The organism is Stenotrophomonas sp. 278 (assembly GCF_003935715.1).
Taxonomy (GTDB): domain Bacteria; phylum Pseudomonadota; class Gammaproteobacteria; order Xanthomonadales; family Xanthomonadaceae; genus Stenotrophomonas; species Stenotrophomonas maltophilia_AH.
This window is the reverse complement of the sequence record NZ_RHPP01000003.1, coordinates 1-57,671: the sequence shown is the minus strand read 5'-3', so window position 1 is coordinate 57,671 and position 57,671 is coordinate 1. Positions and strand designations below refer to the sequence as shown.

46 protein-coding genes and 2 pseudogenes (1 of these 48 running past the window's edge) are annotated in these 57,671 nt (G+C 65.4%); 21 read left to right on the top strand and 27 right to left on the bottom strand.

Annotated features, from left to right (window positions below):
- From EGJ34_RS01130 to EGJ34_RS01110, 5 genes are all read left to right on the top strand, one after another.
- A protein-coding gene (locus EGJ34_RS01130) for an arylsulfatase (RefSeq protein ID WP_125358234.1) crosses the window boundary here: on the top strand, positions 1-803 show its 3' portion. The gene continues 739 nt to the left of window position 1, outside the view; only the last 803 of its 1,542 coding nucleotides appear in the window; its start codon lies beyond the left edge, outside the window; the stop codon is at positions 801-803.
- A 111-nt stretch (positions 804-914) separates the two neighbouring features.
- Positions 915-1,484, top strand: a complete 570-nt coding sequence (locus EGJ34_RS01125) for a TetR/AcrR family transcriptional regulator (protein ID WP_125358232.1) — start codon at positions 915-917, stop codon at positions 1,482-1,484.
- A gap of 98 nt (positions 1,485-1,582) precedes the next feature.
- The gene (locus EGJ34_RS01120; RefSeq protein ID WP_125358230.1) at positions 1,583-2,638 is read left to right on the top strand and encodes an MBL fold metallo-hydrolase; all 1,056 of its coding nucleotides are present in this window, start codon (positions 1,583-1,585) and stop codon (positions 2,636-2,638) included.
- A gap of 93 nt (positions 2,639-2,731) precedes the next feature.
- Positions 2,732-3,457 (top strand): hypothetical protein, encoded by a 726-nt coding sequence (locus EGJ34_RS01115; RefSeq protein WP_125358228.1) that lies wholly within the window; start codon positions 2,732-2,734, stop codon positions 3,455-3,457.
- 19 nt (positions 3,458-3,476) lie between these two features.
- Positions 3,477-5,414 carry a hypothetical protein gene (locus EGJ34_RS01110; RefSeq protein ID WP_125358226.1) on the top strand — a complete coding sequence of 646 codons (1,938 nt, stop codon included), beginning with the start codon at positions 3,477-3,479 and terminating at the stop codon, positions 5,412-5,414.
- A 59-nt stretch (positions 5,415-5,473) separates the two neighbouring features.
- Here the strand turns inward: EGJ34_RS01110 and EGJ34_RS01105 are convergent, their stop codons facing one another.
- From EGJ34_RS01105 to EGJ34_RS01090, 4 genes and pseudogenes are all read right to left on the bottom strand, one after another.
- A complete protein-coding gene (locus tag EGJ34_RS01105; protein ID WP_125358224.1) occupies positions 5,474-6,610 on the bottom strand; it encodes a DUF1254 domain-containing protein in 1,137 nt (378 codons plus the stop codon).
- Positions 6,611-6,742: 132 nt separating this feature from the next.
- A pseudogene (locus EGJ34_RS01100) lies at positions 6,743-7,210 on the bottom strand (transposase); the annotation flags it as partial.
- Between the two features lie 96 nt (positions 7,211-7,306).
- Complete coding sequence (locus EGJ34_RS01095) at positions 7,307-8,587, bottom strand: VCBS repeat-containing protein (protein ID WP_125358220.1); 1,281 nt, start codon at positions 8,585-8,587, stop codon at positions 7,307-7,309.
- A gap of 57 nt (positions 8,588-8,644) precedes the next feature.
- Positions 8,645-9,625 (bottom strand): aldo/keto reductase, encoded by a 981-nt coding sequence (locus tag EGJ34_RS01090; protein ID WP_125358218.1) that lies wholly within the window; start codon positions 9,623-9,625, stop codon positions 8,645-8,647.
- A gap of 115 nt (positions 9,626-9,740) precedes the next feature.
- On the opposite strand from EGJ34_RS01090, the pseudogene EGJ34_RS01085 reads away from it, so the two are divergent.
- Positions 9,741-10,636: pseudogene (locus EGJ34_RS01085) on the top strand (LysR family transcriptional regulator).
- Between the two features lie 7 nt (positions 10,637-10,643).
- On the opposite strand, the gene EGJ34_RS01080 reads toward EGJ34_RS01085, so the two are convergent.
- Positions 10,644-12,284 (bottom strand): hypothetical protein, encoded by a 1,641-nt coding sequence (locus tag EGJ34_RS01080; protein ID WP_125358216.1) that lies wholly within the window; start codon positions 12,282-12,284, stop codon positions 10,644-10,646.
- A 208-nt stretch (positions 12,285-12,492) separates the two neighbouring features.
- Between EGJ34_RS01080 and EGJ34_RS01075 the strand changes: the two genes are divergently transcribed.
- Positions 12,493-13,449, top strand: a complete 957-nt coding sequence (locus EGJ34_RS01075) for a Na/Pi symporter (protein ID WP_125358214.1) — start codon at positions 12,493-12,495, stop codon at positions 13,447-13,449.
- Here EGJ34_RS01075 and EGJ34_RS01070 read toward each other — a convergent pair.
- Positions 13,337-14,368 carry a LacI family DNA-binding transcriptional regulator gene (locus EGJ34_RS01070; RefSeq protein WP_125358212.1) on the bottom strand — a complete coding sequence of 344 codons (1,032 nt, stop codon included), beginning with the start codon at positions 14,366-14,368 and terminating at the stop codon, positions 13,337-13,339. The genes EGJ34_RS01075 and EGJ34_RS01070 overlap by 113 nt on opposite strands.
- Before the next feature lie 95 nt (positions 14,369-14,463).
- Between EGJ34_RS01070 and EGJ34_RS01065 the strand changes: the two genes are divergently transcribed.
- Genes EGJ34_RS01065 through EGJ34_RS01045 form a run of 5 tightly spaced genes read left to right on the top strand, consistent with a single transcriptional unit; the run spans position 14,464 to position 19,101 of the window.
- Complete coding sequence (locus EGJ34_RS01065) at positions 14,464-15,516, top strand: sugar phosphate isomerase/epimerase family protein (RefSeq protein ID WP_125358210.1); 1,053 nt, start codon at positions 14,464-14,466, stop codon at positions 15,514-15,516.
- 27 nt (positions 15,517-15,543) lie between these two features.
- Positions 15,544-16,761, top strand: coding sequence for an MFS transporter (locus EGJ34_RS01060; protein WP_125358208.1), 1,218 nt, complete (start codon positions 15,544-15,546; stop codon positions 16,759-16,761).
- A 12-nt stretch (positions 16,762-16,773) separates the two neighbouring features.
- Positions 16,774-17,898: a Gfo/Idh/MocA family oxidoreductase gene (locus EGJ34_RS01055; RefSeq protein WP_125358206.1), complete on the top strand. Its 1,125-nt coding sequence runs from the start codon at positions 16,774-16,776 to the stop codon at positions 17,896-17,898.
- A gap of 19 nt (positions 17,899-17,917) precedes the next feature.
- A complete protein-coding gene (locus EGJ34_RS01050) occupies positions 17,918-18,784 on the top strand; it encodes a sugar phosphate isomerase/epimerase (protein ID WP_125358205.1) in 867 nt (288 codons plus the stop codon).
- 20 nt (positions 18,785-18,804) lie between these two features.
- Positions 18,805-19,101: a cytochrome c gene (locus EGJ34_RS01045; protein ID WP_185750027.1), complete on the top strand. Its 297-nt coding sequence runs from the start codon at positions 18,805-18,807 to the stop codon at positions 19,099-19,101.
- A 49-nt stretch (positions 19,102-19,150) separates the two neighbouring features.
- Here EGJ34_RS01045 and EGJ34_RS01040 read toward each other — a convergent pair whose 3' ends face one another.
- From EGJ34_RS01040 to EGJ34_RS01015, 6 genes are all read right to left on the bottom strand, one after another.
- Positions 19,151-19,894 (bottom strand): DUF1080 domain-containing protein, encoded by a 744-nt coding sequence (locus EGJ34_RS01040; protein ID WP_185750026.1) that lies wholly within the window; start codon positions 19,892-19,894, stop codon positions 19,151-19,153.
- 43 nt (positions 19,895-19,937) lie between these two features.
- The gene (locus tag EGJ34_RS01035; protein ID WP_125358203.1) at positions 19,938-20,513 is read right to left on the bottom strand and encodes a gluconate 2-dehydrogenase subunit 3 family protein; all 576 of its coding nucleotides are present in this window, start codon (positions 20,511-20,513) and stop codon (positions 19,938-19,940) included.
- A complete protein-coding gene (locus EGJ34_RS01030) occupies positions 20,513-22,201 on the bottom strand; it encodes a GMC family oxidoreductase (protein WP_125358201.1) in 1,689 nt (562 codons plus the stop codon). Before EGJ34_RS01030 ends, EGJ34_RS01035 begins: the two co-directional genes overlap by 1 nt.
- Before the next feature lie 29 nt (positions 22,202-22,230).
- Positions 22,231-23,127 carry a TIM barrel protein gene (locus EGJ34_RS01025; RefSeq protein WP_185750025.1) on the bottom strand — a complete coding sequence of 299 codons (897 nt, stop codon included), beginning with the start codon at positions 23,125-23,127 and terminating at the stop codon, positions 22,231-22,233.
- A gap of 385 nt (positions 23,128-23,512) precedes the next feature.
- Positions 23,513-24,142 carry a nucleotidyltransferase domain-containing protein gene (locus EGJ34_RS01020; protein WP_125358199.1) on the bottom strand — a complete coding sequence of 210 codons (630 nt, stop codon included), beginning with the start codon at positions 24,140-24,142 and terminating at the stop codon, positions 23,513-23,515.
- Positions 24,143-24,296: 154 nt separating this feature from the next.
- Complete coding sequence (locus EGJ34_RS01015) at positions 24,297-24,839, bottom strand: single-stranded DNA-binding protein (RefSeq protein ID WP_125358197.1); 543 nt, start codon at positions 24,837-24,839, stop codon at positions 24,297-24,299.
- A 319-nt stretch (positions 24,840-25,158) separates the two neighbouring features.
- Between EGJ34_RS01015 and EGJ34_RS01010 the strand changes: the two genes are divergently transcribed.
- From EGJ34_RS01010 to EGJ34_RS01000, 3 genes are read left to right on the top strand one after another with little or no spacing between them, the layout of a single operon-like run.
- Complete coding sequence (locus EGJ34_RS01010) at positions 25,159-27,264, top strand: TonB-dependent receptor (protein ID WP_125358195.1); 2,106 nt, start codon at positions 25,159-25,161, stop codon at positions 27,262-27,264.
- 2 nt (positions 27,265-27,266) lie between these two features.
- The gene (locus tag EGJ34_RS01005; RefSeq protein ID WP_125358193.1) at positions 27,267-28,022 is read left to right on the top strand and encodes a class I SAM-dependent methyltransferase; all 756 of its coding nucleotides are present in this window, start codon (positions 27,267-27,269) and stop codon (positions 28,020-28,022) included.
- A 14-nt stretch (positions 28,023-28,036) separates the two neighbouring features.
- On the top strand, positions 28,037-28,543 hold the full coding sequence (locus tag EGJ34_RS01000) for a transcriptional repressor (protein ID WP_125358191.1): 507 nt from the start codon (positions 28,037-28,039) through the stop codon (positions 28,541-28,543).
- A gap of 132 nt (positions 28,544-28,675) precedes the next feature.
- Here the strand turns inward: EGJ34_RS01000 and EGJ34_RS00995 are convergent, their stop codons facing one another.
- Positions 28,676-30,229 carry an alkaline phosphatase gene (locus tag EGJ34_RS00995; RefSeq protein ID WP_125358269.1) on the bottom strand — a complete coding sequence of 518 codons (1,554 nt, stop codon included), beginning with the start codon at positions 30,227-30,229 and terminating at the stop codon, positions 28,676-28,678.
- Between the two features lie 98 nt (positions 30,230-30,327).
- Between EGJ34_RS00995 and EGJ34_RS00990 the strand changes: the two genes are divergently transcribed.
- Positions 30,328-30,879 carry an exonuclease gene (locus EGJ34_RS00990; protein WP_125358189.1) on the top strand — a complete coding sequence of 184 codons (552 nt, stop codon included), beginning with the start codon at positions 30,328-30,330 and terminating at the stop codon, positions 30,877-30,879.
- Here the strand turns inward: EGJ34_RS00990 and EGJ34_RS22840 are convergent.
- The 3 genes from EGJ34_RS22840 to EGJ34_RS00975 form a co-directional block, all read right to left on the bottom strand.
- Positions 30,802-31,722: a hypothetical protein gene (locus EGJ34_RS22840; RefSeq protein WP_312023012.1), complete on the bottom strand. Its 921-nt coding sequence runs from the start codon at positions 31,720-31,722 to the stop codon at positions 30,802-30,804. The genes EGJ34_RS00990 and EGJ34_RS22840 overlap by 78 nt on opposite strands.
- A gap of 28 nt (positions 31,723-31,750) precedes the next feature.
- Complete coding sequence (locus EGJ34_RS00980; protein WP_125358187.1) at positions 31,751-32,257, bottom strand: hypothetical protein; 507 nt, start codon at positions 32,255-32,257, stop codon at positions 31,751-31,753.
- Positions 32,258-32,425: 168 nt separating this feature from the next.
- A complete protein-coding gene (locus EGJ34_RS00975; RefSeq protein WP_125358185.1) occupies positions 32,426-32,686 on the bottom strand; it encodes a hypothetical protein in 261 nt (86 codons plus the stop codon).
- A 673-nt stretch (positions 32,687-33,359) separates the two neighbouring features.
- Here EGJ34_RS00975 and EGJ34_RS00970 point away from each other — a divergent pair.
- Complete coding sequence (locus EGJ34_RS00970) at positions 33,360-34,394, top strand: LacI family DNA-binding transcriptional regulator (protein ID WP_185750024.1); 1,035 nt, start codon at positions 33,360-33,362, stop codon at positions 34,392-34,394.
- Positions 34,395-34,502: 108 nt separating this feature from the next.
- On the opposite strand, the gene EGJ34_RS00965 is transcribed toward EGJ34_RS00970, so the two are convergent.
- The 6 genes from EGJ34_RS00965 to EGJ34_RS00940 form a co-directional block, all read right to left on the bottom strand.
- Positions 34,503-34,808 carry a hypothetical protein gene (locus EGJ34_RS00965; RefSeq protein WP_125358183.1) on the bottom strand — a complete coding sequence of 102 codons (306 nt, stop codon included), beginning with the start codon at positions 34,806-34,808 and terminating at the stop codon, positions 34,503-34,505.
- 67 nt (positions 34,809-34,875) lie between these two features.
- Positions 34,876-35,931 carry a DUF5694 domain-containing protein gene (locus tag EGJ34_RS00960; protein ID WP_125358181.1) on the bottom strand — a complete coding sequence of 352 codons (1,056 nt, stop codon included), beginning with the start codon at positions 35,929-35,931 and terminating at the stop codon, positions 34,876-34,878.
- A 100-nt stretch (positions 35,932-36,031) separates the two neighbouring features.
- Positions 36,032-36,427: an SseB family protein gene (locus tag EGJ34_RS00955; RefSeq protein WP_125358179.1), complete on the bottom strand. Its 396-nt coding sequence runs from the start codon at positions 36,425-36,427 to the stop codon at positions 36,032-36,034.
- Between the two features lie 75 nt (positions 36,428-36,502).
- Entirely contained in the window at positions 36,503-38,224 is a 1,722-nt protein-coding gene (locus tag EGJ34_RS00950; protein ID WP_125358177.1) for an alpha-amylase family glycosyl hydrolase, read from the bottom strand.
- Positions 38,224-39,663: an MFS transporter gene (locus EGJ34_RS00945; RefSeq protein WP_125358265.1), complete on the bottom strand. Its 1,440-nt coding sequence runs from the start codon at positions 39,661-39,663 to the stop codon at positions 38,224-38,226. Before EGJ34_RS00945 ends, EGJ34_RS00950 begins: the two co-directional genes overlap by 1 nt.
- Positions 39,664-39,707: 44 nt before the next feature.
- Positions 39,708-41,909: a Six-hairpin glycosidase-like protein gene (locus tag EGJ34_RS00940; protein WP_125358175.1), complete on the bottom strand. Its 2,202-nt coding sequence runs from the start codon at positions 41,907-41,909 to the stop codon at positions 39,708-39,710.
- Positions 41,910-42,291: 382 nt separating this feature from the next.
- Between EGJ34_RS00940 and EGJ34_RS00935 the strand changes: the two genes are divergently transcribed.
- Together EGJ34_RS00935 and EGJ34_RS00930 are read left to right on the top strand one after the other, a co-directional pair.
- Positions 42,292-44,301 carry a glycoside hydrolase family 97 protein gene (locus EGJ34_RS00935; RefSeq protein ID WP_125358263.1) on the top strand — a complete coding sequence of 670 codons (2,010 nt, stop codon included), beginning with the start codon at positions 42,292-42,294 and terminating at the stop codon, positions 44,299-44,301.
- A gap of 254 nt (positions 44,302-44,555) precedes the next feature.
- Entirely contained in the window at positions 44,556-47,309 is a 2,754-nt protein-coding gene (locus tag EGJ34_RS00930) for a TonB-dependent receptor (protein WP_185750023.1), read from the top strand.
- Between the two features lie 284 nt (positions 47,310-47,593).
- Here EGJ34_RS00930 and EGJ34_RS00925 read toward each other — a convergent pair whose 3' ends face one another.
- Positions 47,594-49,207: an alpha-glucosidase family protein gene (locus EGJ34_RS00925; RefSeq protein WP_125358171.1), complete on the bottom strand. Its 1,614-nt coding sequence runs from the start codon at positions 49,205-49,207 to the stop codon at positions 47,594-47,596.
- A gap of 155 nt (positions 49,208-49,362) precedes the next feature.
- On the opposite strand from EGJ34_RS00925, the gene EGJ34_RS00920 reads away from it, so the two are divergent.
- A complete protein-coding gene (locus EGJ34_RS00920) occupies positions 49,363-50,361 on the top strand; it encodes a polyprenyl synthetase family protein (RefSeq protein WP_125358169.1) in 999 nt (332 codons plus the stop codon).
- Positions 50,362-50,516: 155 nt separating this feature from the next.
- On the opposite strand, the gene EGJ34_RS00915 is transcribed toward EGJ34_RS00920, so the two are convergent.
- The 4 genes from EGJ34_RS00915 to EGJ34_RS00900 form a co-directional block, all read right to left on the bottom strand.
- Positions 50,517-51,311: a dienelactone hydrolase family protein gene (locus EGJ34_RS00915; protein WP_125358167.1), complete on the bottom strand. Its 795-nt coding sequence runs from the start codon at positions 51,309-51,311 to the stop codon at positions 50,517-50,519.
- Positions 51,312-51,686: 375 nt separating this feature from the next.
- Complete coding sequence (murD, locus tag EGJ34_RS00910) at positions 51,687-53,096, bottom strand: UDP-N-acetylmuramoyl-L-alanine--D-glutamate ligase (RefSeq protein ID WP_125358165.1); 1,410 nt, start codon at positions 53,094-53,096, stop codon at positions 51,687-51,689.
- Complete coding sequence (gene murL / locus EGJ34_RS00905; RefSeq protein ID WP_125358163.1) at positions 53,077-54,429, bottom strand: UDP-N-acetyl-alpha-D-muramoyl-L-alanyl-L-glutamate epimerase; 1,353 nt, start codon at positions 54,427-54,429, stop codon at positions 53,077-53,079. Before murL ends, murD begins: the two co-directional genes overlap by 20 nt.
- Before the next feature lie 72 nt (positions 54,430-54,501).
- Positions 54,502-57,105: a bifunctional aspartate kinase/diaminopimelate decarboxylase gene (locus tag EGJ34_RS00900; RefSeq protein WP_125358161.1), complete on the bottom strand. Its 2,604-nt coding sequence runs from the start codon at positions 57,103-57,105 to the stop codon at positions 54,502-54,504.
- Positions 57,106-57,269: 164 nt separating this feature from the next.
- Between EGJ34_RS00900 and EGJ34_RS00895 the strand changes: the two genes are divergently transcribed.
- Positions 57,270-57,671, top strand: a 402-nt coding sequence (locus EGJ34_RS00895; RefSeq protein WP_148100469.1) for a PhzF family phenazine biosynthesis isomerase, incomplete at its 3' end; no start/stop codon positions are given.

The following is a 57,671-nucleotide window of genomic DNA, read 5'->3' as shown; positions in this document are numbered from 1 at the left end:
ACGCCGATGGCATGGTCGAGCATGACGGCCACGTCGGCCAGCTGCTCAACCAGCTCGACGAACTGGGCATCGCCGACAACACCATCGTCGTCTATACCACCGACAACGGAGCCGAGATCGCGCTGTGGCCGGACGGTGCGATGACACCGTTCCGCGGCGAGAAGGGCACCACCTGGGAAGGCGGCATGCGCATTCCGATGATGGTGCGCTGGCCGGGCGTGGTTGAACCGGGTACGGCCTACAACGACATCATCTCGCTGATCGACTGGTTCCCGACCCTGTGCGCCGCCGCCGGTGTTGACGACGTGGTCGGTAAGCTGAAGAAGGGCTACAAAGTCGGCAAGAAAACCTTCAAGGTGCATCTGGACGGCTACGACTTCGGTCCCTATTTCAAGGGCAAGGTCGATGCCGGCCCGCGCCAGGCGCTGTACTACTTCGACCAAGGCGGAAACCTCAACGCGGTGCGCTATGCGGACTGGAAGGTCAGCTTCGCGGTGGCCAGCCACGGCAACATCGCCACCGCCTCGCGCAAGGTGACCTCGTGGGCCACCATCTCCAACCTGCGCATGGACCCGTACGAGCGCGGCATGGAGGAAGGCGGTGGGGCCACCGGCTTCCTGGCCCAGCAGATGTGGCTGCTGGTTCCCATCCAGGCGCAGATCAAGGCGTTCTTCTCCGACTTCACCGACTATCCCTACCAGGCCGGCAGCTCGCTCAACCCCAGCGGCATCAACTACAGCCTGTTGCAGCAGCAGGACGCCCTGAAGCGGCTGAAGGAATTGGAAACCCTGCGCACCAACTGAGGCGCAGTGCCCCGGGCTGGCTGAACGGCAGCCCGGGGCCATCGCCCCCGCCCCTTGCGCCGGGCCGGCACCGGGCCTATAAATGAGCAACCACTCATTCAATGATCCCGCATGGCCCGTCCCCTCAGCGACCAGAAACGCGATGCGATCCTGACCGCCGCCGGCCGCCTGGTCGCAGCGCAGGGGGTAGCCGCGTCGACGTCGCAGATCGCCAGGGCGGCCAAGGTTGCCGAAGGCACCGTGTTCACCTATTTCGAGAACAAGGACGTGCTGCTCAACGCCCTGTTCGTGCGGCTGGAGATGCGGCTCGCGGCAAGTATCGGGGATGCATTCCCGGTGGAGGCCAGCGCACAGGACCAGCTTCACCACGTGTGGGACGCGCTTATCCGCTGGGGTCTGCAGTACCCGGATGACGCCAAGGCGTTGCGCCAGCTGAAGGTCTCAGATCGCATCAGCGACAGCACCCGCCTGCACTGCGAAGGGTTGTTCGGCGGCATGCTGCAGGCGCTGCAATCCAGGTTGTCCGCGCACATGGACCCCGACCGGCTGCCGTTTTACCTCGGGCGGGTTCTGGTCAACCTGCTGGACACCACGCTGGACGCCATCACCGCCCAGCCTGATCAGCGCCAGGCGCTGCAGCAGGCCGGCTTCGATCTGTTCTGGAAAGGCATCCAGCGATGACTTTATCTGCCTTAATAAATGAGCGCCTACGCACTCATCTTAAGAGCCGTACCGTTCGCGTGCTTGTTGTTGTCTCCGCCCTCACCGTTCTGATCGGGATGACCGTTACCGTGCCTATTTCTACCTACCCCCAGTCACCGCAGCAGTTCGACGACCAGTTCCGCAATGCCGCGCCGAAGCCGAAAGAGACGCTGGGCAGCACGCTGAAGCTGTTCTGGGATTTCTTTTTCAACCGCCCGGACGGCACCGTGCCGGTCAGTTCGCCACCGGTGCGCGTGCTGAGCCCGGCGGCGCTGGCCAAGGCCCCGGATCGCAGCGTGTACCGGTTGGGTCACTCCACCCTGCTGATCAAACTGCGGGGCGGATGGTGGCTGACCGACCCGGTGTTCTCCGAACGCGCTTCGCCGTTCCAGTGGATCGGGCCGAAGCGCTTCCACGCGCCGCCGATCGCGCTGAACGACCTGCCACCGATTCGCGGCGTGCTGCTCTCGCACGACCATTACGACCACCTTGACCGCGCCACAGTGAAATACCTGGCCAACCGCGCCGAGATGTTCCTGGTACCGCTGGGCGTCGGCGACCGCCTCACGCACTGGGGTGTGCCGGCAGACAAGGTGCGTCAATTCGACTGGTGGCAGGAAACCGAGGTGGATGGCCTGCGCCTGGCGTTCACCCCCACCCAGCACTTTTCCGGCCGCGGCCTGCGCGACAGCAACCGCACCCTTTGGGGTTCATGGGTGATCATCGACGACGCGCTGCGCGTGTACTTCAGCGGGGACACCGGCTACTTCCCCGGCTTCAAGGAAATCGGCACGCGCTACGGGCCATTCGATGTTGCCTTCATCGAAACCGGTGCGTATGACGCCAAATGGCCGTACGTGCACATGCAGCCCAACCAGACAGTGCAGGCCCACCAGGACCTGCGCGCACGCTGGCTGGTGCCGATCCACAACGGCACCTTCGACCTGGCCATGCACACCTGGGACGATCCGTTCGAACAGGTCAGTGCCCTCGCGGCGCAGCGTGGCATCGCGCTGTCCACGCCGGAAATGGGCGAGCGCCTGGACCTGAACGCACCGCACCCGGGGCGTCCGTGGTGGCGCACGATGAAGACGACCGCGTCCGCCCCACTCCAGCCCGTGGGCCAGCGCTGAGCACCGAATCTGAAGCGCTGGCAGCGCAGAAGGGTCTGCAGGCGCTGCGTTATCATGCGCAGTCCAGGAACGAACTTCCCTTCAAGGACGCCCATGCAGATCGATATCCGTCAGATTCCCGCCAGCGGCTGGACCCCACAGGCCATTCCCGAGTTCCCCTGCTGCCCGGATCCTCAATTGGAGGGTCTGGCGCAGATCGGCCGGGACGCCGGCAGCATCAATGAACTGATGGAATTCCTTCAGGGCGGTTTCGCGAGCACCCTGTTCGCCTTCGGGCAGGTGCTGCGCGAGCAGCTGCCGGCTACCGATCTGCACCTGGATGCCGCAGCTGTCGCTCAGCTGTTCCAAGGCAACAGCGAGGTGGTCGTGCACCACGGCAACCTGGTGGTGGACGGCGACCTGCAGCCGCCCTCGGCCTTGCTGGTCACCGGCGACCTCACCGTCAACGGCATCCTCCGGGACACCGGAAACGTAGCCGTGCTGGGCAACCTGCGCTGCCACAGCGTGGGCTCGGAGGCGTGGTTCATCGTCGGCGGAGACTGCGTCGCGCGCGATTTCGTCTACGGCGATTACAACGACAACATGTTTGAAGTGCTGGGCAGGATCCAGGCACGCGCCGTGGTGACCAGCGACCACGCGATCTACGCCGAAGAGGGTCTGCATGTCGCACACGCGCCCAGCGAACCGGGTGTCAACTGGGAGGCGGAAGTATTTGACCTGTGGGACGCCGCCCATTGCGAGGAGCTGCTGGCAGCAGTCGGCGCGGAGATCCACACGCTGATTCCCGTGGCGAAGTTCGACGCCTTGGAGCAAGCATGAACCTGAGTGGTCTGCATCCATGACCGCTGCTTACGTGCTGCCGCTCTCGCAGGAGGCGGTGGCGTCGTATCTGGAAGACGGCTCGATTCCAGTCAGCGCGCTGGAGCGCGCCGGGCTGTTCGCCGCCGCACTGTGCCTGCGCAGCCGCCAGCCGGAAGGAGCCTTGAGCGCGATGCTGGAACAGGCCTGTGTTCTGTTCGCCGCAGAGCCTGACCAGGTACCGACGCAGCTGGCCGGATTGCGCGCCGGACTGCCGGCCACGCTGCAGGCGTGGCAGCAGGCACTGGCCGCGCAGGACCGCGTGCTGGCTCCGGCATCCGTGCTGGAGCAGCATGCGGCGGCGGACGAAGTATTCGACGCGGTGGCGTTTCAGCAGGCCTGCGACAGCACCCTGACCCCGCACACGGTGCGCTTCTACACCGAGGCGGCCTACCAGGAAACCAGCGAGACGATCGCCAGTGGCGAGCACGCACCGATCTACATCGAGCGCGACCACGACTACACCGACGACCAGGCCCGCGCCCTGCGCGCCATCGTCGCCAACGATGACGAGCACATCGACCTGGACGCCTACGCCGGTGCCGGCAAGACACATCTGGTGCTGCAGCTGCTGGCCGGGGCGACCCGGCATTTCACCTACCTCGCGCCGCGCCCCAGCCAGGTGCAGGCGTTTCGCGAGCGGCTGGGCACACAGGCATCGGTAGCACTGCTGTCGCAGATCACTTTCGCCAACCAGGTGGCGGCCGATGCGCATCGGCGTGGCGTGCTCAGCACCGACTACGCGCCGGCCTACCAGGTCAGCCGTTTGTCCTTTGCCGAGATCGTGAGCCGCATCGGCCTGCAGCCGATTGGCCGCACCTCCGCCACCAGCGTGCTGCGCATCGCCTTCGATGGCATTGCCAGCTGGTGCCGATCCACATCGCCAGAGCTTGAAGCCCGCCACTTCCTGCGTGCGGTGCCCTACGCGATGCTGGACGCGGCACCGTTCATCGCCGCCGCCGAGTACGTGTGGCGCTGCATGTTCAACCCGACCCTGCAGAAGGGCGGCATGCTCAGCCTGACGCCCGACCACATCGGCAAGTGGCTGGCGCAGCACGATGCCCGTATTCCCGCCCGCTGGGGCACGCTGTTGATCGACGAGGCCCATGACCTCAGCCCGGCGTGGAAGCAGCTGCTGTCCGGCTACGAGGGCGCGGTGATCAGCCTGGGCGATCCCAATCAGCGCCTGATCGGCCGCGCGCCACGCTTCGCCACCGGCATGGCATTGGAGATCAACCAGTCCGTGCGCCAAGGCCGCTACGTCGAGAAACTGGTCAACGACACGCTCGCGCTGGACACGGCCGGCGTGTACCAGCACCCGTTCACGGGGGCCAGCGCACATGCCACCGTGGCCGCCACCTATACGCGCTGGGACGAGGTGCCCGCCGAGGGCACGCAGGTGTTTGGCAGCGTCTGGCGGCTCTTGGAAGAAGCACAGCGGCTTGCCGCCGCCGGAGCCGCGTTCGGCATTCATCCCGAATCCCTGCGCCACCTCGCCCGCGAGGTGGACCGCGCTGCGGATGCCTACCGTGAACTGACCACCCAGGGCGGCAGCAGCCGGCGCTGGGAGGACCTCCTCACCGAGTGGGAGGAGCAGCAGCTGCCCCAGGTGTCGCGCCTGTTCATGCGCGGGTACAACCGCGCGCATTTCGATGCACTGTGCGAACGCCTGCAGCCTCATACGCAGGCGGCGTTGCTGCTGATGCTGGTCGAGCACAGCAAGAACACCGAGTTTGCCCAGGTCGCCATGGCACCCTGCTGCTTCCGCACCGGCTACGCCCGCCGCTACGCGCACAACCCCGTACGCGCGGCCTATACCGCCATGACCCGTGGGTCACGCCAGCTGTGGCTGCCGGAGGACGCGCTGGAAGACCTGCAGCAGAGCGCAGCGCGCTATCACGACCGAAAACGCCCGTAGGGACACGCCACGCGTGTCCGCAGAATCGCCGGCATCGCGTGGACACGCATGGCGTGTCCCTACACCGGTTCGGCGGCCGGGAACGTCCAGCTGCCATCCAATATCGCCTGCTGTGGCCGGTACAGCCGCACGGTGTAGTTCCAGCCGGGCATCGTCGGCAGGCAGTTCGGCACCTTCCCGTCGCATCCCCCAAACTGGATCGTCACTGCGCCGTCCGGGTCCTTGACCGCAGTGAGGTTGTTGAGCGAATAAGCGCCCAGCGCGTTCTTCTCGAAATAGCCCTTGGCGTTGTACACGCTCACCGACCAGAACGCGTCCACCGGCACGTCTTTGACCCGCAACCGGTATACGGCCTTGCCGTCATTGTTGGGTGGTGCCACACCCAGGTAGGTGGCGTCCTTGTCGGGATTGCCGCCCCACCCCGCTGCCGTCGCCATCAGATGCGCGACCGGGTCCACCTGGCCGGCCTGACCGAAGGCATGCCGGAAACCGGGCGACGTGGCGGCGAGGGCCAGCAATGCGTCGCGCACTTTGCCCTGGGTCACACTGTCCCAGCGCGGCAGTTCCAGCGTGCCCGGACCACCGGGCTGGGCCACGGTGATCGCATCCTGCAGACGGTGCACGGCCTCCACATCGGACGCATCCGCTGGATCGACCAGGGTGCGAATCCCCACCAGCGCGTAACGCGTGCCGGCCTTCTGCCGGTCGAAGGTATGGGGGCCGGCACCGTACTCGGTCCATGCGTAGTGGTCCTGGTTCACCACCATCAGCGATTGGAACCGCTCGCCTGCTTCGGGCAGCGTGATCGTTACCGGCCCGGCGTCCAGGTCGAACACCGCCGAGGTGTACAAGGTGTCACGGTTGAGACGGATCACGGTCTGGTTGTCGACGGAGGCCGGTTCCCGGCGGTGCACGAGCCTGCCCAGCCCGCCCGCTTCTTCGGTATGTTTGGCAATGTAGGTGTCTGACTCCGCCCGGATGAAGTTGGCGAGGGTCACTACCTGCGCGCCATCGGCCGTAAGCGCCGGCGGGGGCTCGGCGACTGGGGTGGGCGGCGGCGGAACCGATGCAGGCACTGGCGCGACAGGTGCCTGCGCTGTGGGTTCGGCCTCTGGTGAAGCAGGCTGCGCTTCGTGCTGGCCACCACAGCCGGCGCAGAGCGCGGCACCCAGCAACAGCAGAGTGATCTTGCCCATGGCACGCTCCTCGTTCGTCTGGCCGGGAGCATCGCGCCTAACACCCTGTGCTCCAAGCGGCGTTTTACGCATAACACGCCAGTATTTCTACTGATCGACCCCGCGCCCTGTTCGAGCCAAGCTTTCGACCATGTCGATACTTCGGCTGGAACCCTGCGCATGAATGACAGCGGCATCGACGATCTTCCCTGCGCGCACGCTGATTCCCCGGCACTGCAGACTCGCACTGACCACGTGAAGCACCTCCGCTGCCAAGGTGTGCGTCTCCAGCAGGGCGCGGAAGTTGAGTATGGTGGTCTCATCGGGCACCCGGGTCACGCCGCTGATGCCGGCGAATCGACGCATCACGCCCGAATCATGTAGCGCGTCCTCCATGGACGCATCGCTGAGCGCATACCATTGCTGAAGCAGGTGCACGCGCAGCATCGTCGCCAGGGGATACGGCTGACGGCCGCGAATCCCGATCTGCGGGTAGTGCGGCTGGATGAGCGTTATCAAGTGCTTCCATGGGATGGCCTCGCTCATCTCGGCAAGGAATCGCTCGCGCCGGGTCTGCTTGCGCTGGCCCAGCGCCCCGGAGTCACCAACTTTCAGCGGCATGATCGACCTTCAATGTGCGCCTGATGGCCCTCAAGCTTGCCGGCCACGAGACCGGCGCGACCTTCAAATTTCTCTCATTCCGTCCAGCCGCGTGCATCACTTCGAAAGCAGCAACCGGGCCTGCGTTCCCCAGCCCCCCACCAGGACGTCGGTGCGGCCATCGCCATTCAGATCGCCCTGCCCCATGCTCCAGCTGCGTCCCACGGTGATGCCGGGAACGGCGTCCAGGGTTACGTCGGTGAAGTTGCCTGCCCCATCGTTCTGCCACGCCCGCAGCTGCAGGGGTACGAAGCCCGGGACCTGGATCGCGCCGACCAGCAGGTCCGGCGCGCCGTCATCGTTGAAGTCGACCACCGTGCCGGCCCAGCTGGAGAAGGTCTGCTTTGGCAGGCGCTTTTCTGTTTCGTCCACGAAACGGCCATTGCCGTCGTTGACCAGCAGGCGCGTCTGCGGATCTTTCTCCCAGCCGCCGTTGTTGCTGGTGATGTTGAAGTACAGGATGTCCGGCTTGCCATCGCCGGTCAGATCCGCCACATGTACCTCACGGGTCTCCATCGGCACGCGCAGATCCAGTCGGTCGGACGCATCGACGAACCGGGCCGAGCCATCATTGAGCAGCAGCCGGTTCGGATGGCTGGGGCTGGCCAGCAGTACATCCAGATGGCCGTCATCGTTCATGTCGGCCAGCGCGACGCCCTCGGTCTGGTCGTCGCCTGCGGGCAGATGCGTCGCGCTGGCATCGATGAAGTGGCCCGGGCGTTTGGGATCATTGAGGAACAACAGATTGCGCGCCGGCTGCAGCCCGTTGGGGCTTTCTCCGGTACTCCCGATGAAGATGTCCGGATGACCGTCACCGTTGAGATCACCCACCGCCAGCCCGTTGCCCTGGCTGTGCGCCGGCAGACGATCGCTGACATCGGTGAAGCCGCCCTTGCCGTCGCCGAAGAACAGCTGGTGCTGCTTGTCCGCTTCTGCGACGAAGACCACGTCAATGTTGCCGTCGCCATTGAAATCAGCCGCACGAACGTGTTCGTTATCGCGCGCGGTGGTGCCGAACGCATCCGGCATGTAGGTCAGCTTGCCGGTGCCGTCGTTGCGGTACAGGCGGTTGACGCCGTGTTCCACCGACACCACGACATCCAGGTGACCGTCATTGTCCACATCCACGAACACCGAATCGGTGGCGTGCAGCTGCGGGGCCATCGGCACGTGGGTGGCAGTGGCGTCGGTGAAGTACTTCGATGGGGCTTCGTGGATGAGGTCGAAGGCGTGCGTGGCCGGGTTGGGGGCAGACGGCGTTGATGCGGTGGCTTCCGGCTGCTGCGCGCAGGCGGAAGCAAGGAGGGCGGCAGTCAGTGCGGTGATGCGGAGGGGCATGATGATGGGGCTCCTGCAGTGCATGGGCCCCACCACCATAACAACCTTGGGGCTGGTTCAACGACCCACGCGCGCCGCCAGATCCGCCGGGTACCGATCCCCCACGATCTGGATCTGCTCCAGCGCCTGCCCGATCCGCGCCAGCTCATCCGCCGTCAGCTCCAGCTCCACCGCACCCAGATTCTCTTCCAGACGGTGCAGCTTGGTGGTCCCCGGAATCGGCACGATCCACGGCTTGCGCGACAACAACCACGCCAAGGCAATCTGCGCCGGCGTCGCCTTGCGCGCCTCCGCAATCTGCGCAATCGCATCCACCAGCTGCTGGTTCGCGGTACGCGCCTCAACCGAGAAACGCGGATTGTTGGCGCGGAAATCACCGGTCTCGAACGTGGTGCTGGCATCGATCTTGCCAGTCAGGAAGCCGCGACCCAGTGGGCTGAACGGCACAAAACCAATGCCCAGCTCCTCGCACACCGGCAGCACGTCCTGCTCGGGCGCGCGCCACCACAGCGAGTACTCACTCTGCAACGCCGCCACCGGCTGCACCGCGTGCGCGCGGCGAATGGAATCGACGCCGGCCTCTGACAGGCCAAAGTGGCCGACCTTGCCTTCGGCAATCAGGTCGCGCACGGTGCCGGCCACGTCTTCCATCGGCACCGACGGGTCCACGCGGTGCTGGTAGAACAGGTCGATGCGTTCGGTGCCCAGGTTGCGCAGCGACTGCTCTGCAACCTTGCGGATGTTGGCCGGGCTGCTGTCCACGCCTGCCTGTGCATTGCCGTCCTTGAAGCCGAACTTGGTGGCGATCACCACCTTGTCGCGGAAGGGAGCCACGGCCTCGCCCAGCATCTGTTCGTTGAGCGTGCCGTAGGCCTCGGCAGTATCGAACAGAGTGACGCCGCGTTCGATTGCGTCGCGGATCAACGCCACCGCGGCCGGCCGTGCCAGACCCTGGCCGTAGGCAAAGCTGAGGCCCATGCAGCCAAAGCCCAACGCCGATACCTGGGGACCGTTGCGACCCAATGTGCGTGTTTTCATCAGTCAGCTCCTGCTGTGAGGGAAGGACGACAGTGTGCGCCGAGCCGGCCTTTTCGATAATCCGGGCAAATGCGAATAGACTTATGAGCAGCACTCATCAATACAGGTTGGCCTCATGAGCCGCGAGAACTACAACGACCTGCAGGCCTTCGTGACGGTGGCGCAGGAGCGCAGCTTCACCCGCGCTGCCGGCCGGCTGGGGGTGTCGCCCTCCGCGCTGAGCATACCCTGCGGCAACTGGAAACCAGGGTGGGCATCCGCCTGCTCACCCGCACCACCCGCAGCGTGGCCCCCACGGAGGCCGGCGAGCGTCTGCTGGCGACCCTCGCCCCGACGTTCGGGAGTATTGATGAGGCCCTGGCCGGCCTGGCCGAACTGCGTGACACGCCCAGTGGCACCATCCGCATCACCGCTACCGAACACGCGGCCCGCGCGGTGCTGTGGCCGGTGCTGCGCGACTTCCTGACCCGGTACCCGGAAGTGGGGGTGGAGATCATCACCGACTCCAGCCTGATCGACATCGTGGCCGACCGCTTCGACGCCGGTGTGCGCCTGGGCGAGCAGGTGGCGCGGGACATGATCGCCACGCCGATTGGTCCGCCGACCCGGCTGGTGGTGGTGGGCTCGCCGAAGTATCTGCGTGGACGCGCGTCGCCGGCCACCCCACGCGATCTGGTGGCGCACGAATGCATCAACCTGCGCTTTCTCAGCCAGGGTGGCCTGTACGCATGGGAGTTCGAGAAGGACGGCCACCCACTGAACGTGCGGGTGAACGGCCGGCTGGCGTTCAACAGCACTGACCGGATTCTGGATGCCGTGCTGGCCGGGTTCGGGCTGGGTTTCCTTCCTGAAGACATGGTGCAGCCGCACGTGGCGGCCAAGCGGCTGCGGCTGGTGCTGGATGACTGGTGCCAGTTGTTTCCCGGGTATCACCTTTACTACCCCAGCAGGAGGCAGCCTTCGCAGGCGTTTTCCCTGCTGGTGGAGGCGTTGCGTTACAAGCAAGCGTGAAACCTGCTCACTCGATAAGCTTCCCGTCTTCCCCTGCCCGCCAGAACTCCCACTCCCGGCGCAGCGTTTCCCAGCCATAGTGCCGCAACTGCAGCGCGGCAATCGGCCGCTCGGCCGCTATCTCATTACGGTAAGGCTCAGTGCTGAACTCCCAGACCAGCGGAAGTTCGCTGTCACCTACCTTCTTCTGGAATGGGCCCACCGCCAGGTGCCGGGTCGGAATCTCCTGCCCTTGCGCGTCCAACGGCACCACGCTGGTCCAGATGCCTTCCGGTGCGGCAGGCTGCACCCGCTCATTCAACAGGGTGATCCGATGCGGTGCCGGCATTGAGACGCGCACGCTGGGGTTCACCCTGGATGCCTCGCCAGGCTTGATGACTTCCGTACCCCTCCAACGGTGCACCTCGACATCCACCGTCATGCGGATGCGATGCAGCGCCTGCCGCTGCTGCTCGGTGGTGTTCAAAGGCAGGCGGAACGGGAACGAGGACGAGTTTTCGAGCGCCTTGTGCCGCCCCTCCATCTGGAACGACGAAAGGGCCCGCACCGCCTCCAGATCCGGCAGGGGTTTTCCATCGCGTCCCAACAGGGTCACCGAACGCGGGCGCACGGTCAGCGTAGGCTCCAGTACCGAGGAGACAGGAGATGCCGGACCCAAGCGGGCCTCCGCACCGATCGCCAGCAGCGTGCGACCGGAATCCCGATCCGGCAGCAGCGCAAAGCGAAGGCTTTTCTCGAAGGCCGGCACGGCATCGGCCGACACCATCCAGGCATCCAGCTTGTCCAGGGTTTCGTTGGAGGGCGCGTAATCGTCAGGGCGACCGCTGGGTGCACTGTACGGAGGCCGCGCAAGCTCGTCGGTGACCGACGCGACCTGCTGGCGATACTGCTCGGCGGTCATCGGCTCCAGGAAGGGTTCGTAGGCCAGATCGGCGACGTGGGCAGTCTCGGTGGTCGCCGGAAGGCCGCGTACCGCATCGCGATGCAGCGACATGCGGGTCTCCACCGGCATACCGTCGCTGCGACGCACCGCCTGTCGCCCGGTGCCCTTCAACGCCTTGCCAGTCACCGTGAAATCCAGCACTGCGACCGTCGGGGTCAATGCAACCACCTTCTGCTCCACCGCCACGGTCCCATGCGCCCGCGACTTCGCCGTACGACGATGGGTCTGACCGACCTGCCACTGCTCTGGGACCTGTTGCGGTAGCATGGCCAGCACATTCTCGCCGGAGAGCTGCCACTGCGTTGCCTCCGGCATCGCCGTCACCGCCTGCTCCCAGACGCACGGGTTCACGGGTTCCAGCACACCGGCTTCGTCCTTGGCCGAGACCATCGTGCGGAATCCGGACGCCAAGTCGTCCAGCATGGGCTGAACGCCCGGCTCGCGCTGATCGAGGTCGGTCACACGGCGCTTGCCATGGCCCATCACCTGATACTCGGCCCACAATGGCTGCACAGTGACATTACGGCCGCCCTTCGCCGCGGCGTCGACCTTCACTCGTTGCAGCGTCACCGACTCCACGCCGGACTGCATGGCATCGTCATGCTGGATCAACTGCAGCGACGCATACACATGCTCGGCCGCAACGGCGATCACAGGACTGCCCATCAGGGCGGTTGCCAGCACTACAGAAACAGTAAAACGCACGGGATGTCCTATCCATTGTTGCTCACAACGACCCACATCATAAGCGCTGCGTCAGTTCCTGGCGCTGCCTGATCCATGCCAGCGGCACCGTTGCCGATGTCGCAATCGGCACGCCAAGGCGCGGCGAAACGCCGTACTTTCAGTCGCAATTGGCAATTCACTATTCCGCTGCGCCACGATCGCGGGTCCGCCCTCAGTCCGGTTCCGTATGAGCAGCGTCTCAGCAGTCCTCGCCCTCGTTGCCGCCGTGGTGTTGTTTCTGTATGGACTGCAAGGTTTCACCGAGCAGCTGCGTGGCAGTGGTGAAACCCTTCTGCGCACCTCACTGCAGCGACTGACCACGGGTCGATGGAGAGGCTTCATGGTCGGTGCGCTGGCCACTGCGGTGGTGCAGTCCAGCAGTGCGGTCACCGCACTCACAGTGGCACTGGTGGATGCCTCGCTGCTGTCGTTCCGGGCCAGTCTGGCGGTGCTGTTGGGGGCCAATGTCGGCACCACCGCCACCGCCTGGCTGGTGTCCTTCAAGCTCGCCGGCTTGGGCCCAGTGCTGATCTTGCTGGGCGCGCTGGCGACGGTGCTGCCGATGCGCCTGCGCCCGGCAGCCAAGCCGTTGTTCTACCTCGGCCTCATTCTGTTCGCGCTGGACCTGATCGCAGCGCAGGTACAACCGCTGCGTGGGCAGCCGTGGCTCAGCAGCTGGCTTGCCATGGCCAACTCACCTTGGCTGGGCGTCCTCAGCGGCCTGCTGATCACGGCGCTGGTTCAGTCCAGCAGCGTGACCACCGGCGTTGCCATCCTGCTGGTGCAGCAGGGCGTGCTGCCGGCTGAGGCGGCCATCCCCATGGTGGTGGGGGCCAATGTGGGTTCCACTTCCACAGCGTTGATTGTCAGCATGACCATGGGAGCGGTGGCACGTGCTACGGCGCTGGCCAACCTGCTGTTCAACGCTGCGGGCACACTCATGCTATTGCCGTTCCTGGTGCCCTTCTCGCGCGCCGTGGTGGCATTCGCCAACGACCCGGGCATGGCCGTGGCGCTGGCTCACCTTCTCTTCAACGTGGGGATTTCGGCGTTGTTCCTGCCGATACTGCGGCCGCTGTCGAGCCTCGTAGCATCAGGTCAAATTCCAACGTCTGCTGCAGCGGCACGTCCACCCGATCAATAAGAGCGAGCAGCAGGTGTACCGCACGTGCGCCGATCTCGCGCATGGGCTGCCGGACCGTCGTCAGCGGCGGCGTGAGGTAGCGGGACGACGCCAGATCGTCGAAGCCGACAATGGAGACGTCATCCGGCACGCGGACGCCTTGCTCCCGGCAGGCCGCCATCGCCCCCAGCGCCATCTGGTCGCTGAAACAGAAAATCGCCGTCGGTACGGATGCGCCGTCCAGCAACGCAAGCGTCGCTGCGTGGCCCGACTCAAGGGAAAAGTCACCTGGTGCAATGCTCAGGCTGCGTAGACGCTTGCGCGCCTTGGCGACACCTCGCACGCCTTCCATCCGCTGCTGGTGCAGTGGATTGTCGGTCGGCCCACCGACCACGGCAATCCGCTCGTGTCCCAACCCATACAGATGATCCATGACAGCGCGCGCAGCCGCAGCGTTGTCGATATGCACACTGGGAATCCCCACGGCCGGGTCGAACTCGCACCCATTCACCACCGGCGCGGCATCCCCGAGCTGCTGCACGATCTCGCGCGCCGTCGGTGGCAGCCGATGCCCCAGCACGATCAGCCCGTCAGCCTCGTTGCGCCGGAGCATCTGCGCGTAGCGCTCCTCGCGTTCGGGCAGATGCTGGGTGTCGCCCAGCAGCACCGCATAGCCCACCGCCTGTGCCGCGTCCTCTGCGCCCTGCAGGATCTGGGCGAAGAACGGATTGGCGATGTCCGGCACGGTGACCAGGATCTTGCCGCTGCGCTGGGTCTTGAGATTTCTGGCTACCGCGTTGGGCACATAGCCCAGCGCGGCCGCAGCCTGCTCGATGCGCGCGCGCGTTGCCGGCAGCACTTTGTCCGGCCGCGAGAGCGCACGCGACACCGTCCCGGCCGAGACGCCCACGTGCTTTGCGATGTCGTAGATGGTGGCCATGAGGTCAGTTCCTTCTGCCGCTGTGCACTGCACAACAGGTCTTGCGGGAGGCGCTGCTAGGATAATGCAATCGATTGCATCGAGGGCGAAACACGTTGAAGACGCTCAAGGGCCCGGCACTGTTCCTGGCACAGTTCATCGGCGACACAGCTCCTTTTGATCGGCTCGACACGCTGGCCGGATGGGCCGCGGGGCTGGGCTATTCTGGCGTACAAGTGCCGACCAGCGCCCCTCACCTGTTCGACCTGGCCGAGGCCGCACGCAGCCAGACCTACTGCGACGACGTCGCCGGCATGCTGGCCGGGCACGGCATGCAGATCACCGAACTGTCCACTCACCTGCAGGGCCAGCTGGTCGCGGTGCATCCTGCCTATGACAGTCTGTTCGACGGATTCGCACCGCAGGACAAGCGCGGCGATCCGGCCGCCCGTCAGGCCTGGGCGGTTGAGCAGCTGAAACTGGCCGCCAAGGCCAGCCAGCGCCTTGGCCTGACCGCGCATGCCACCTTCTCCGGGGCGCTGGCCTGGCCTTACTTCTATCCCTGGCCGCAGCGCCCACCGGGCCTGGTGGATGAAGCCTTCGCCGAACTGGGGCGGCGCTGGCGGCCGATTCTGGACACCTTCGACGAATGCGGCGTGGACCTGTGCTTCGAGATCCACCCGGGCGAGGACCTGCATGACGGCGCGACCTTCGAGCGCTTCCTCGACGTGGTCGACCATCATCCCCGCGCCAAGATTCTCTATGACCCCAGCCATCTGCTGCTGCAGCAGATGGACTACCTGGGCTTCATCGACCGCTACCACGCGCGCATCGGCATCTTCCACGTCAAGGACGCGGAGTACCGTCCCAGCGCGCGCAGTGGCGTGTACGGTGGGTATCAGGACTGGATTGATCGTCCCGGGCGGTTCCGTTCGCTGGGCGACGGCCAGATCGACTTCAAGGCGATCTTCTCGAAGTTCGCGCAGTACGACTTCCCGGGCTGGGCGGTGCTGGAATGGGAGTGCTGCCTGAAGCACCCGGAAGACGGCGCGCGCGAGGGCGCTGCGTTCATCCGCGACCATCTCATCCGGGTCACCGAACGCGCCTTCGACGACTTCGCCAACAGCGGCACCGACCGTGAATCACTGCGCCACATGCTGGGAATCTAAGCCATTACCGCCCTGGGAGGGGTAGCCATGACGCACACCATGTCGCGCTTGGGCGCGATGATGTTTCTGCAGTTCTTCATCTGGGGAGCCTGGTTCGTCACCCTGGGCACGTATCTGGTGCAGGGCCCGCTTCAGGCCAGCGCCAGCCAGGTGGCCACCGCGTTTCTCAGCCAGTCCATCGGTGCCATCGTCGCCCCGTTCCTGGTCGGCCTGATCGCGGATCGCTACTTTGCGGCGCAGCGCATTCTCGGGGTGCTGCATCTGGCCGGTGCGGTGCTGATGTGGTTTGCGTCCACGGCCAGCGACTTCAACACGTTCTTCGCCTGTGTCATGGGGTACATGCTGCTGTTCATGCCCACCCTGGCGCTGGCCAACAGCGTGGCGATGCGGCACATGCAGTCGCCGGAGAAGCAGTTCCCGCTGGTGCGGGTGGCCGGCAGCGTCGGCTGGATCGTGGCCGGGGTGTTGATCGGCTGGTTGGGCTGGGAGCAGGCGCATCGGCTGGAGCTGACCTTCCAGATGGCGGCGCTGGCGTCGCTGCTGCTGGGCCTGTACGCGTTCTCCCTGCCGCACACGCCGCCGCTGGCACAGCAGCGTGATGCCGGGCTGGGCAAGATCCTCGGACTGGACTCGCTGCGCCTGCTGAAGTCGCGTTCGTACCTGGTGTTCTTCCTGGCCTCCATCGCCATCTGCATTCCGTTGGCGTTCTACTACAACTTCACCAACCCGTACCTCAACGACCTGGGCGTGCGCGGCGCGGCCGGCCTGCAGTCGCTGGGCCAGGTCTCCGAAGTGCTGCTGATGCTGGCGATGCCGTTCCTGTTTGTGCGGCTGGGCGTGAAAACCATGCTGGCGGTGGGCATGGCCGCGTGGGTGGTGCGCTATGTGATGTTCGCCTATGGCGATGCCGGCAGCGCGTTCTCGCTGCTGGTGATCGGCATCGTGCTGCACGGCATCTGCTACGACTTCTTCTTCGTCACCGGGCAGATCTATACCGACGCGCATGCTGGGCCTGACGCACGGAGCAGCGCGCAGGGCTTCATCACCCTGGCCACCTATGGCGTAGGCATGCTGATCGGCACCTTCCTGTCCGGCGCGGTGGTCGAGCACTACACCACCGCCGCCGGTCCGGACTGGGAAAAGATCTGGCTGTTCCCGGCCGGCGTCGCGCTGCTGGTGCTGATCGCCTTCCTGCTGCTGTTCCGCGACCGGCCGGTCGTGGCGGCCACCTCCACCGCACCCTGAGGACACACACCGATGCCCAAGCTTGGAATCGCCATCGTCGGCACCGGCATGATCGGTGCGGTGCACCGCCGCGCGGCGCTGCTGGCCGGAGCGGAGGTGCGCGGCGTGGTCGCGTCCTCACCGGAGCGCGCGCGCGAGGTGGCGCAGGCGTGGAATGTGCCGCACGGTTATCGCGATATCGAGGAAGTGATCGCCGACCCCCAGGTCCAGGTCGTGCACGTGTGCACGCCCAACCATCTGCACCGCGCGATGGCGCAGGCTGCGCTGGAGGCGGGCAAGCATGTGATCTGCGAGAAGCCGCTGGCCACCACACTCGAAGACGCCCGCGCATTGGCTGCTCTGGCCCTCTCGACCGGGCTGGTCGCCACTGTTCCCTTCGTCTACCGCTACCACCCGGTGGTCCGTGAAGCCCGCGCGCGCATCGCGCAGGGCGAGCTGGGTCCACTGCATCTGATTCACGGCAGCTACCTGCAGGACTGGCTGCTGGACCCTGCCAGCAACAACTGGCGGGTGGACCCTGCATTGGGCGGCACCTCACGGGTGTTCGCCGACATCGGTTCGCACTGGTGCGACCTGGTGGAATGGGTCGGCGGAGAGCGCTTCGTCGATGTCAGCGCCGCGTTCGCCACCGTGATTGCCGAGCGCGGTGCCGTCACCGGGCAGAGTTTCACCACGCCCGCCGCCGGCGGTGCGAAGCAAGCGGTCGCCAGCGAAGACGTCGCCGCCGCCATGTTCAAGACCGGTGCCGGTACGCTGGCCTCGCTGACCGTCAGCCAGGTCTCGGCCGGGCGCCACAACCGGCTCTGGTTCGAGATCGATGGGGCAAAGGCCAGTGTGGCCTTCAACCAGGAAGACGCCGAGCGCCTGTGGATCGGGCACCCCGACCAGCACGAGGAGACCTTCGTGCGCGGGCCGGGCGCCGGCAGCGCTGAACAACGCCGGCTGGCGGTGTTTCCACCCGGGCATGCGCAGGGCTACGGCACCTGCTTCGAGGCGTTCGTGGCCGATACCTATCGCGCCATTGAGGGCGAACGGCCCGAGGGCTTGCCCACCTTTGAAGACGGCGCACGTTCGGCGCTGATTGTTGATCGCGTCATCGCCTCGGCCAGGTCTCGCGCCTGGACCACCATCAGCTGAATTCCAGCAGGAGTGCTTGATGAAGACCCGTACACGCCGGACCACCACCCTCGCGCTGCTGTTGCTTGCCGCCCTGCCCGCTTTCGCCGCCGACGTCACCAGCGCGCAGAAACCCATCGCGGTGCAGATGTACACGCTGCGCAATGCCGGCTCGCTCGACCAGCAGTTGAAGATCGTCCACGATGCCGGCGTGCACGCGGTGGAAACCGTGGGCACGCAGAACGTCAGCGCTGCGGAGCTCAAGCAGCTTCTGGACCGCTATTCAATCAAGGCGATCTCGTCGCATACGCAGCTGGCGGACCTGCGCAAGGATCTGGACAGCGCAATCGCCTTCAATCGTGCGATCGGAAACACCACGCTGGTCGTGCCGTATCTGAACGAAAATGACCGCCCGAAGGATGCGGCCGGCTGGACCGCGCTGGGCAAGGAACTCGGCCAGCTCGCAGCAAAGGTGAAGGCCCAGGGCATGCATCTGGCCTACCACAACCACGACTTCGAGCTGGTCGACTACGACGGCAAAACCGGGCTGGAACTGCTGTTCGCTGCGGCCGGCCCCGACCTGCAGACCGAACTGGACCTGGCCTGGGTGGCACGTGCGGGTTACGACCCCGCCGTGATGCTGAAGAAATTCAATGGCCGCATGTTCGCCGTGCACGCCAAGGACAACGCGCCAGCGGGCCAGAACAAGGAAGAAGGCGGATTCGCCGCCGTTGGCCAGGGCGTACTCGACTGGAGCGTGATTCTGCCAGCCGCCGGCGATGCCAAGGTGCAGTGGTATATCGTCGAGCATGACCAGCCGCGTGACCCGGCCACCATCATCAACACCGGGGCCGAGTACCTGCGTGAACACCTGACCACCACCCTGCCCGCCCGCGCAAAGCGCTAGCAAGCGAAGGAGTTTGTGTTGTGAAAGTGATGCTGATGTCTGCTGTAGCGCTGTGTGGTTCGATGCTGGCACCTGCCGCGTGGTCCAAGGAGGATCCGGCGGCGGGCGAGAAGCTCTACAGCGTGCATTGCGTGGCCTGCCATGGGGCGAATCGGGCTGGGGTGCCGCCGACGTTTCCTGCGCTTACCGATGTGAGCAAAAGGCTGGATGCGGCGCAGATCAAGGAGAAGATCAGGAAAGGCGGTGGGTTGATGCCGCCGTTTGCGCAATTGTCGTCGCAGGAGATTGATGATTTGGCCGCGTATCTGGCCAAGTAGTAGTCCGGCACCGCGAAGCCACGCAGGGCGTGGCTCTACGGGGTTCTCTTTAGAGCTTGCGTACCCAGATGTTGCGGTAGCTGACCTTGGAGGCGTGTTCCTGCAGGTAAAGGGGCGCGCAGTCGTGGGGGGCGTACGAGGGTGCGCCGATGTACTCGGTCTTGCCGGACACCACGGTGTCGTTCTGTACCAGCACGCCGTTGTGCAGCACGGTGATGCGGGCCGGTGAGATCAGGCCACCGCCCGGTGAAAAGCGCGGGGCCTTCCAGATGACATCGTAGGTCTGCCACTCGCCCGGAGGGCGCGAGGCATTCGCCAGTGGCATGGCCTGCTTGTAGATCGAGCCGGCCTGGCCATTGGCATAGGTGGGGTTCCTGTAGCTGTCGAGCACCTGCAGCTCATACAACTCCTGCAGGAAGATGCCGCTGTTGCCACGGTCCTGGCCTTCAAAGCCCTTCGTTTCCGTCGGGCTGCGCCACTCGACGTGCAACTGGATGTCGCAGAACTTCTCGCGGGTACGGATGCCCTTGCTGCCCGGCACCACCGTCATCGCGCCGTGGGCCACGGTCCAGGGCACGCGACCACCCTGCTCCGCCTCCCAGGCGGATGTGTCTTTGCCATCGAACAGCACGATCGCGTCAGAGGGTGCGCCGCCCGGCGGCGTGGCCACGATGGCAGGTTCGGGCGTCCAGGCTTCGGTCGTCGCGGGATCGCGCGCGGGATCGCCTTTGGGTGCAGCCAATGCAGGGGCGGCCGCCAGCAGGCAGGCCGCCATCAGAAGGGGTCGGGTCATCGTGTTCCTGATTTGCAGTCAATTGACGAATGGTTGGGATCTGTCAGCCGGTCGCCCAGGCTGCCGTACCGGGGACATAAGCCACGTCCCCGTCGTAGCGGCCGGGAACGGCGACGTACTGCAGCACCTCGGTTGCGCCGATCTTCGAGGTGAAGAAGCCGAAGATGGTCAGCTGCTTGAGCATGGTGAAGTAATGCGCCTTTGCTTCCGCTGACTCCGCGTTGCTGGGACCAGTGCTGACGGCTGCGTGCTTCTTCGCATCCGCATCCACCGCGCGCAGAAGCTCGGTACGGGCCTGCGGGGCGAGCGAGACGAACTGCCCGCCGGCCCGTTTGTCTATGTCAGCCAAACCCGCACGGAACGTGGCCTGCTGCTGCGCGGTGTAACAGTCGGCCACGAACGTCGCCATGAAGGCACCAATGCCGGTGTCCTTGGCACCGGGTGTTTTGGTCCGCGGCAGGATGGTATCGGCAATCTCGTCCATCAGGGCGATGTCAGCGGCCGAGAAGGCGGCCTTCGCGCCCGCCGCCGGTGCCTGCCCGCTGGCCAGCGCCGGCAGGCCGATCATGGCTGCACCGGTGGCGGCGACAATCATCTTCAAAAGTTCGCGACGCTCCATTACAGGTTCCCCGCTTTCAGTTCGCGCACCGCATGGTCGGCGGCGCGGGCGGTCAATGCCATGTAGGTCAGTGAAGGATTCACGCAGGCGCTGGAGGTCATGCAGGCCCCATCGGTCACATAGACGTTCGGCGCATCCCAGACCTGGTTGTGCTGGTTCAGCACCGAGCTTTTGCGATCACGGCCCATGCGCGCGGTACCCATCTCGTGGATGCCCTTGCCCGGGGCGTAGTCGTTGTCGAACGTCTGCACGTCCTTTACGCCCGCGGCCTCCAGCATCTCGGCCGCATCGGTGGCCATGTCCTTGCGCATCGCCAGCTCGTTGGTGCGCATGGAGACGTCCATCGCCAACACCGGCAGGCCCCACTTGTCCTTCTTGTCCTTGTCCAGTCGGATCGTGTTGTCGTGATGCGGCAGCATCTCGCCGAAGCCGGTCATGCCGATGCGCCAATCGCCCGGCACGGTCAGCGCTTCTTTCAGGTCGGCCCCGATGTTCATCTCGGCGATCTCGCGCGACCAGCCATTGCGGCTGGCACCGCCCTGGTAGCCGAAACCGCGTCGATAGCCACGTTTGTCATCCGCGGTGACGTTGCGGAAGCGCGGAACGTAGAACCCACAGGGGCGACGCCCGAAGTAGTATTTGTCGTCATAGCCTTCGACGCGACCGGAGGCACCGGCCCCGAAGTGATGGTCCATCACGTTGTGGCCGAGTTCGCCGGACGAGGATCCCAGCCCGCCTTCCCAGATATCGGTGGCCGAGTTCATCAGCATCCAGGTCGAGTTGAACGACGAGGCATTGAGGAAGATGACCTTGGCGGTGTACTGGTAGGTCTGGCCGGTTTCGGCATCGATGACTTCCACGCCCCGCGCGCGCTTGCGGTCCTTGTCGTACAGCACTTCCTTGACGATCGAGAACGGCCGCAGGGTCAGATTGCCGGTCTTCATTGCGGCCGGCAGCGTCGCAGCCTGGGTCGAGAAGTAGGCCCCGAAGGGGCAGCCGAGGATGCACTTGTTGCGGTACTGGCAGTTGACCCGCCCCTGCTCCGGCATCGGCTGGGTGATGTTCGCGGTGCGCGAGTGAATCATGTGGCGGGTGCCGCCAAAGGCCTTCTTGATCCGCGCGGCCACGTCCTTCTCGACGATGTTCAACGGGATCGGCGGCAGGAACTGCCCATCTGGCAGCACGTCCAGCCCTTCGCGGGTGCCGGCGATGCCGGCGAACTTCTCCACATGGTCGTACCAGGGCGCGATGTCGGCGTAGCGGATCGGCCAGTCGGTCGCGATGCCGTCCTTCTTGTTTGCCTCAAAATCCAGGTCCGAGAAGCGATAGCTTTGCCGCCCCCACAACAGCGAACGGCCACCCACGTGATAGCCGCGGAACCAGTCGAAGCGCTTTGTCTCGATGTAGGGCGAGTCCTTCTCGTCGGCCCACATGCCCTCAAGGTTCTCGACCAGGCCGTAGTCGCGCATCAGCACGGGGAAGTCGGCCTTCATCGCCTGGGTCGGCCGGTTGCGGTGCGGGAAGTCCCACGCCTCTTTCATCGCGTTGACGTAGTCCTTGACGTGCTCGATGTTGCGACCACGTTCCAGCATCAACACTTTGAGACCTTTTTCGGTCAGTTCCTTTGCCGCCCAACCGCCACTGATTCCCGAGCCAACAACGATGGCGTCGTAATGATTGTCTGCCATGGGTCTACTTCACCTGGGTGGATATCATTTCAAACATCGCAGAGGCGGATCGCCTCGCGCAGCGAACCGACGGGATCGGGCGCCGTAGGGATGAACTCCTGCGCCAGATACCCATCGAAACCGGTGTCGCGGATCGCGCGACAGATGGCGGGATAGTTGAGCTCCTGCTGGTCGCCGATCTCATGTCGGCCCGGCACGCCCGCCGTGTGATAGTGCTTGAAGAAGGTGTGGTGCCTGCCGATGGTGGCGATGATGTCGCCCTCCATGATCTGCATGTGATAGATGTCGTACAGCAGACCGAAGTTGTTCGATCCGAGCCGCTGGCACAGCTCCACGCCCCACGCCGAGTGGTCGCACAGATAGTCGGGGTGGTCGACCCGGGAATTCAGCAGCTCCATCACCAGCACCACGCCGCGCTTCTCGGCATGGCCGAGGATGCGCTTGAGGCCGGTTTCCGCATTGGCCAAGCCCTGCTGGGGATCCATGCCGTTGCGGTTACCAGAGAAGCAGATCAGGTTCCGGTAGCCGGCGTCGGCGACCAGATCGATGTGCCGCGTGTAGCGTCCCACCAGCTGGTCGTGAAACTCGCGGCCGGCAAAGCCCTTGGTCAGGCCGAGCTCCGCGCCGTTGCACATGGAACTGTCCACGCCATGCGCTTTCAGGGTGGGCCAGTCTTCGGGCCCGACCAGGTCGATGGCGGCGAAGCCGATGCCCTTGACCGTCTTGCAGAGCTCGGCGACGGAGAGCTTCGGGAAGGTCCAGCGCGCGACCGAATGCTTCAGATTGGCTCTCAGCGGGGCATTGGCCGCAGACGCGGGCAGCACTTTCGCAGCACCAAGGCCTATACCTCCGGCAACCGCCATGCGCAGCGCCTCGCGCCGCGTGAACCCAGGTGTCGCCGTTGGTCCGCTCGAATCAATGGACATTCGCCCACCGGCCTCCCAACCGGTATCAAACGCAACGATTCACTGCAATGCAATCGATTGCACCATACGGCACTAAATCGATCCAATGAAAGACGCAGCGCACAAAAATGCATGCTGGGGGCACCATGCAGCCCCTCTCGGGATGCTCGGGATGCATCCCACTTCGTAGAGCCACGCCCTGCGTGGCTGCGACGGCCAGCCACCTCAGATCGGAAAATGCTCGCTTTCGTACTCCGCGACCCGCATCAGCAACGCTTCAAACGCGTTGCCCTCATCGCTTCCACGCTCCGGTGGATCATCGAACCAAGCCGATAGCCGCCGTATCGCCTCGTTGTAGTCATCAACGGTCCTGACAGGCACGTTACCCCTGAACGTAGCGCCGGCGTCAGCCTGGTGTTCCAGCAGCTGACGGATTGCCAGCAAGTTTTCCAACGTCATCCATGTCCCCTACGACGAGAAGCTTAGGCTTGGAGAGCAACTCACTTGCAAACGTGTCGCCTGCGTGCAGCCTTCGCAAGAATTCTTCCCGAGCGTACAAGACCGGATTGACCTCCCGTTGCAGAAGTTCCTGGACCGGATGGACAGCCCGCACCAGATCAACGAATCCCAGGTCTCCGACCACCAGCAGATCAATGTCGCTGCCGGACACTTCTGCGCCGCGTGCCAACGACCCGAAGATCCAAGCCACGGAAACACCAGCACTCAACGGTGCAAGCGCGGCACGCAGCGCGGGCACAGCGCCATGGGTCTTACGAAAGATGGTTGCCAGCTCTTCAAACAGCAGGCATGAGCGATCCGCGCGATAGCGCACCTGATTTCCCTGTGCGCTTCGCAACAGCAATCCAGACTCGGTGAGCTTATCGAGCTCACGCCCGAGCGTGCCTGCGTGGCTCCCGATAATTCTTGCCAGTTCGCGCAGGTGAAAGCTGGTATCCGGCTGCAGCAGCAGAACAGCCAGCACCTGTTGACGAGTGGCCGGGAATAGAACATCGATCAAGGGCGAAATGTTGCTCATTAGGCAACGATTGTCGCCTAATGAGCAACACCCTGCAAGCAGCTGCGTCCCACCCCAAATGTCTGCACCGAAAGTGCAGCATCCACGAAGCAAAAGCCCCGGAGTGCGCTAGGCATTCCGGGGCTTCGTCAGAAGACAGCTTTCGTTCCAGCGATCAGAACGGAATATCGTCGTCCGCAAAATCATCCATCGGCGGAGCCGACTGCTGCGGCTGCTGCTGCGGGCGCTGCTGCTGGCCGTAGCCACCGCCGCCACCGCCACGCTGGTTGCCACCGCCGCCGTACTCCTGGCGCGGAGCCTGCTGGCGCTGCGGACGGTCGCCGCCGTAGTTGCCGCCACCACCACCGCCGCCGCCGCCTTCACCACGACCGCCCAGCATCTGCATTTCGTCGGCAATGATGTCGGTGGAGTACTTCTCCACGCCGTCCTGGCCGGTGTACTTGTCGTAGCGCAGGCTGCCTTCAACGTAGACCGAGCTGCCCTTGCGCAGGTATTCGCCGGCGATTTCGCCGAGCTTGCCGAAGAACACGACGCGGTGCCATTCGGTGCGTTCCTGCTGGTTGCCATCCTTGTCCTTGCGGACGCTGGTAGTGGCCAGGCTGATACGGGTGATGGCCATGCCGCCCTGGGTGTACTTCACGTCCGGGTCGTTGCCGAGGTTGCCGACCAGGATGACTTTATTGATGCCGCGCGCCATAGGGTGTGCTCTTCCGTTGTTCGAGGGCAGGTCTGAGAGATTACACAGTCCGGAAGGAGCCGTGATCCCGCCTGCCGCTCATTGAATCTGGGTGGGTTACAGAACGCCACATGGTAGCAGTTCTACCCGGTTGGGCCGGGTCGGGACTTGCCGCTGGCGTACTCGGAAACCTCTGTAACGGTTGTACGGCAAGGGGGTGGCGGGTTGTCGGGTTATGCGGGTGCTGGGGGATGGCGGCGACACGCATGGCGTGTCACTACTGGCAATCCCGTCTGTTGTGATGTTATAACATCGTTATCCGCCCCGCCACGGAAGACTCATGTCTCGATCCCGCTCCACCCTCTCCTCTGCCATTGCCCTGGGCCTGCTCGCATCCGGCATGGCCGCCAGCGCTGCCCACGCCGAGGCTGCCCCGCCCAGCGCTTCCACCCTGGACACCATTCACGTCACCGGCATGGCCGAAGACGCCAGCAAGGTCGCCTCCCCGATCAGCGTGATCAGCGCCGAGCGCATCCAGCAGGGCGGCGGCAACCTGGGCGAGGTGCTGGATGGCCTGCCCGGGGTGCGCGTTGACTCGTTCGGGGCAGGTGCCGGTCGCCCGGTCATTCGTGGACAGACCGCGCCGCGCGTGAAGGTGCTGTCCGACAGCTCCGCCGTGCTGGATGCCTCGGACATCTCGCCCGACCACGCTGTCACCGTCGACCCGCTGCTGGGCGAGCGCATTGAAGTGCTGCGCGGCCCGGCCACGCTGCTGTACGGCGGCGGTGCCATTGGCGGCGTAGTCAATGTGCTGGACAACAAGATTCCCGAGCGCCTGCCCGAGAACGGCCTGGAGGGTCGCCTGCTGATCCGTGGCAACACCGTCGCCGATGAGCGCGTGGGCGCGGCCTCGATCAGCGGCCAGGTTGGCAACAATCTGGTGCTGCACGCCGAAGGCTCCTACAAGGACGCCGACAACTACCGCGCACCGGACCTGGAGGAGTCGCGCGTGGATGCGACCTTCAGCCGCTCGAAGAACGGCAGTGTCGGGGCCAGCTGGGTCACCGACAACGGCTATGTGGGCGTGGCCTACTCCTACCGCGAGGACGATTACGGCCTGCCCGGCCACAGCCACGAATACGAAGGCTGCCACCCGCACGGCAGCGCCCTGCACTGCGGCTCGCACGAGCATGGTGCCGGTGAGGAGCATGAGCATGACCATGATCATGAGCACGACCATGAGCATGTGGCCGCGATCAACCTGACCAGCAAGCGCTACGACCTGCGCGGCGAATACCGCGACCCGTTCGCGGGCATCAGCCGCGTCCGCTTCCGCGCCAACTACACCGACTACAGTCACGACGAAATCGACGGCGACGAGGTCACCACCACCTTCGCCAACAAGGGCTACGACAGCCGTGTGGAGCTGGAGCACGTGCCGCTGGGGGCGTTCACCGGTGTGTTCGGCATCCAGCATTCGGATACCGAGTTCAGCGCCACCGGCGTGGAGGCCTTCCTGCCCACCGTGGACACCCGGTCCACCGGCGTGTTCCTGGTCGAGCATGTGGAAGTGAACGACCAGTGGCACTTCGAGCTGGGCGCACGCCATGAATGGCTGAAGCACCAGCCACGCAGCGACGTTCGTAACCGCCCGGCCTTCGACGACACCGCCAGCTCGTTCTCGGGCGCGGCGATCTGGTCGTTCACCCCGGATACCTCGCTGACCTTCTCGCTGTCGCGCTCGCAGCGCCTGCCGCATGCGCAGGAGCTGTACGCCCGTGGCATCCACATGGCGACGAACACCTACGAGTGCGGCCTGCTGCCCAGCGCCCTGACCTGCGGCGGCACTGCCAACGACGCCAGCTACACCAAGGAAACCTCTAAGAACGCCGAGCTGACCCTGCGCAAGTCCGAGGGGCCGCTGACCTACAGCCTGGGCGTGTTTGCCAACAACGTGGACAACTACATCTACGCGCGCACACTGGACCAGTACGAAGCGTTCCGCCTGATCAAGTACACCCAGGCCGATGTGGAGTTCCGCGGCGTGGAAGCCGAGCTGGGCTATCAGTTCAGCGACGCGGTATCGGCCACCCTGTTCGGCGACCGCACCCGGGCCCGCTTCGCCGATGGCGGCGGCAACGTACCGCGCATTCCGGCCGCCCGCTTCGGTGGCCGTGTGAACTGGGCACTGGGCGCCTTCGACACCGAGCTGGAGCTGTACCGGGTCAATCGCCAGCGTGACATTGCCGACTACGAGGTGGAGTCGCCGTCGTACGACATGGTCAACCTGACCGTGGCCTACACCGTGCCCAACACCAATGCCCAGGTGTTCCTGCGCGGTACCAACCTGGCGGACGAGCAGGTCTGGAACCATGCCTCGTTCCTTGCCAGCACCGTTCCCCAGCCTGGTCGCAACGTCAGCCTGGGCTTCAGCTATCGCTTCTGAGCATGGCCACTTCGCTCTATGAGCGCGTTGCCCGCCTCCACGGCCATCGGCCGTGGGGGCAGGTTCTGGACGCCGGCACCGGGCCGGCGTCCATCCGTTGGCTGGAATCGCTGGGCAGTGAACGCTGGACGGCGGTGACCGGTTCGGAGCGGATGCGCGAGAAGTCTCACGCCGCCCTGCAGCAGCCGATGCGTGAGCAGGATCGCCTGCTGACCGGTAACTGGATGGATCCGGCGCTGCTGCAGGACGAGCACTTTGATGTGGTGCTGGCGGATTACCTGCTGGGCGCGATTGAAGGCTTTGCGCCCTATTGGCAGGACAAGCTCTTCCCACGCCTGCGCCCGCTGGTGCGCAGCCGGTTGTATCTGATTGGCCTGCAGCCGTATGTGCACGGCCTGCCCGATACCGACGCCGGCCGCCTGATCAACGAGATCGGCCGCCTGCGTGACGCCTGCCTGCTGATGGCCGGCGACAGTCCTTACCGCGAGTATCCGCTGGACTGGACGCTGCGGCATCTGGAAGCCGCCAGCTTCCGGGTGGTGGATGCGCATGTGCTGCCCATCACTTACGGCGCGCGCTTTATCCAGAGCCAGCTGGCGATGTGTACCCAAGCCGCCAACAAACTACAGGACCGCCGGCTGGCGGTGGCCTTGCTGCAGCATGTGGCCGAACTGGAGGCGCGGGCGTTGGCGGCCAGCCATCAGCTCGGGGGCCTGGCACATGGCAATGACTACATCGTCGTTGCCGAGCCGGCCTGAGGGGTGCATCGCGCATGCACAGTACGCCGCCGCCGTCGCCCCCTGCACGTCCACGTGTTCACGCTGAACCCTTGGCGGGCGACGGCCTGCAGACCATCCGTACGTTGTGCGAGCAGCGTGGCTTTGTGTTCACCGCCATGCGCCAGCGCGTGCTGCAGGTACTGGCCGATGCAGGCGTACCGATGAAGGCGTACGCCGTACTGGAGGAGGTGCGGCGCACCCAGCCCAATGCCGCCCCCACCAGTGTGTATCGGGCGCTGGATTTCCTGCTGGGCCAGGGCTGGGCGGTGCGGTTGAACTCAATCAACGCGCATCTTTATGTGCCGCCGGGATCGTCGGCGCGGTGTACGTATCTCGTGTGCGAGGAGTGTTGCAGCGTGCAGGTGGTGCATGGGGCGGAGACCGGCGTGAACTGGATGGACCAGGCGCGCATTACCGGCTTCGTGCCCGCGTCGCACAGCGTGGAGATTTCGGGCCGCTGTGCAGGGTGCCGGATGTCGGACTCTCCCCGGGGCACCTGAACGCCCGCACTTGCTCCGTAGAGCCGGGCTCTGCCCGGCTGCCCTTCGCATCGCGCCAAAAGCAGCCGGGCAGAGCCCGGCTCTACGTCATTCCACCGCGCCAAAAGCAGCCGGGCAGAGCCCGGCTCTACATCACGGTGCCTCAATCACCTCACGCACCACCCGCGCCACATCGGTGTTGTCGACATACCGTCCGTCATTCAATCCCACATGCTCGCGGTACCCAACATCCACACCCCGCACGCGCGCACCAAACCGCTCCGCCCCAACGCCCTTGGCCCAGAGCGGCACCAGCGCGTTGGAGTGGTTGCCGGTCGGCCGGAAGCTCAGGCCGGGCATGTTGCCCTTGCCGTGGTTCACTACCGGGGCAAAGGCGATACCTTGGGCATCCGTCCCCATCGGCAGGCTGTTGTCATGGTCGGTGGTGACGATCACCAGATTGCGCTCCCAGCCCCCGTTCGCCTCCACCCACTTCACCACCGCCGCTACAGCGTTGTTGAAGTCCACGGTTTCCTCGATCAGCCGCCCATACTGAGGCTGGTCGGTGCACTCCCCGTAATGCCACTCGGTTCCGCAGGCGCTGGTATGGGCGGCCCAGTCAGTCGCTCCGCCCTCCACCATCAGGAACAGCCCCTGGTTCGAGCGGCGCTTCAGAAACTCCAGCGCCCCCCGGGTCATGGTGGCCAGGTCCGGCACGGAGTCGATGGCCTTGGTGCCGGAGGGCTGGCTGGCATCGGTGCCCACCACCTTCTCCTGCCGCGCCTGCTGCAGCGTGTTGGCCACCTCGGCCACACCGATGAGCGGGCGGTCGGCCGGCAACTTGCCTTCAGCCAAGCGCTGGAACTCGGTACGACTGCGGATCAGCCGCCACGGACCAGACGGGTTGCCGCCCACGGTCGTGCCCGCCTGCAACTTCTGCCAATCCTCCTGCGACACGTACTGCCACTGGGTGTCGCAACCATCCAGCGAGTTTGCCTTGGGCACAGCCGGACACGCCTTGCCGCTGACATCAAACCCCGGGCCACCCGCCCCCATGATCAGGTCCATGTGCCCCTGCGACAGCATCTGGTGCGCCAGCGCGTGGTAGTTGTTACGCGATTCGTTCTGCGCGGCAAACGCCGCCGGGGTGGCGTGCGAGAACGGCACCGTGGTCACCACGCCGGTGGCCATGCCCCGGCGCTTGGCCCATAGCGCGCTGTAGTCCACCGGCTGGCCGTTGTTGTTGAAGTTGATCGCGTTGTTGTAGGTCTTCACCCCCGAGGACAGCGCCGTACCGGCCGCAGCGCTGTCGGTCGCTACAGATGCCAGGTACTGGTAACCCACCAACGGCAGGTCCTTTGCTGGCACTTCGGTGGTGTCCCACGCGCGCGCGGGGTCATAGCTGATCGACTGGTTCGCCTCGCCGGTGGGCTGGCTGCTGCTGTTGAGCGGGAAGGTGGTCACCCCGAAGCGCTGCGGGAAGCTGGCATACGGCGTGCCTTCGCGGCTGCCGTACTGCCAGTAGGCAGCCGCATCCCAGGTGCCCCACCCGGCTCCGTCGTTGATCATGACGATGATGTTCTTCGGGCCGGTGCTGGTTACGCCCGAGCGAGTTGACGGCGCGGACTGGCAGGCGGCGAGCGCGGTGACGAGCAACAGGAGCGAGGCGCACTTCAGGGAGGCGCACGGAGCGAACCGGGTCTTCATCAAGGTCATAGGAGGTACGGTGATAGACAGATCAATGCATTGTTATACCGTAACATTGTGACCATGATATTCCAGCGCCGATGGCTAGAATGCGCAGCATGACCAAGGAAGAGATTTACCTCAGCACAGACGTCGAGGCCGACGGCCCCATCCCCGGCCCACATTCAATGCTCAGCTTCGCATCGGCTGCCTACCGGGCCGACAAGAGCCTGATCGGGACCTTCACCGCGAATCTGGAAACGCTAACCGACGCCAGCGGCCACCCGGACACGATGGCCTGGTGGGCCACCCAGCCAAAGGCCTGGGCAGGATGCCGTACCGACTGCGAGGCACCGGAGGCAGCCATGCAGCGGTACGTAACATGGATCAGGACGCTACCCGGCAAGCCCGTCTTCGTCGGCTACCCGGCCGGATACGACTTCCTGTTCGTGTACTGGTACCTGATGCGCTTTGTCGGAGAAAGCCCGTTCTCGCACTCCGCACTGGACATCAAGACCTTCGCGATGGCGCTCATGAAGTCCGACTACCGGGCGGCGACCAAGCGCAACATGCCCAAGCGCTGGTTCGACAAACTACCGCACACCCACGTAGCCCTCGATGACGCAATCGAGCAAGGCGCGCTTTTCTGCAACATGCTGAAAGAACGGTAGAGCCACGCCCTGCGTGGCTAGCAGCAGAAAGCAGAACGCCTCCTTTCGGAGGCGTTCTGTTTGAATCAAAGTTCTCGGTCTGACCTTTCGGTGCGAAGCACCTATCCTGCTCTTGGGGCTAGGGGTAGATCGCTCTACCGGTGTCGCCACCCCCTTGCGGATTCCGGTCTGTGGCGATGTAGCTATTGGACGCTTGCACTCTCCTAACGTCAAGCTTGATGCACTACTCAGCACCGATAATTTCAGCAAAACAGGCGGGTAAAGCTGCAAAGCGCGCTGGACGATAGGCATCGCCCAGTCCGGCGTTCTATGCAGTTCCTCGCGACTTGCCGGTGTCGCAATCACACCCTTGTGTAGATTCAGGAGCAACTTCAGAGAACTGCCCACTTCATCCATGCACGCTGAATTGTCGTAGACACGGAGCGTCGTCAATCCACCCATCAAGGAAATCAGATTCTCTCGCGAGCGCTCATATCTGACGCGAATCAGATCGGCCGATACGTGATGCCCTCCGCCGGCCACCCGCCGCGCCACACGTTCGACATGCAGTTCAGCACTCTCCAAGCCGCAGAACCAGATGATTACCTCGTGATCCTCGGTTGCCTCCCGGAGCAGCCCGGGAATGGTGTTACCCCCAAGGGTCGTTTCGAACGCGTAGTCCTCTCCATCCACGATTGCACGCAGCAGCCGATTCTTCCCAACCTCCCACGCATCCGCGTTTGCCTTGCTTGAATCAACGCCGATCTGCTTGAGCTCGTCAGCGACGGAATCTGGATTGAACCAGTCCCCGCCCTGTTCACGAAGCATCGTACCGAGCAGCGAGCTCTTTCCAGCTCCGTTCACTCCAGCCAACACCATTATTGTTGGCATGTCAGAACACCGGGCCGGGCTTGATTTTCCCCTGGCGCGGCGAGCTGTTTACTACAGCCTCCAGAACCTTCCCATCCTTCAGCACGGAGAGCCGGTCATCCCACTTGGCCTGTACCCGGGCGAGGAGAAGCGCCTTCTCGATCTCGTCGGAAGCAATCTCGCCAGTCGAATCACCGGTTGCCAGCCTGACCAGAAGCTCGTACATCTCGGCTGAAAGAATGACGGCTTCGTCGCGCAGATGTCCTGGAACCAGGATGGCCGGGACGTTGGTCACCTGCGCCAAGATGCCGGCCCAGCCTTCCTGTTCCAACTGGGCCTTCTTCACTGACGGCAGATATGAGAGTCCGATTCTGGTCGTTGCTGCGTCGCCAGCCTTTTGCCGTGAGTGGAGCGACGACTTCGGCTTGCCAGCCTTCTTGGAACCTGCGGAAGTGCCAATACCGGGATTGCGTCCAGCGGGGTCGATCGGCTTCATGGCGGGGAGCCCCCGTTCAATGATTTGGTTCATCGTACACCTGTGGTAGTGAGATGGGGTTCGGGCTTCTATTCCATTGTTAGTGCGGCAGACCACCGCAGTAATCACTTTTGAGCCATCTGTTCTGTAAGAAACATCCGATTTGTTGCAAATCGATCTGCGTCCCCGCCGCGTGCACTCGGCGAGGCGCAGACGTGTGCGTCAGGTTGAACGTTTCACTGTCTGGCGGGTGACCACTTCCGGCACAGCGCGCACGGTGAGGCTGATACCGCCGGGGATCGGCTGGGGCACCAGTACGTCGCCGATGCGGAGGCCGTCGGTGTGCAGCCACATGCCGCGCAGCTTGATGCAGGGGATGCGGATGCCATCGGCGTCATCGCCGCCGGGCGCGAGCGATTCAACGCGGATGCTCTTGGGGCGCTGGACGTGCAGGGGACGCTTGGGTCGTTTTTCTTCGGACACGGAACTGCTCCTGTTGAAGTCCCCCTCGCCGGATGGCGAGGGGGGTCGGGAGGCTGAAACCCGTTAGAAGTACCGAAAGCACGGTGTGACGTATTTCCGCGAGGGTGTTGCATTCCGCCACCCTCCCGACACATGACAAACAATTTCCGGTACTTGCTAACGGAGGTTTCAGACTCCACGGCTTCACCATGCGCAATACAGCGAGCGATTGGAAACGGCCCGCGAGCAAGGATAGGTCGGGATCAACGGATGCGTTGGATCAGATGACGCGGATGCCATATTTTTTCCGTCTTCCGTGCCGATTGCGCTCAATTCAGCGACGTATTCTTGACGCTGCGCCTCAGAATCGATTTTGAGATTTATTTTTCGATTCCGTCGCCAATGGCACGGATTGCGTGGTGAGCGAACAGCGCGGTCGTCCTGCGCACGTAAAAATTCCCGTAGGTACCACGCCCTGCGTGTGTACCCGCGCGAAGCGCGGCGCAAGCGTCCGGAGACGTGGCGTGGCCCGCCCCCGGAAATGCGGCCGGGGTTTGGAAATAATCGAAGCCGTGGGTCAGGGGTTCATGACGCCGGAACGGAGAGCAGCCACGCAGGGCGTGGCTCTACGGGGTTCAGGCGTTCCACCCCGCCTCATGGCATCATTTACCCTGTCGTCCCTGCCCTGCCCGCCATGACCATCCGCGGCAAAGCCACTTCACTGGATATCGCCCACTTGGCCGGGGTGTCGCAGCCGACCGTGTCGCGGGCGCTGCGCGGTAGTCCGATGGTGAACCCGGAGACCCGGGAGCGCATTCTGCGCATTGCCCGCGAACTGAACTACAAGGTGGACAAGAACGCCTCCAGCCTGCGCCTGCGTAATGCGGGCACGCTGGCGCTGCTGTTCTTCGAAGACCCCACCAACGACGATTCGCTGATCAACCCGTTCTTCCACGCCATGCTGGGGTCCATCACCCGGGCCTGCGCGCTGCGCGGCAACGACCTGCTGGTCTCGTTCCAGCAGCTGTCCACCGACTGGCAGGCAGATTACGAGGACAGCAACAAGGCTGACGGCATCATTCTGCTGGGCTACGGCGATTACCACGAGTCCCGCGAGCGCCTGCAGCGGCTGGTGGAGCAAGGCACGCACTTCGTGCGCTGGGGCGCGGCCCTGCCGGACCAGCCGGGCGTGTCGATTGGGTGCGACAACTTCCAGGGTGGGCATGACATCACCGCGCACCTGCTGGACCAGGGCTGCCGGCGAATTGCCTTCATCGGGCACGCGTCCAGCCATTACCCGGAGTTCGAAGAGCGCCATCGCGGGTATGTGGCGGCGATGACCGCGCGGGGGGTGGCTGCTGTGCCTGCGCTGCAGCGCGATGCGATCACGACCGAGCAGTCGGGGTATGAGGCGTGTCTGGCGTTGTTGGCCAGTGGGGAGAAGTTCGATGCGCTGTTTGGTGCCAGTGACCTGATCGCCATCGGGGCGATGCGGGCCTTGCGCGAAGCGGGGCTGCGGGTGCCGCAGGATGTGGCACTGGTGGGGTTTGATGACATTCCGCTGGCGGCTTCGGTGTCGCCTACGCTTTCTACTGTGCAGCAGGATACTAAGCAGGCCGGGCAGCTGTTGGTGGAGAAGCTGCTGGCGTTGATCCAGGGGGAGAAGGTGGAGAGCCAGACCATTCCGGTGAAGCTGGTGGTGCGGGAGTCGTCGCTGGCGGGGCGGTGACACACCGTACCGACCAACGGTCGGTACCTACCGCGCTAGCTCGCGTAGACCCACGCTTTGCGTGGCTTCGACTACGTTCGGCACCGCGAAGCCACGCAGGGCGTGGCTCTACGGGCGCGGGTAGCGGCCCAGCATGTGCTGTAGGCTGAGAAAGAGGAATACGGGCAGCGCTGTGGCCGTCCAGATGGCTGCAAAGCCACCCCAAAGCCATCCGTTGCGCCCCATGGCGCGAGCGGCAAGGCCCAGGTGGCGCGCGGTGTTGAGATTGACCACCCACATGACAAGCAGCAGCCAATCAGTCCCATGGCCACGCTCCGCAAGGACTAGAGACGCGGCCAGGAATACGCAGAACGAACCCAGCCCCCAGACGACTGCGGCCGTCAAATGCCGCTGCGCGAGTGCTTTCGGACTCACGCCAACTACAGAACGCTCTTCCACCCATCCCCCTGATGTCCATGTGGCACCGCCACAGCTCTTCACATTAACGCAGCACCGGCTCCACATCCACGATATCCACGCCCGCCAGCCGCCCCAGCCACTGGTCGAACCAAGGCTTGTGCGAGGCTCCCACCACGGACAGCACGCGCACGCCCGGGCGCTCGCGGAAGGTCTGAGCCACGTTGGCGACCATGCGCAGGTTGCGGATCTCCCAGCCGTTCACCCACTTCTGCGGTGACTGCAGCGGCGAATGCGCCTTCAGTGCGGCGGAGACATTGACCTCGGCCAGGGTGTTCAGGCGTTCCGGATCATTGAGGTAGCGGTAGAGCGGCAACAGGTCCTTGCCCTTGGCCATCTCGTCTTCCTCGGCGATGTGCTTGTCGAGCTCGGCGCTGCCGGTCTTCCACGCCGCTTCCATCTCACGCGCGAAGGCCTTGCGGTCGGGCAGCGTGAGGTTGTCGCCGGTGTGGTCGTCCACCGGATAGACGCGGGGATGGCCCAGACGGGCGGCCAGCTGCGAGGCAATCTGGTAGCTCTCGCTCTGGCGGGTGGAGATGCCTTCCAGCATCGTCACCAACGCGGGGGTGAGGCCGTCGCCGGGCTGGCGCTCGCTGGCGGGCAGCTGCAGCCACTGCACATAGGCAGAGGGGCGGTCGTTGGCGGCGAGGAACCAGGCGGCCAGCTGGCGGCGCTGGGCGGGTGTGGGCTTGGCCGGCCAGGCGGCCAATGCGCCGTTCACCCGTTCCAGCGCGGCGGGCACCTGCAGGCCGGTGGCGGCGCGCGCGTCGTCGGTGTCGGCGCAGTAGTCGTCGCCATACACGGTGGGGTGGCGGGCGGCCAGATCACACTGTTCGCCGTCGATGTTCTCGATGGTGATGATGTCGGGCTTGTAGGCAGCCAGGCGAGTCAGCAGCGGTTCCAGCGCGCCGGGCTGGATCCCACCCTTTATCTCACCTAGGTGGACGCTGCCCAGCACCAGCACCTGGGTGCGCGGACCAGTCATCTCGCGGTCGAGCGTGGTCAGGTCGACCGGGGCGGCGGCGACCGCCGGGAGTGCGACGACCATCGCCATGGCCAGCCAAGCGTTGCGTACCTGCATACCCTGCCCTCTTCTTTCCTTTGAGGTTTGCAGTGTGGGGGGCAGGGAACGGCTGGGCGCGTGGCGTTGGTCACGGTGCCTGTCGTGGGGTATCTAAACCCTACGGACGGAACGGGTCGGCGAAGTCTTCCAGCAGATGGCCGACGCCGTCGGGGGAAATGGTCAATTGCAGCGGCGTTGCTGGATTCACCACCACGCCAAAGCCGCCGGGAATGCGACCGAGCACCTCGATCATCCGCATCTGCCCGACGTGCGGTGCGGTCTGGCTGTAGCCGCCCAGACGGCACAGGTCGGTGAATACCGCCACCCGCTTCACCCCGTCGTCGTCGAACAACAGCGGATCGAAACCGCTGCCGTCGGGAGTCACCAGGCTGCCATTGAGCAGGATGACCTCCGACGCCACGAACGCCTTCATGAAGCCACCGATCGAGGTCTGCCCGTCCATGGCGGATTTGAGCAGGGTTTCAAGCGGGTTCTGCGGCGGCAGATCGGTCATGGGCCAGTCCAGGCGTGAGCGGGAATGGCCATTGTAACGGCGGTCGGGTGAGAGGCCGGCCCAAGGGGTGTTGGATTACCGCGCCAGCCGCTGGGTCCGCGCCTTCTGGTCGGCCATGGCCTTGTCCAGCTCGGCCTGCAGGGCCTTCTGCTTCACCGGGGCGTCCAGCACATACACCTTCACGCCGTGGGCGGGCACTTCAGCCTTCAGGCTGCCGGTCACCTTGATGCTGCCGCTGCCGAGCGCGTCACGCCAGGTACCGGGCTGCAGGTAGCGGCTCACCTCGAAGGTGCTGGCCGCATCCCCCTTGTTCAGCAGCACCAGCGCGGTCTGGGCGGTGTCGCCGTGCTGCAGCACGCGGTAGAACACGGCCTGGTCGCCCTGCAGGCGCTCGGTGACCTGCAGGCCGCGCTGCAGCGCGGGGGTGTTCTGGCGCAGCAGCGAGATGCGCTGCAGCGGCCCGAAGATCGGGCTCTGCGGCGCTGCATCCACCCGCTCCTGGCCGAAGTACGCGCGGTTGCCGGCGTGTTCGGCCCGGCTGCGCATGAAGCCGGTTTCCGACCCGTAGTACAGGACCGGAATGCCGCGCGCGGTGAACAGCCAGTTGTGCGCGTCGATGAAGCCGGCATCAGTCGCGTCCAGGCGGGCCATGTCGTGGTTGTCGTAGAAGCTCATCAGCTCGTACGGATTGGCGTACGGGCCACCGAGCAGGTGCAGCGGCTCGGCCAGGGTTTCAAAGCCCTTCTGCTCTTTGCCGAACACGCTGGACAGCGCACCGCGCAGCGGGAAGTCGAGCACGCTCACGTTGGCGTTGCTCGGCCAGGTGTGCTCGGCGATGGTGGCGGCGTTGTAGTCGAATGCCTCGCCGAACATGAACATGCCCGGATGCTCGGCGCGGATGCGCTTTACGAACTCGTTCCACCACGGGTGCGGCAGCCAGCCGATGGTGTCGATGCGCAGCGCATCCACGCCCTGTGCGGTCCACTGCAGGTAGGCACCGACCAGATAATCCATCACCGCCGGATTGTTCTGGTTGAAGTCGCCCAGTTCGGCCAGGTTGCCATCGAAGATGGAGCCCTTGTCGGCGTCCACCGGACCGATGTTGTTGTAGAACGCGTGCAGCGGGTTGTGCTTCGGATCCAGCTGCTGCGGCGGCAGGTTCTGGTGGTCGGCAATCAGCGTGCCGTCCTTGTCGAAGATCTGCCCGAACTGCGGCTGCTTCACCGGCATGCTCCAGGCCGGTGAGCCGTGGTTGCCGACGATATCCAGCACCACTTTCAGCTGGGCGTCGTGCAGGCCACGAGTGAGGCCGGCGAAGTCCAGGTCGGCGCTGGGAAGATGCTCATCCAGCTTGTAGAAGTTCACGCCCCAGTAGCCGTGGTAACCGGTCTTGCCGCGGTCGGTCAGAGTGCTGGTGCAGCTGATCGGCTTGCTGCCGGTGAAGGCTTCATCCGGGTTGTCGATGATGGGCGTGATCCACACCGCGCCAAAGCCGAGCTTGCGGATGTAGTCGGCGTTGTTGAGCACGCCCTTGAAGTCACCGCCGAGGTAGCCGATGTTACCGTCCACCTTGTCCGGGCACGGCACTGGAATATCAAACGTGCGGTGCTTGCCGCCCTGGTCGCGATAGTCGTTGGACGGGTCTCCGTTGACGAAGCGGTCGGTCACCACGAAGTACACCGCATCGCTGGCGAACGGCTCCAGCGTGCCCACGTAATCCGGGCGCGGCGCAGCCTGCGCGGCGGCAGCAATCAAAGCCAGCGAAACACCCAGCGACAACTTGGCAAACGAACGCATCACGCACCCTCCTGATGGGCCGGCACGCGCAGCACGCACAGCCCGGCAACGAACAGACTCACTCCCCCCAGCACCAGCACGTGCATGGGATTGCCGCCCAGCCACGCGCGCAGCGCGAAGCCCAGCGCGCTGGCGGCAACCAGTTGTGGAATGACGATGAAGAAATTGAACAGGCCCATGTAGATGCCCATCTTCGCGGCCGGCACGCTGTCAGACAGCAGCGCATACGGCAGCGACAGGATCGAGGCCCAGGCAAAGCCGACCCCGACCATGGACAGCAGCAGCCAGGTGGGATCCTTGATGAACATCAGCGAGACCAGGCCGAGCCCGCCCAGCCACAGGTTGACCAGATGGCTCCAGCGCAGGCCCAGTGCACGCACCATCAGCGGGATCAGCAGCGCGGCCAGCGCGGCGAAGCCGTTGTAGGCACCGAACAGCACGCCCACCCAGTTCGCGCCTTCGTTGTAGGCGGCCGAGGCAGTATCTGCGGAACCGAAATGCGTGCCAGCCACGGCGGACGTGGTGTAGATCCACATCGCGAACAAGGCGAACCACGAGAAGAACTGCACCCACGCCAGCCGGCGCATGGTCGAGGGCATGCTGCGCAGGTCGTCGACGATGGTGGCCAGCATGTGCGGGCCCGGCACCAGCCGCGCCACGCCCAGCAGCACGCCATACGCGGCGCAAAGTCCGGCCAGCACGTACAGCATCTTGTCGCCCTGCTTCCAGGCGATGGCTACAGCGAGGGCAACGCCCAGCGCGATCCAGCCGCCAATCTGCGCCAGCGGCGGCGGACCGGCCAGCGGCGCGCTCTGCTGCGCAACCGGCGGCTCGGCGTCATCAAACGCGGCCAGTTCGGCCGGCGAATACTCGCGGGTGCTGAACACGGTCCAGGCAATCGCAGACAGCAGCACCGCCGCGCCGAAGTAGAACGCGTAGCGCACGGTCGGCGGCACCTCGCCGGGGGCGGCGGTGTTGGCCACGCCGAAGTGGGCCAGGATGAAGGGCAGGAAGCTGGCGACAATCGCACCGACGCCGATGAAGAAGCTCTGCATCGCGTAGCCGGTGGGACGCTGGCGCGGGGCCAGCTTGTCACCGACGAAGGCGCGGAACGGCTCCATCGATACGTTGATGCTGGCGTCCAGCACCCACAGCGTGCCGGCCGCGATCCACAGCGTGGGCGAGTTCGGCATCACCAGCAGGGCCAGCGTGGTGAACACCGCGCCGAACATGAAGTACGGACGGCGGCGGCCCCAGCGGGTCCAGGTGCGGTCGGACAGATAGCCGATCACCGGCTGCACCAGCAGGCCGGTCAGCGGCGCGGCGATCCACAGCCCGGGCACGGCGTCCATCGGTGCGCCGAGGGTTTCAAAGATGCGGCTGGCGTTGGCGTTCTGCAGGGCAAACCCGAACTGGATGCCCATGAAGCCAAAACACATGTTCCAGATCTGCCAGAACGACAGCGTCGGCTTGGACGGCCGCGTCACTTTGCAGCCTCCACCGCCGGCACCGGCGACAGCAGCAGCGCGCTGACCTTGGCGCTGTTGAGCACGCCTTCGCGCCCGCCCTTGCCCCCGTTGTACTGGGCGAAGTGTTCCAGCGCGCTCATGTTGAAGCCCTGTTCCAGGCTGAAGCGACAGTTGCCCTTGGGCACGTCGAATTCGGCGGCGGTGGAATCCTGCTGGCCGACGCTGTGCGGCATCACCACGGTGGCGCGCTGTACCGGCTTGCCGGCGCAGGTCACCACCAGCTGCTTCACCGCAGCAGTCACGCCGGTGTTGATCGGGCCATTCGGGTTGTCATAGCGCAACCGCACGCGCACGCGGCTGGGCGCGGTGGCGTTCCAGCTCCACTTGCTGGTCCCGGCCAGACGCTGCTGCGGGCCCAGGCAGGTCATCGGGCTGTGCAGCGATTCCAGTTGGGGGCCGCGCTGGGTGAGGCTGAGGCAGTGCTGCAGGCCATCTTCGCGTACGGTCAGCGCGCCTTTGGCCGTGGTGGCCTTGCCGTCCAGCCACAGCACGCGGCCGGCGGGGACAGCGACGCTCCAACCCTTGCCGCGCTTTTCCGCCTTGGGTGCCGCCGGCGTAGCCGGTGCGAAGCCGTCGGTGGGGGCGTCGGCCAACAGCGCCGGCGCGGTGACCGGTGCCGGGCCGGGCACGGCCTTGAGCTGCACGGTCACCACGTTGCCCTTGCGGGTGGTCTTGTCAGCCACCAGCAGCGCGCCGTCCAGCTTGCGCGGGCGCTTGAGCACGTAGCGGGTGCGGCCGTCGTTCAGTTCAATGCTCTTTTCCTTGCCGAACAGCTGCGGCACCAGCGCCACCGGCAGCTTGGGCGCGACCTTGCCGTCGGCTTCCACGCCGAACACCCCTTCCAGCACCATCGACAGATAGCCGGCCACCGACCACAGCTGGCGCGGCGAATTCACTACCGGGCCGCTGAGCGCGCCCTCGTCGACATGCACGGCGAGGCGGCGCATCTCGAAGTTTTCCATGTTCGAACCGGCCAGCGCGCTACCGCGCATCAGCGATTCGATCTCGCGCTGGATGCGCGCCACATCGTCCACATGCCGCGCCGCGCGCAGCGAATAGGCGCTGACGAACGGCCACACCGCGCGGTTGTGGTAGATCGGCTGCTGCGCTTCCTGCGGCCACACCACCGGGCTGCCCCCCTCCACCGCCGGGTAGTTGGCCATGGCGCGGCGCGCGCGCTCCTGCGGGAACACGTCGGCCAACACGCCCAGCGAGATCGCCAGCAGGTCGTACTTGGCGTAGTCCACCGGGTGCGCGGCTTCGCCGATGTAGCTCATGTACTGGCCGGCATCCTCGCGCCAGAAACGAGTATCAATCTGTGCGGCCAACGCCGTGGCCCACCTGGCGTAGTCCTCGGCACGCGCGTCGCCATGCTGGCGGGCCAGCTTCTCGGCCAGGCGCAGCGCCTGGTAATGCAGCACGTTGGTGGACAGCGAATAGCTTTCGCCAATGAAGCGCACGTCCTTGCGGGTCCAGTCCGGATAGGTCTGCTCACGCCAGTCCAGGAACGAGGTCTCGCCCTTGTACAGGCCCATGCGCTCGTCGAAGACCATTGCACGGTCCTGCGCGAGCGTGCCCTGCAGCGCCTGCCAGGTCTGTTCGGCAAAGGCGGTGTCGTCCAGAAGATGACGCGCGGCCAGGAACCACACCACGCGGTCGCTGCTGATCGGCCAGCTGCCGCCGGAACCGGTGTCCTGAGCCACGAACAGGCCGGGGGTGCGGCCGTCGCGCGCTTTGGACAGCTTGAACTGCAGCGACTGGCGGGTGCGCTGCGGGTCCAGCCGGGCCAGCGCGAGGTCAGCAGCGAAGCTGACGTCCCGGGTCCACACATAGGGCCAGCGCTCGCCGGTCTGGAAGCAGTCGCACGGCACCGGCTTGCCGAAGTTGAAGGACGGGTCGCGGATCGCATCGACCCGGTCGGCGTCCATCTCCTGCTGGGCCAGTGCGAACAGGGCGTCGAACATCACGCTGCCGGTCTGGCTGCGCATCGGCTGGGCGGCAATCGCCACCGGCTTGCCGTCGGCGGTCAGGGTGAAGCTGCCGTTGGCAGCGGTGGCAGCACGCGCGGTGCGGCCATCGAAGGTGAGGTCTTCCGCCGCAGCGGTGGACATCAGCGCCGCCCCGAGGGCAGCGGTCAGGCAGATCTTCTTCAGCATTGAAAGCGGCGGACCGGCTTGCGCCCGTCGGCCTCCCTCCCTAATTGCGCGCGTTGTAGGTCAGCCGCGGGTAGCGCGGCCGTCGCGGCCCCCTCCCAGGGTGCCTGCCTGCATGGTAGGCGACGACCGTTGGTCGTCGCACCTGCACGCGGTCATGCATCGACATTTGCATACGTATTCATGGCGTTACGCCCGGAGCGCCGGGCCGGCGTGGCTATAGTCCGGGTCAGTTTCGGGTGACCCTGGGAGGGGAATGCCAATGGTTGTGTGGTTGATGCGACGGGTTTTCGGTGGGTTGCCCGCCAAGAGCAGACACGCATGGCGTGTCACTACGCGGGAATTCCAACGTCGCGTAGGGACACGCCATGCGTGTCCATCCTGGCTGGCGGTGTGCCTGCTGGCGCTAAGCGCCACCGCAAACGCCGAACCGGTCACCGTGGCCAGCGCCACCTCGCCGGACAAGGTGCTCAAGGTCTCCCTGCAGTTGGATGGCGGCATGCCCAGCTACCGGGTGGAACGCTTCGGCCAGGAGGTAGTCGGCAATTCGAAGCTGGGCTTCCAGTTGCGCGACGGCCGCCTCGACCGCGACCTGGCCGTGCTCGGCCAGAGCACCCGCAGCGTGGATGAAACCTGGGAACAGCCCTGGGGCGAGCGCCGCGTCACCCGTAACCACTACAACGAGTTCACCGTGCAGTTGGGCGAGACCACCGGTGCGAAACGCCGGCTGGACGTGGTGTTCCGGGTCTACGACGACGGCCTCGGCTTCCGCTACCACTTCCCGGAACAGCCGAACCTGCGCGAGGCGATAATCGATGACGAGCTGACCGAGTTCGCCATCACCCCCGCCTCCACCGCATGGTGGATTCCGGCTGGCGAGCCGATCCACTACGAATACCTGTACCAGCGCACCCCGCTGGACCAGCTGCCGTTGGCGCATACGCCTATGACCCTGCGCAGTGACGAGGGTCTACATGTGTCCATCCACGAAGCCGCGCTGGTGGACTACGCCGGCATGTGGCTGCGCCGCACCGACGGCCAGCGCCTGCGCGCGCAGCTTTCGCCGTCTGCTGAAGGCTGGAAGGTGCGCCGCGCCCTGCCCTTCAACACGCCTTGGCGCACGCTGCAGATCAGCGACACCGCCGGCGGGCTGGTGGAATCGAGTCTGATCCTCAACCTCAACGACCCCAACGTGCTGGGCGATGTGAGCTGGGTGAAGCCATCCAAGTACCTGGGCGTGTGGTGGTCGATGCACCTGGACGAGGAAAGCTGGGCGACCGGACCGAAGCACGCCGCAACCACCGCGAAAACCAAGAAGGTGATTGATTTCGCTGCGAAACACGGCTTCCGTGGCGTGCTGGTGGAAGGCTGGAATCCCGGCTGGAATGGCATGTGGGTCGGCAACGGCTACGACTTCGATTTCACCCGCCCCACCGCGGACTTCGATATTGAAGCGCTGTCCGCGTATGGCGCGAAGAAGGGCGTGCACCTGATCGGCCACCATGAAACCGGCTGTGCGATCGAGCATTACGAAGACCAACTGGACGCCGCACTGGACCTGTATGCGCGCCTCGGCGTGGACTCGTTCAAGAGCGGCTACGTGTGCGACGACGGCCAGGTGGACCGGCGCAATCCGGCCGGCGGCCCGCTGTGGCGCGAGTGGCACGACGGCCAGTTCATGGCCCGGCATCACCTGAAGGTGGTGCAGGAAGCCGCCAAGCGGCATATCGCGGTCAACCCGCATGAGCCGATCAAGGACACCGGGCTGCGCCGCACCTATCCGAACTGGATTACCCGTGAAGGCGCGCGCGGCATGGAATACAACGCCTGGGGCCAGCCGCCGAACCCACCGGAACACGAGGTCAACCTGGTGTTCACCCGCATGCTGTCCGGCCCGATGGACTACACCCCGGGCATTCTCAGCCTGAAGGGTCGCCACGGCCAGGCGATTCCGAGCACGCTGGCGCGCCAGCTCGCTTTGTATGTGGTGCTGTACAGCCCGATCCAGATGGCCGCCGATCTTCCTGAACACTATGAACAGCACCGCGAGGCATTCCGCTTCATCGAGGACGTGGCGGTGGACTGGGACGACACCCGGGTGCTGGATGGCGAGGTGGGCGACTACGTGACCATCGTGCGCAAGGACCGCAACAGCCGTGACTGGTTCCTGGGCAGCATCACCGACGAATCCGGGCGCGTACTGCCGGTGTCGCTGGGCTTCCTTGAGCCGGGCGTGCGTTATCGCGCCGAGATCTATCGCGACGGCGACGGGGCCGATTTCCGCAGCAACCCGTTCGCGTTCAAGCGCGAGGTGCGTGAAGTCACCAGCCGCGATGCGATGAACATCGTGCTGGCACCGGGCGGTGGCCAGGCGATCCGGTTCACGCCCATGTGAAATGCGCAACGACCAACGGTCGTTGCCTACCGGGTCGACATTCCGGTAGCGCACGACCGTTGGTCGTGCGGGGGCCACCGCGATGTAACCGCTTACAACGCCTGCATGCGCATTGAATACGTATGCAGGGTGATTCGCTTCAAAGGCGCGCTGCCTACCATAGCGGCGCAGTCAACGGCCACCGTGCCGTGACACCTGTCTCAATTCATCGGGCAGCTCACAATCCGTTTGGCAACATTGCCTGGGAGGGGAAAATGTTGAACCGCAAGCGCAGCGCGCTGAGTATCGCGCTGGCCGTCGCCCTGTCGCCGTCACTGGCGCTGGCTCAAAGCACCACCGAAACCACCGCCACCGGCACCCAGGCGACCGACCTGGACACCGTGCAGGTCACCGGCATCCGCCGTGGCATCGAAAACGCCATTGCGATCAAGCAGGACGCGACCTCGGTGGTGGAAGCCATTTCCGCCGAAGACATCGGCAAGCTGCCGGACGTCAGCATTGCCGAATCGCTGGGCCGCCTGCCCGGCCTGGCCGCGCAGCGCGTGGCCGGTCGTGCCCAGGTGATCAGCGTGCGCGGCCTTTCCCCGGACTTCGCCACCACCCTGCTCAACGGGCGTGAAGTGGTCAGCACCGGCGACAACCGCAGCGTTGAATTCGACCAGTACCCGTCCGAACTGGTGAACGGCGTGACCGTGTACAAGACCCCGGACGCCGCACTGGTCGGCCAGGGCCTGTCCGGCACCATCGACATGCAGACCGTGCGTCCGCTGTCGTTCGCCGAGCGCGTGATCGCGGTCAGCGGCCGTTACCAGAAGAACTCGCTGGGCAAGGCGGCGAACGTGGATGCCTACGGCAACCGCTTCAGCGCCAGCTACATCGACCAGTTCGCCGACAACACCTGGGGCATCTCGCTGGGCTACGCCCACAGCGACATGCCGATCCAGGAAAACCAGGTGGGCCTGTACGAGCCGTGGACCACCGAGCAGACCAACCAGGGCAACCGCCCGGGCGTTGCCGCAGGCACGTACTTCTCGGACGGCATCAAGGCACTGCGCCGTACCGGCAACAACAAGCGTGACGGCTACATGGCCACGATCCAGTTCCGCCCGTCCAACACCTGGACGAGCACGCTGGACGCGTTCCACACCGAAGCCGAGCAGATCGACACCGCCAACCAGTTCGAGGTCAATCTCAGCAACTACAACGGCGGCTACGATCCGGGGCTGTTCATCAGCAACCCGCAGGTAAACGGCAACAACAGCTTCACCGGCGGCACCGCCAGCGGCGTATATCCCCTGGTGCGCGGCATGTACAACAAGCGCAAGGACAAGATCGACGCGTTCGGCTGGAACAACGAGCTGACCTTCGACAGCTTCAAGATCACCGCGGACGTGAACTACTCCAAGGCGACGCGCGACGAGCTGAACCTGGAAAACAACCTGCAGCTCACCCCGATGCCGCAGCTGGATACCATCGGCCTGACCGTCAATCCGAACGGCTTCTCGCAGATCCGCCCGGGCCTGGACTATTCCAATCCGGAAGCGCTGTACCTGACCAACACGATCTACGGGTCGGGCTACGGCAAGGTGCCGCAGGTGGAAGACCGCCTGAAGGGCGCGCGCCTGCAGGGCACGTTCAACATGCCGGAGGCGCTGTCGTCCTGGTTCCAGGACATCGACGTGGGCGTGAACTACGCCGACCGTCGCAAGGAAAAGACCCAGGCCGAAGGCAACATCCTGCTGGGTGACCAGGGCGACGCCAACGTCGGCGGCGACCTGCAGTACTCGCCAGTGAACCTGGGCTTTGCCGGCATCGGGTACATCCCGGCCTGGAACGTGCCGGCCGCTGTGGACCGCTACATGGTCTTCAACCCGGTCACCAACCTGGATTACCTGATTCCGAAGTCGTGGGTGGTGCAGGAAAAGACCACCACCGCGTGGCTGCGCGCCAACATCAACACCGATATCGGTGAAGTGGGCCTGCGCGGCAACATCGGCGTGCAGATGATCCGCACCGACCAGAGCTCGCAGTCGAACTACTTCGACCGTTCGCGTCCGGCGGGCCAGGAAGTGCTGCCGATCGACGAAGGCAAGACCTACACCGACTGGCTGCCGAGCTTGAACCTGGCCTTCATGTTCCCGCACCAGCAGACCCTGCGCTTCGCAGTCGCCAAGCAGGTCGCGCGTCCGCGCGTGGACCAGATGCGTGCGGGCCTGGAGTTCGGCGTGGACACGGCCACCGGCAAGCCGGGCGGCAGTGGCGGCAACCCGCTGCTGGATCCGTGGCGCGCCAACGCGATCGACCTGTCGTACGAAAAGTACTTCGGTGAGAAGGCGTACGTGGCGGCGGCGGTGTTCTACAAGGACCTGAAGAGCTACGTCTACACCCAGTCGGTGGACGACTACGACTTCAGCAATCTGCTGGCCAGCTATGTGATCCCGCCGGGCATGACCGCGCCGCTGCTGACGACGGGTACGTTCTCGGCCCCGCAGAATGGCGAAGGCGGCACGCTGAAGGGCCTGGAGCTGACCGCATCGTTCCCGCTGGACATGCTGACCGACGCACTGCGCGGTTTCGGCGTGCAGGCGAGCGCGACGTTCAACGACAGCGACATCAAGATCATGGATCCGGAAAGCGCGTCGTCGGTGGGTACCGATCCGATCAGCCTGCCGGGCCTGTCCGAGCGTGTGTACAACTTCACCGCGTACTACGAGCGCAATGGCTTTGAAGCGCGCGTGAGCCAGCGTCGTCGTTCGGACTTCATTGGTGAGATCGGCAACTTCAACGGCAACCGCACGCTGCGTTACGTGGTGGGCGAGAACGTGACGGACGCGCAGATCAGCTACACCTTCAGCGACAGCAGCGCCATGAAGGGCCTGACCCTGCTGCTGCAGGGCAGCAACCTGACCAACGAGCCGTACCGCACCTATGCAGGCACGAAGGACCGCCCGCTGGAGTACGTCGAGTGGGGCCGTACCTACATGCTGGGCGTGAACTACAAGTTCTGATTCCTGGTGTGATTGCTGACCAGAGAACCCGCTGCTTACCGCAGCGGGTTTTTTGTTGCCCGTTGGGGCATTCAGGTGACACGCATGGCGTGTCACTACGTACCTGGCATCACCTGGACGGGTGGGGATTTGGTTGGTAGCGTCGGTCGACAGACGACGGCCGTGAACGTCACCACGTTCATTGACGACGTAACCATCATCGAAACCACGCTTTTCGCACACAAAAAAAAGGGCGAGGTCTCCGCCTCGCCCTTGAAAAATGCACCACCGGAAATCTTCGCGCCTTACCCCAACCGCAGACACACCATCGCGTGCGCGGGCAACACCACCTGGCCACCGTCGATGCCACCGGCATCCGGACCCGGCACGTGCAATGCGGTCCACTCCCCCGCCGGCAGCGGTGCAGTCACCGCCTCACCGGACAGATTGAACGCCAGCAACAAGGTCTCGCCCGCATGTCGGCGCTCGAACATCAACACCGGCTCGGCGCTGTCCAGGAACTGGATGTCACCCAGCAGCAAGGTCGGCATGGTGTGTCGCCACGCCAGGAACTGGCGGAAGGCGTTCAACACCGAATGCGGGTCGTGCTCCTGCCCGGCCACCGAGCGTGCGCGGTGCTCATCGGAGATCGGCAGCCACGGCTGGCCGGTGGTGAAACCTGCCTGTTCGGCATCGGTCCACGGCAGCGGCGTGCGGCACCCATCACGGCCCTTGAAGTTCGGCCAGAAGGTGATGCCATACGGGTCCTGCAGCGCCTCGAATGGCACTTCGGCTTCGCCCAGGCCGAGCTCCTCGCCCTGGTACAGACAGATCGAGCCACGCAGGGAGCACAGCATGCCGACCAGCATGCGTGCCAGACGCGGGTTGGCCGGATGGCCGCCCCAGCGGGTGACGGCGCGCTCGACGTCGTGGTTGGAAATGGCCCAGCACGGCCAGCCTTCGGTCATCGCCGCTTCCAGGCGCGAGACGGTGCTGCGGATGTACTCCACGCTGTAGTCGTCGACCAGCAGCTCGAAGCTGTAGCCCATGTGCAGGCGACCGGCGCTGGTGTACTCGGCAGTGGTGGCGAGCGAGTCTTCCGAGGAAATCTCGCCCAGCGCCACCGCGCCCGGATACTCGTCCAGCAACGCGCGCAGCTTGCCCAGGAATGGCAGGTTCTCCGGCTGGGTGTTGTTGTAGTAGTGGTACTGGTAGGCGTACGGGTTGTCCGGGCTGAAACCACGCCCGACGCGCTTGTCGGCCGGCTTGGGCGGGTTATCGCGCAGCTGGCGATCGTGATAGCAGAAGTTGATCGCATCCAGACGGAAGCCGTCCACGCCGCGCTCCAGCCAGAACCGCACATTGTCCAGCGTGGCCTGCTCCACTTCCGGGTTATGAAAGTTCAGGTCGGGCTGGTCGGCCAGGAAGTTGTGCAGGAAGTACTGCTCGCGACGCGGTTCCCACTGCCAGGCAACGCCGCCAAACAGCGACATCCAGTTGTTCGGCGGGGTGCCGTCTTCACGCGGGTCGGCCCACACGTACCAGTCGGCCTTGGGGTTGGTACGATCCTGACGGCTTTCGCGGAACCAGTCATGCTCGATCGAGGTGTGGCTGAGCACCTGGTCGATCATCACCTTCAGGCCCAGGCCGTGGGCCTTGGCCAGCAGGCGGTCGAAGTCCTCCAGGTTGCCGAACAGCGGGTCGACGTCGCGGTAGTCGGCGATGTCATAGCCGAAATCGGCCATCGGCGACTTGAAGAACGGCGAGATCCAGATCGCATCCACGCCCAGCGCGGCAATATAGTCCAGGCGCTCGATGATGCCAGGCAGGTCGCCCACGCCGTCACCGTTCGCATCCAGGAAGCTGCGCGGGTAAATCTGATAGATGACGGCACCGCGCCACCATGGAGTGTTCGTCATCGTGAGCCCCCCTCCGGGCTTCCTTGAGACACCCGCCAGGGGTGCCGGATCGTGCCCGACAAGCTTAGCGGCGGCTCCTGCGGGGTGGTGCCATTTGCATACGTATTCACGCCCGGTCGGCCTATAATCGGGCTTACGCCTGAAAGTACGACCGCATGACCATCACCGAAGACACCCGCTCCGCGCTGGGCCTGCCCCAGATCCAGACCCTCGCCGCGCCTGACATGGCCGCGGTGGATGCGCTGATCCGCCGCCGCCTGTCCTCCGATGTCGTACTGATCAACCAGATTGCCGACCACATCATTTCTGCCGGCGGCAAGCGCCTGCGCCCGATGCTGGTGATGCTGGCCGGCCACGCGGTGGGTCAAGCCGGTCCGGAACACCACCAGCTGGCGGCGATCATCGAGTTCATCCACACCTCGACCCTGCTGCACGACGACGTGGTGGACGAATCCAGCCTGCGGCGCGGCCGCAGCACCGCCAACGCGCTGTGGGGCAATGCGCCCAGCGTGCTGGTCGGCGACTTCCTGTATTCGCGCAGCTTCCAGCTGATGGTGGAACTGGATCGCATGCCGGTGATGCAGATCCTGGCCGACACCACCAACCGCATCGCCGAAGGCGAAGTGCTGCAGCTGCTGCATGTGCACAACCCGGACACCGACGAAGCCGCCTACCTGCGTGTGATCGAGCGCAAGACGGCGGTGCTGTTCGCCGCCGGCACCCGCCTGGGCGCACTGGCCAGCGGCGTTGATGAGGCCACCCAGCAGGCCCTGTACGACTACGGCATGCACCTGGGCTATGCGTTCCAGATCGCCGATGACGTGCTGGATTACTCGGCCAATGCCGACGAGCTGGGAAAGAACCTGGGCGACGACCTCGCCGAGGGCAAAGCCACGCTGCCGCTGATCCATGCCATGGCGCATTCGGATGAGACCACGCGTGAGCGCCTGCGCGAGATCGTGCAGAACGGCGACGCCTCGGCCATGCCGGAAGTGCTGGCCGCGATCCACGCCACCGGCGGGCTGGATTACAGCCGGCAACGTGCGGAGGAATATGCCGCGGCCGCCGAGCGTGCGCTGGATGGCCTGGCCGACAACGATGCCGTAGCCGCCCTGCGCGGGCTGGCGCGGTATGCGGTGCAGCGTTCGCATTGATTGCGGCGGGCGACGACCAAGGGTATGCCTGCCGGCCTGCGACGACCAACGGTCGTCGCCTACCGGGGCATTGCGAACGGCTCCTGCCGTTCTTTTCGTCGCCTACCGGGGCGTTGAAGATTTCCGGCGACGCGGCGTATCCACCCCGGGATTGATCACCGCTTGTCGAAGAGCCCTTCGAAGAACGAATCCAGGCTCTTCCACGCCCGCTTCGCCGCCCGCTCGTCATACGCACAACCCGGCGGGTTGTTCGCATCGGCCTCGGCAAAACAGTGCACGGCACCACTGTAATTGGTGAACTCCCAGTCCACCTTGGCCGCGTTCATTTCCTGCTCGAAGCCACTGATATCGGCAGCGGTGACGCTCTTGTCGTCCGCCCCATTGAGCACCAGCACCGACGGATGCGTGCCACCGGCCTTGGCCGGCAGCGGTGAGCCCAGCCCCCCGTGCAGACTGACCACGCCGGCCAGCGGCGCACCGGCACGGGCCAGTTCCAGCACCGTGGTGCCGCCGAAGCAGAATCCGACCGCGCCGATCCGACTGGCATCCAGCGGGGCCTTGCCGGCTTGTTCCTTCAGTACGTCCACCGCCTTGAGCGCACGTGCGCGCAGCAGCGGGCGGTCGTTGCGCAGCTTGGTTGCGACCGGGCCCGCTTCGGCGTCGGTCTTCGGGCGCACGCCCTTGCCGTAGACGTCGGCGACCAGTACCACGTAGTCGTCGCCGGCGAGCTTCTTGGCCTTTTCGATGGCCGAGGCGTTCACGCCCTTCCAGTTCGGCACCATCACCAAGCCGGGGCGCTTGTCGTTGTCTTCGTCGTCATGGACCAGCACACCGCTGAAGGTCGTGCCGTCGTGCTGCCATTCGACCGGTTTGGCCTGCATGGCCGCCCAGGAGGGCGCTGCTGCCATGCCCAGTACCAGTGCCGCACCCCACCGCCATTGCTGCTTCATGCGCCTGCTCCTTCGGAGAAAGGTGCACTGTAACCCCAAGGGGTGTGACAGGAATGCCGTAGAGCCACGCCCTGCGTGGCTTCGACCCTGTCTGGCACCGCGCAGCCACGCAGGGCGTGGCTCTACGGCCGATCCAGCACCGCGTGGACACGCATGGCGTGTCCCTACACGGATGCCGCACGCGCTGTCCAGACGTGGGCGTTACGCGGATGCCGCACGCGCGGTCCAGACGCGGGCGTTACGCGGATGCCGCACGCGCGGTCCAGACGTGGGCGTTGCGCGGATGCGGCAAGTGCGGCCCGGGGCGCGCGTTGGATGTCACGGATTCGCAAGCCCGGTTGGGACACGCCATGCGTGTCCACGCGGCGCCTGCGATCAGGCGATTCCGATCCCGGCAATCGCGGTGATTGCCTCCGGGTCAAACCCGGCCAGCTGGGCAAAATGCCGCCCGCGAGCCACATAGTCCTTGTACACGCCATAGCTCGGCGCACCCGGCGACAACAGCACCACCCCACCCTGCCCACCCAGCGCGTCACAGGCGATCCGCACCGCCTCGTCCAGATCTCCCGCGGCATGCAACCCAAACCGACCGGCCTCGGCCAGCGGCTGCAGCAGGGCGTGAATACGCGGGCCGTTGGCCCCCATGGTCACGATCTCCACCGGCGGTACGTCATGCGCCATGTGCTGCATGAAGTCGGTCCAATCCAGGCCACGGTCATGCCCGCCCACCAGCAGCGCAATGCGCTGGCCGACGAAGCACTCCAGCGCCGCCAGACTGGCGTGCGGGGTGGTGCTGATCGAATCGTTGACGAAGCGCAGGCCATCGCGCTCGCCAAGCACCTGCAGCCGATTAGGCAGCGGGCGGAAGCTTTGTACCGCCGGTGCCAGCGCGACCGCATCCAGACCCAGCGCCTCGATGGCCGCGAGCACCGCGCATAGGTTGCCGCGGTTGTGCCGGCCGGGCAGCGGCGTGTTGGCGGTATCGAATACGGCCCGCTCGCCGCGATACACCCACTCGCCGCGCATGTGCCAGCCCTGCGGCTGGTTGAACCAGACCACTTCGCTATGCGGCAGATCCAACGCAGCCAGGTGCGGATCAGTCGCATTGAGCACGGCAATGCTCGGGGCCGCTTCGGTCACCAGCGACAGCTTGTCGGCGATATAGCGCGCTTCGCTGCCGTGCCAGTCCAGGTGCTCCGGAAACAGGTTCAGTACCACCGCTACCTGCGGGTGCGCACCACTGCGCGCCACTTCGCCGGTCTGGTAGCTGGACAGTTCCACGGCCCAGTACTGTGGGGCCGGCTGGGGCTCCAGCACTTCCAGCAGCGGCAGTCCGATGTTGCCCACCAGGCCGGTGCGCGCACCACTGGCGCGCAGCAGGTGCGCCAGCAGCGAGGTGGTGGTGCTCTTGCCCTTGGTGCCGGTCACGCACACGGTGTCACGCACGGTGCCGTCGGCATCGGCGTGCTCGGCAAACCACAGCGAGGTGCCGCCGATGAACTGGGTGCCCTGCGCAGCGGCCTGCCGGGCCGCCTCGCCATAGGGACTGATGCCGGGCGACTTGATGACCACCTCGAACGCGGCCAGCGCTTCACCGCTGACATCGCTGCGCACGGTCAGCGCACCGCGGGCCTCCGCGCGCGCGGTTTCGGCCTCCACCTCCGGACAGAACAGGGTCAGCGGCAGGGTCGGCAGACGCCGGCGCAGCACGGCAAATGCCGCCCGCCCCTCACGCCCCCAGCCCCATAACGCAACCCGCTTGCCCTCAAGCTGCGAAAGTCGCACGCAGGCGCTCCCAGATCGACGCCGGAATACGGTGTTCGCCTTCCAGCACCAGCAACGGCTCGATGCTCAGCTCGGACGCCTCCAGCTGCGGCTGGATCTCCTGGATGAAACGCTTCACCAGCACGTCTTCGCTCCACTCCGGGCGCGCCGCCAGCGTGGCCATCGCCGCACGCGACTCGCGGCCCTCGCCCACGCACTCGAACGGCTTGTGGTCCTGGAACTCCAGCAGCGCGTCGAAGCCGCCGGCCTGTTCGGCGTCGTCCAGCAGATTGCGGCCGAAGATGCGCACCAGGCGGGTCTTGGGCATGAACGGAGCCAGCGCCAGGAACACGAAGTGACACTTCGGGCACACGCCGCACCAGCGGTTCACCGGGCGCTCGCCGAGGATGTGGAAATTGCGGTTGCAGCTGGAGAAATGCGCGTCGTAGAAGTCGCTCCTGGCGAACTGCCGTGCCACCGCCAGCTCAGACAGCGGACGCAGCAGCGAGTAGTACTGCAGGTCGGCAGCGACATGCTTTTCCAGATGCTCCCCGAAGGCCTGCTCGAACGCCCAGCCCTTCGACCACTGGTGGTTGACCTCGCCGGTGCCAGGAATCTGGCTGCCGTAGCTGGCCGAACGCTCGTTGGAGAACACCACCTGGTTCACGCCCTGCAGCAGCGCGGCCAGGGCCATGATCGCCGAGTTCACCGCAGTAACCGGAATATGCCCGTTCCACGCGCCCTGGCGGTTCAGCTCGAACAGTTCCGGGGCCAGCACGCGACCAATATTCAACGTGGGCAGACCGGTGCGCTCGGCGCAGGCGCGGATCAGCTGCGAACCGCCAATCCAGGTCACAGTTTCTTCGACACCCAGCGCGCGCAGCGCCTCGATGCTGACCAGCGAGTCCTTGCCGCCGCCGATGGCGACCAGGGCGTGCTCACGCAGGCCGGCGGACGCTGCGGTCACTGCCTCACCCTGCACCGGCAGACGGAAGCGTCCGCGCAGGTTCAGGCCGTTACGATAGGCGAACTCGCCCAGGCCGTTGAGGTACACCGTTTCCACCAGCGCGGCGGTGTCGGCGTCGATGGCATAGCTGTCGATGCGTACATCTTCGGGCACCGCTGCCTTGTAGTAGCTGACACCGGCAAACAGGTGCAGCAGGCGCAGGGCCTGCTCCACCGCCTGTGCGCGGGCTCCGTCCAGCGCGAACGGCGCGCCGGGAATGGTGACCGTCTCGACCAGCTCCGGGCCGTTGTCGAAGGCATAGACCAGCTGCGCCACGCCGGTGTTTTCATCCAGCGTGCAGCGGACGAAACGGAACGAGGCAACCTGGTGTTTGTCGAAAGCAGTCATGGCATATCCGGTGAGGCGAGGCGTTTTCGCGGCGGCGCGCGAAGGCGTTCAGTGGCAAGGTGCAGCGCGCGGTCAGGGCGTGTCATCAATCACGTCCTCGCGCGGCAGCGCACGCTGGTTGTAGGTGTTGGACATCACGTAGCCGTAGGCACCGGCGTCGGCGATCAGCATCACGTCGTCAGGCGCGGTGGATACCGGCAGGCGGCGGCGCTTGCCGAACACGTCGCTGGACTCGCAGATCGGACCGACCACGTCGAACATGGCCTCGGCGTAGCCGCCCAGACGGCTCAGGTTCTCGATGTCGTGCCAGGCGTCGTACAGGGCCGGGCGCATCAGCGTGTTCATGCCCGCATCGAGGCCGACCCGGCGGATGCCGTCCTTCTCCACCACCTGGGTGGCGGTGGTCAGCAGCACGCCGGCTTCAGCGACCAGGTAGCGGCCTGGTTCGATCGCCAAGCGGAACGCCGGGTGCACGGCCTTGACCTCGGCCAGACCCACCGCCCAGGAGTCCAGGTCGAACGGCTCGTCGTCGGCGCTGTACGGAATCGGCAGGCCACCGCCGATGTCGATGGTTTCCACGCTGCCGATGCGGCGCGCGAAGCCGGCCAGTTCGTCGCACATCAGACGCCAGTGCTGCGCGGTTTCCACACCGCTGCCCAGGTGGGCGTGCAGGCCGACCACGCGCGTGCCCAGCTCGGTGGCCAGACGCACGAACTCATCAACGCGGGCGATCGGCAGGCCGAACTTGGAGTCCTTGCCGCCGGTGCGGACCTTGGCGTGGTGGCCCTCACCGCGACCCAGGTCGACGCGCAGCCACAGCTCACGGTTGCGGAACAGGTCCGGCCAGCGCTGCAGGGCTTCCACGTTGTCCAGGGTGACGGTCACCCCCAGCGCGAACGCGGCTTCGTATTCGGCGCGCGGGGCGAAGCTGGGGGTGAACAGCACGCGGCGCGGCGACAGCGCCGGCAGCGTGTTGAACACGTGCTTGAGTTCGCCATGCGACACGCACTCCAGGCCGAAACCTTCCTGCTCCAGTAGTTCCAGGATGGCCGGGTGGCTGTTGGCCTTGATCGCGTAGTAGCGCTGGTCGATCGGCTTGATCGCCGCCAGCGCACGGGCGCGGGCGCGCACCGTGGGCAGGTTGTACACATAACGCGGGGTGCCGGCCTGGGCCAGCTGCAGCAGGTGCTCGCGCTGGCCACGCCACCAGGCGGTTTCGCGCGGACGGATGGTGCCGGCGATTTCGCGCCAGCGCGGGCCGAACACCTCCCCCTCTTCCACCGGCATCGCGCCGCTGTCGATCAGCTCGGCGTGCAGGATCGGCAGCAGGCCATCGGCGTCGGCTTCGTCGATGACGAACGTCAGGTTCAGGTCGTTGGACGACTGCGAGATCATGTGCACGCGCTCACGGCCGAACGTCGCCCACACGTCCGACAGCTTGTGCAGCAGCGAGCGCATGCCGCGTCCGACCAGGGTGATGGCGGCGCACGGCACGATCACCTTGACCTTGCAGATCTGGGACAGGTCGGCCGACAGCGCGGCCAGCACGTCGGTGCTGACCAGGTTTTCAGACGGGTCCAGCGACACGGTGACGTTGGTTTCGGCCGAACCGATCAGGTCCACCGACAGGCCGTGCTTCTTGAACAGACCGAACACGTCGGCCAGGAAGCCGACCTGCTGCCACATGCCGATGCCTTCCATCGACACCAGCACGATGCCGTTGCGGCGGCTGATGGCTTTCACCCCCGGCACCGGCGCGGCATTGCCGTCGATGCTGGTACCCGGCAGTTCCGGGCGCTCGGTGTCGAGGATGGCCATCGGCACGCCGGCGTCGCGGCACGGCTTGATCGAGCGCGGGTGCAACACCTTGGCGCCGGTGGTGGCGATCTCCTGCGCTTCGTAATAATCCAGGCGGGTCAGCAGGCGCGCATCCGGTACGTCCTTGGGATTGGCGCTGAACATCCCTGGCACGTCGGTCCAGATTTCCACCCGGCTGGCACCGAGCAGCGCACCGAAGTACGCCGCTGAGGTGTCCGAACCGCCACGGCCGAGAATGGCGGTTCCGCCATCGGCGTGCTGGGAAATGAAACCCTGGGTGATCAGCATGCGGGTCGGCTGGGCGTGGAAGCGCGCGGCCCAGTCGGCATCCGAACGCCACTGGCAGTTCACCGACAGGCGCTGCGACCACTCGCTCTGGTTGGGCTGCGGCGGCAGCGCCTGCAACCACTGGCGGGCATCCATCCAGCCGAAATCCAGGCCGCTGGCGCGCAGGTAGGCTGCGCCCAGGGTGGAGGACAGCAGTTCGCCCTGGCCCAGCACTTCAGCCTGCCAGTCCAGCGGACGGGCGGTGGCGCGCGGATCGTCGAGCAGGCCCTGCAGCGCGTTCAGGCGCTCGTCCAGCGCGCTTGCGTCCAGCGACAGTTCGCCCAGGAATTCGCGGTGACGGGCCACCAGCGCATCCACGCGGGCGCGGCTGTCGGCGGCACCGTCGGCAATGGCGGTCAGCTCATTGGTGACCCCGGACAGCGCCGAGACCACCACCAGCACGCGCGCGCCGGTCTCTTCCGCACGTTTTTTCGCCAGCTTCCCGATCGTGTCCCAGCGGTGACGACGCGACACGGAGGTGCCGCCGAACTTCAGTACGATCCAGCGATCGACAAGGGGGGAAGCTGACATGGAGAAAGAAATATAGGTAATGGAGGGGGTTCGCCCGGCACACCGGGACGAACCTCCGATTCTATGCCAAGCCCGGCCCCTGCTGGGCCACCGCCCCCTGCCCCGGCGGCGGCGCGGCGGCTCACTTGTTAAGCTGCCTGCCCGTTCCCCCGATCCTGGCCGCCATGTCTTCGCGTCGTTTTCTGCAGTTGGATGTGTTTTCCCCCTACCCGGGTGCCGGCAACCCGCTGGCGGTGGTGCTGGACGCCGAGGGCCTGGACGAGGCCAGCATGCAGGCCATTGCGCGGTGGACACGACTGCCGGAAACGACCTTTGTATTCGCCCCGCAGACCGCGGGCAGCAGCTACCGGATCCGCATGTTCAGCCCGCAGAAGGAAGTGCCGTTCGCCGGCCACCCGAGCGTGGGCACCGCGCATGCGGTGCTCGAGGCCGGTCTGGCCGCCCCTGTGGACGGGGTGCTGGTGCAGGACGGGATTGCCGGCCAGCTGCCACTGCGGATCAGCGGCGAAGGCGCGCAGCGCAGCATCGCCATCCGCACACCGCGCGCGGCAGTGGCGGAGGTAACC

Excerpts from the sequence above, each read along its gene's own strand:
- EGJ34_RS01000 (WP_125358191.1), top strand. The coding sequence starts at position 28,037 with ATGCACAGTACGCCGCCGCCGTCGCCCCCTGCACGTCCACGTGTTCAC.
- EGJ34_RS00960 (WP_125358181.1), bottom strand. The coding sequence starts at position 35,931 with ATGCAGGTACGCAACGCTTGGCTGGCCATGGCGATGGTCGTCGCACTC.
- EGJ34_RS00900 (WP_125358161.1), bottom strand. The coding sequence starts at position 57,105 with ATGTCAGCTTCCCCCCTTGTCGATCGCTGGATCGTACTGAAGTTCGGC.
- EGJ34_RS01035 (WP_125358203.1), bottom strand. The coding sequence starts at position 20,513 with ATGGAGCGTCGCGAACTTTTGAAGATGATTGTCGCCGCCACCGGTGCA.
- EGJ34_RS00990 (WP_125358189.1), top strand. The coding sequence starts at position 30,328 with ATGACCAAGGAAGAGATTTACCTCAGCACAGACGTCGAGGCCGACGGC.
- EGJ34_RS01090 (WP_125358218.1), bottom strand. The coding sequence starts at position 9,625 with ATGAAAACACGCACATTGGGTCGCAACGGTCCCCAGGTATCGGCGTTG.
- EGJ34_RS00995 (WP_125358269.1), bottom strand. The coding sequence starts at position 30,229 with ATGAAGACCCGGTTCGCTCCGTGCGCCTCCCTGAAGTGCGCCTCGCTC.
- EGJ34_RS01040 (WP_185750026.1), bottom strand. The coding sequence starts at position 19,894 with ATGACCCGACCCCTTCTGATGGCGGCCTGCCTGCTGGCGGCCGCCCCT.
- EGJ34_RS00930 (WP_185750023.1), top strand. The coding sequence starts at position 44,556 with ATGTTGAACCGCAAGCGCAGCGCGCTGAGTATCGCGCTGGCCGTCGCC.
- EGJ34_RS00945 (WP_125358265.1), bottom strand. The coding sequence starts at position 39,663 with ATGTGTTTTGGCTTCATGGGCATCCAGTTCGGGTTTGCCCTGCAGAAC.
- EGJ34_RS01105 (WP_125358224.1), bottom strand. The coding sequence starts at position 6,610 with ATGGGCAAGATCACTCTGCTGTTGCTGGGTGCCGCGCTCTGCGCCGGC.
- EGJ34_RS01030 (WP_125358201.1), bottom strand. The coding sequence starts at position 22,201 with ATGGCAGACAATCATTACGACGCCATCGTTGTTGGCTCGGGAATCAGT.
- EGJ34_RS01005 (WP_125358193.1), top strand. The coding sequence starts at position 27,267 with ATGGCCACTTCGCTCTATGAGCGCGTTGCCCGCCTCCACGGCCATCGG.
- EGJ34_RS01015 (WP_125358197.1), bottom strand. The coding sequence starts at position 24,839 with ATGGCGCGCGGCATCAATAAAGTCATCCTGGTCGGCAACCTCGGCAAC.
- EGJ34_RS00950 (WP_125358177.1), bottom strand. The coding sequence starts at position 38,224 with ATGCGTTCGTTTGCCAAGTTGTCGCTGGGTGTTTCGCTGGCTTTGATT.
- EGJ34_RS01070 (WP_125358212.1), bottom strand. The coding sequence starts at position 14,368 with ATGGCCACCATCTACGACATCGCAAAGCACGTGGGCGTCTCGGCCGGG.
- EGJ34_RS01010 (WP_125358195.1), top strand. The coding sequence starts at position 25,159 with ATGTCTCGATCCCGCTCCACCCTCTCCTCTGCCATTGCCCTGGGCCTG.
- EGJ34_RS00980 (WP_125358187.1), bottom strand. The coding sequence starts at position 32,257 with ATGAACCAAATCATTGAACGGGGGCTCCCCGCCATGAAGCCGATCGAC.
- EGJ34_RS01020 (WP_125358199.1), bottom strand. The coding sequence starts at position 24,142 with ATGAGCAACATTTCGCCCTTGATCGATGTTCTATTCCCGGCCACTCGT.
- EGJ34_RS01125 (WP_125358232.1), top strand. The coding sequence starts at position 915 with ATGGCCCGTCCCCTCAGCGACCAGAAACGCGATGCGATCCTGACCGCC.
- EGJ34_RS00955 (WP_125358179.1), bottom strand. The coding sequence starts at position 36,427 with ATGACCGATCTGCCGCCGCAGAACCCGCTTGAAACCCTGCTCAAATCC.
- EGJ34_RS00940 (WP_125358175.1), bottom strand. The coding sequence starts at position 41,909 with ATGCTGAAGAAGATCTGCCTGACCGCTGCCCTCGGGGCGGCGCTGATG.
- EGJ34_RS01120 (WP_125358230.1), top strand. The coding sequence starts at position 1,583 with ATGACCGTTACCGTGCCTATTTCTACCTACCCCCAGTCACCGCAGCAG.
- EGJ34_RS01060 (WP_125358208.1), top strand. The coding sequence starts at position 15,544 with ATGACGCACACCATGTCGCGCTTGGGCGCGATGATGTTTCTGCAGTTC.
- EGJ34_RS01050 (WP_125358205.1), top strand. The coding sequence starts at position 17,918 with ATGAAGACCCGTACACGCCGGACCACCACCCTCGCGCTGCTGTTGCTT.
- EGJ34_RS00920 (WP_125358169.1), top strand. The coding sequence starts at position 49,363 with ATGACCATCACCGAAGACACCCGCTCCGCGCTGGGCCTGCCCCAGATC.
- EGJ34_RS00970 (WP_185750024.1), top strand. The coding sequence starts at position 33,360 with ATGACCATCCGCGGCAAAGCCACTTCACTGGATATCGCCCACTTGGCC.
- EGJ34_RS01110 (WP_125358226.1), top strand. The coding sequence starts at position 3,477 with ATGACCGCTGCTTACGTGCTGCCGCTCTCGCAGGAGGCGGTGGCGTCG.
- EGJ34_RS00915 (WP_125358167.1), bottom strand. The coding sequence starts at position 51,311 with ATGAAGCAGCAATGGCGGTGGGGTGCGGCACTGGTACTGGGCATGGCA.
- EGJ34_RS00925 (WP_125358171.1), bottom strand. The coding sequence starts at position 49,207 with ATGACGAACACTCCATGGTGGCGCGGTGCCGTCATCTATCAGATTTAC.
- EGJ34_RS01075 (WP_125358214.1), top strand. The coding sequence starts at position 12,493 with ATGAGCAGCGTCTCAGCAGTCCTCGCCCTCGTTGCCGCCGTGGTGTTG.
- murL (WP_125358163.1), bottom strand. The coding sequence starts at position 54,429 with ATGACTGCTTTCGACAAACACCAGGTTGCCTCGTTCCGTTTCGTCCGC.
- EGJ34_RS01055 (WP_125358206.1), top strand. The coding sequence starts at position 16,774 with ATGCCCAAGCTTGGAATCGCCATCGTCGGCACCGGCATGATCGGTGCG.
- EGJ34_RS01095 (WP_125358220.1), bottom strand. The coding sequence starts at position 8,587 with ATGCCCCTCCGCATCACCGCACTGACTGCCGCCCTCCTTGCTTCCGCC.
- EGJ34_RS01025 (WP_185750025.1), bottom strand. The coding sequence starts at position 23,127 with ATGTCCATTGATTCGAGCGGACCAACGGCGACACCTGGGTTCACGCGG.
- EGJ34_RS01115 (WP_125358228.1), top strand. The coding sequence starts at position 2,732 with ATGCAGATCGATATCCGTCAGATTCCCGCCAGCGGCTGGACCCCACAG.